The following is a 56,882-nucleotide window of genomic DNA, read 5'->3' as shown; positions in this document are numbered from 1 at the left end:
CTGGTGGGCGCCGCGATGGCCTCGGCCAGCGTGGTGCACTGGGATGGCGTCGTCGAGAAGGTCGTCATCCCGATGATCCTCTCGCCGACGATCGGGTTCGGCCTCGCCGCCTTGATCATGATCGCAATTTATTGGATCTTCCGCAACAGCCAGCCGGGCAAGACCAATCGCGGCTTCCGCTACTCGCAGACCGTCTCGGCCGCCGCCATGGCGCTCGGGCACGGCCTGCAGGACGCGCAGAAGACGATGGGCGTGATCTTCCTGGCCCTCACCGTCGGCGGCTTCGCCGCCCCGACCGATCCCATCCCGCAGTGGGTCATCCTGTCCGCCGCGGGTGCGATCTCTCTGGGCACCTACGCCGGCGGCTGGCGCATCATGCGGACGCTGGGCCGGCGCATCATCGCGCTCGACCCCCCGCAGGGCTTCGCCGCCGAGACGGCGGCGTCGACCGTTCTGTACGTGGCGGCCATGGGATTCGGCGCGCCCATCTCCACCACGCACACGATCACTTCGGCGATCATGGGTGTCGGCGCGACCAAACGGCTCAGCGCCGTGCGGTGGGGCGTGGCCGGCAACATCGTGACCGCCTGGATCCTGACCATCCCCGCCGCGGCCCTGGTGGCCGCCGTCACCTATTTCCTCCTCCACGCGATCGTGGAGTAGAAACGACGCGCCTACGCGACCGCGTACATCACGTCCACGTCCCACCGGGCGAAGCCCAGGGACTCGTACAGCCTGATCGCCGCCGTGTTGGCCTCGTCCACGTACAGCATCGCCTGGGCGAGGCCGCGCGCACGCAGATGGATGAGCCCGGCCAGGGTGAGCGCCTTGCCCAGGCCGGTGCCCTGCTGTGAGGGGTCCACGCCGACGACGTAGACCTCGCCGAGCGGCTCGTGGCCGTGGCCGGACGAGCCGTGGATCTTCGTCCAGTGGAAGCCGGCGAGCCGTTCGCCGCGGACCGCCAGGAAGAACCCCTCCGGGTCGAACCACGGCTCCTGCTCGCGCCGCAGCAGGTCGTCCATCGTCCACGCGCCCTGCTCGGGGTGGTGGGCGAAGGCCGCGGCGTTGACCTTGAGCCACGCCTCCTCGTCCTGGCCGGGCACGAACGTGCGCAGCCGCACGCCCTCGGGAAGGGTGGAGGGCTCCAGCGGGGCGAACAGGGAGCGGCGCATCTGCCAGAGCGAGCGCACGCGTTCGAGACCGAAAGCCGCCGCCAGCGCCCCCGCGCCCGTGTGGTCGCCGTGCGCCCACAGCCGCAGCCGGCCGTCGGTCAGGTCCAGTACGGATCTCAGCAGGCGCGTGCCGTGGCCCTGACGGCGGTGGGCCGGGTGGATGACCAGCTCGGCGCTCGGGCCCTCGACCTCGTCCGTCGGGTCCATGTGGGCATAGCCCACCAAGCCATCGTCATAGAGCAGGAACGAGCGGGCCTGCGGGTCGCCGCCGTACCGCAGGTGGAGCATCACGTGTTCGTTGAGCGGGCGGACGCCGTCGGCCTCCGTCGCCGCCGTCACCAGGCCGAGGACCTCGGCGATCTCTGGCTCGTCGAGCCGTTCCCTGATCTTTACGTGCACGCTCACAGAAGGAACTCTAGGCGTATGACTGGCAAATAACGCCATGTGACTGCCTGGCAAATCGTTAGCTTTGCGACGATGGCCCTACGGATTCCCGCCGTAACGTCTAGGGCCATGACGTCTCGTTCCCTCCTCCGGCTGGCGCTGGCCGGAGCCGTCACCTCGGGTGCGGTGATGCTCGCCACCCTCCCGGCGGACGCGAGCAAGGCCGCCCGCACGGTCCCCTTACGGCTGCTCGCGCTCAACGACTTCCACGGCAACCTCGAGCCCCCCACCGGGTCCTCCGGACGCATGATCGACGAGCACGGCCACACCGTCGAGGCCGGCGGCGCGGCGTACATCGCCACGCACATGAAGGCCCTGGCCGACACGAACACCATCGCCGTGGCCCAGGGCGACCTCATCGGGGCGACGCCGCTGATCTCGGCGGCGTACCACGACGAGCCGTCCATCGAGTTCATGGACAAGCTGGGGCTCAAGGTGGCCGCGGTGGGCAACCACGAGTTCGACGAGGGGTACGCCGAGCTACGGCGGATCATGGACGGCGGCTGCCACCCGGTCGACGGCTGCTCGCCGGCCGGCGAGTGGAAGGGCGCGAAATTCGACTACGTCGGCGCGAACGTCCTGTTCAAGAACCCCAACGAGAAGACCGACGCGCTCGCCGCGCTCGGCGCCCAGCAGACGCAGGTCAAGAAGCTGCTGTCCGACTGGGGCGTGCCCGCGCTGCCGCCCGTCAGCGTCAAGTGGATGAACGGCGTCCCGATCGGCTTCATCGGGCTCGTCACGCAGACCACGCCGAGCATCGTCACGAGCGAGGGCATCAAGGACCTCAAGTTCGTGGACGAGGTCAAGGCCGCGAACGTCGCCTCCAAGATCCTCAAGCTGGTGGGCGTCGAGGCGCAGGTCGTGCTCGTGCACGAGGGCGACCAGGTGACCGCCGGCCAGTCGCCCGACGCGTGCAGCGCCGTCCCGGGGCTGGGCAACCGCATCGCCACGCAGGTGGACCCCGAGATCGACATGGTGCTCAGCGGCCATTCGCACCAGGCGTACCTGTGCAAGGTCAAGGACCCGGCGGGCACGGACCGTCTCTACTCGCAGGGCGGCTCGTTCGGGCGCGTCATCACGCAGGTGGACCTGAACGTGGACCTCAGGACCCAGGACATCGACCGCGCCTCAGTGGTCGCGGACAACCACGTCGTGACCCGCACGGTCACCCCGGACACCGAGATTTCCGAATTCGTCAAGACGTGGAAGGACCGGGTCGCCCCCGTCGCCAACAAGGCGGTCGGCACGATCACCACCGACATCACGAACACGGCGGCACCCTCCGGCGAGTCCGCCCTGGGCAACCTCATCGCCGACGGCCAACTGGCCGCCACCAAGACGGGCGGCAACGCGCAGATCGCCCTGATGAACCCGGGTGGCGTGCGGGCCTCGCTGACGTACGCCGGCTCCCCGGTGGGGGAGGGCGACGGGGTGGTGACGTACGGTGAGGCGTTCACCGTGCAGCCGTTCAACAACCTCATGCAGGTCGTGACCCTGACCGGCGCCCAGCTGAAGACGCTGCTGGAGCAGCAGTTCACCGGCGGGCCGAACAACCAGGCGTTCACCAAGATCCTGCAGCCCTCGGCGAACTTCACCTACACCTACAGCCAGAGCGCCCCCTGGGGCTCCAAGGTGTCGGACATGAAGATCGACGGGGTGCCGGTGACGGACGCGCAGTCCATCCGGGTCGCGGCGAACAACTTCCTGGTGGGCGGTGGGGACGCGTTCCTCGCCTTCCGGGACGGGACGGATCTGTGGAGCGGGCCGCTGGACATCGACGCCTTCGTCGAGCAGCTCGGCACGAACAACCCCATCGCCCCGCCCGCCACCAACCGCATCACCGTGGTCAGTTAGCCCATCCTCGGGTCCGCCCCCTTTCGCGGGGGCGGGCCCGGTCTCGTACGCGTGACCCGGGCCGGTCGTACGAGCCCACCTTCGGTCGGCGGCAACGGGTCCAAAGGCCGTTGAAGCGGCTCGTACATGTCCGACTGCAGGCGGCCACACTCGAACTCGCGAGCAAGGGCGTCCACGCCGACCGCGCTCCGAATCGCATCCGCGATGCGGTCGACGTCTCCTCGCTCGCCGGTGGGCAAGGGAGCCCCGACCGAGTCGCGGGCCGCCGAGGCGGCGCCCAGTAGGCGGGCCGCCGTGCGGTGGTTGCCCGCGACGGCGTGGGCGCCGGCCAGGCCCTCCAGGGCAAGGGCTCGGACCGTGCGGCCTTCGGGAAGCTGGGCGACCAGCTCACGCCCATGAAGCGCCACGGCCGGGTGGACGAGGTGGCCGCCGCGGTGCTCTTCCTCGCCTTCGAGGCGACCTTCACCACTGGGGCCACGATCACCGTGGACGGCGGCAGCCGGGCCGTGCAGGCGTCCTGAAAGATACACAGGGGGAAATCCGGTTGACCGGGTCATAGGCTCACGGGCACCCTCGGCGAATGCGCATCGAGTTCTTGAGGATCTCCGCCGATGACGGAGAGTCGCTCGCCGACTTCCTGGCGGGCGAGGAGTGGCCGTATCACGCGGGGACGCAGGACCGTGAGACCGTCAGGCGGCGGGCCGCCGACGGTCTCTATGACGATGACGAGACGCGGACGTTCTGGGTGGTGGCGGACGGCGAGCGGGCGGGGCTGGTCAGGCTGCAGGATTTCGCCGACGACACCCCCATGTTCGACCTGCGGGTACGCAAGGCGTGGCAGGGGCGGGGCATCGGCACGGAGGCGGTGGCCTGGCTGACCGGTTACCTCTTCACCGAGCTGCCCGAAGTGATGCGGATCGAGGGCACGACCCGCCAGGACAACCACGCGATGCGGGCGGTCTTCCGCAAGAGCGGCTACGCGAAGGAGTCGCACTACCGGAAGGCCTGGCCGGCCCCGGACGGCACGTGCTACGACGCCGTCGGATATGCGATCTTGAGGTGCGACTGGGTCTCCGGGTCGGTCACCCCGCCCGACTGGCACGACGAACCGGATCTCACTTCAGCTCCGAGCTCAGCAGCCCCATCATGAGGAAGTCGTGCCGCTTGCCCTTGGTGCGGAACGCCTCCCTGCGCCGGCCCTCCTCGACGAAGCCGACCTTCGTGTACGCGCGCACCGCCGCGGCGTTGTCCGCCACCACCCACAGCGTGAGGCGGTGCAGGCCCATCTCCTCGAACGCGTACCGGCAGATCACCCGCAGCGCGTCGGTGGCGTAGCCGCCGCCCCGGTGGTCGCGGTCGCCGATGGCGATGGTCTCCAGCGTGGCCTCGCCGTGGCGGAAGTCGGTGTCGCCGAGGACGACGTATCCGATCAGCGTCGGGTCGTCGAGCGTTTCGATGCCGAGCAGCATCTGCTCGAAGGTGTTGCGCGGCCGGTTCTGGCCCTTTTCCAGGTTCTGGGCGAGGGAGATGGGCGGCGCGCCGTCCATCCACCGGCCCACCTCCGGATCGTGGTACCAGCGCCACATGGCCTCGCTGTCGGCCGGCTCCAGGGCTCGCAGGCGTACGCGCTTTCCGGTCAGCATGGCGGCCACATCTACCAGGGGCGCCGATGGGGACGCAAAGGGATTTGCCCGGCAGGGGCTACTCCACCTTCGCGCGCACGGTCGCGCAGTCCGGCTCCAAGCCCCACCTTATTCATCTTCGAGCGGCAGGGCCGCCAGCGCGCGCAGTTCTTTCCGCGACAGGTAGCCGAGCTTGCGCAGCGCGCTGGAGATGTGGCTCTCGACGGTACGCCGGGACAGGAACAGCTCGGTGGCGATCTCCTGGTTCGTCTTCCCTTCGGCGGCCAGCAGCGCCACCTCGCGTTCGCGGGACGACAGTGTCTGCCCGTGGGACGGCCGGCCGCCCCGCCACGGGTACGGGATCGGGACGCCGTTCTGCCGCATGATCCGGGAGACGCGGGCGATGTCCCGGTCCGCGTGCATCGCCCCGTACAGGCGCAGTGCGTCCTCCAGCAGGCTCCCGCCGTCGGCCGCACCGCGCTCGCAGCGCCAGCGGCCCAGCCGCTCGGCGGTCTGGGCCTCCTCGTAGCGCAGCCCGGCGTCCTTCAACGCGGTACGCGCCGCGTCGAGCAGCCGTTCGGCCTCCTCCGCCGCCGCCCCGCGCGACCGGGCCAGGACGGCCTGGGCGGTCAGCAGCGCGGACTGGGCGAGCGGCGCGTCGGCCCCGGCGATCCCGGCCGCCAGCTCGTCCACCAGCTCCGCGGCCACGCCGCCCGCGCCGAGCGCGGCCACGCCGTCGTCCAGCACGTCCACCAGGTCCGCGGCCTCGTTGTTCGCACCACCGAGCACGTCCAGGGCGTCCACCAGGCACAGCACGGTCTCCGCGCCCCACACCCAGTTCCCCTTGGCGCGGACCTGGGCGAGCGCGGCGGTGGCGTGCTCGGCCGCGCCCGCGGCGTCGTCCAGCGTCAGCAGCAGCCGCGACAGCGTCATCCTGGCGGGGATGAGCGGCCACACGGCGCCCACCCGCTCGGCGACCGCGATCACGTTGGACAGGCAGGAAGCGGCCTCCTCGGCGGGGCCCATGGCGGCGAGCAGCGCGCCGTGCAGCAGCCGCGAGTCCAGGGACGCGGCGGCGAAGGTGGCGGCTGCGCCGCCCATGCGGCGCAGCCGCTCCTCCAGGCCCTCCCACCGCCCGGCGGCCCGGTCCACGGCGGCGGTGACCAGCTCGACGACCTCCGCCACCCGCAGGTATTCGGCCTGGTCGGCGACCCGGCGGCCCTCGGCCAGCAAGGCTTCCGCGCGCGCCGGCCGGCCGATGTGCAGGGCGGCCTGCGCCCAGTTGAGGCAGGCGCGGGCGTGCTCCCTCGGCACGGAGCGGAGGCGGTCGTCGCGCAGCAGTTCGTCGATCAGCCGCCAGCTCGCGGGGTCGCCCTGTTCGAGCAGGAGCGAGGCGCGCGCGATGCGTACCGCGATGTCGACGTCGGGGTCGCCGCTGCGGCGGGCGACCTCCTCGGCCTGGTCGAGGCGGGCGGCGTGCTCGCTGACGTGCCGGTCCACGACGGTCTCCGGCGCGGCGAGCACCGCCAGCGCCCGGCCCAGGAGCTCGGGCCGGTCTCCGAGATCGTTGACGGCGTCCTCGATCTGCAGGTAGCCCGGCCGGGCCTCGCCCTGCTGGCGCAGCAGGCGGCCGAGGGCGAAGCGCAGCTCGCCGCGCAGATGGGCGGGCAGGGGTTCGGTGGCCAGCAGGCGTTCGAGAATCGGTACGGCCTCCGCGTGCGCCAGCCCGTCGACCGCGGCCCGGCCGAGCTTGACGGCCAGCCGCACGCGTACGTCGTGGGACAGCTCGCCGAGCTCCAGCGCCTGGAGCAGGAACCGGGCGGCCGTGGCGTCGTTGCCGTGGGAGAGCGCGGTGTCGGCGGCCGCCTCCGCGTTGTCCACGAAGTCCGCCGTGCGGCCGGCGTGCCGGAAGTGGTGGGCGAGCCGGGCCACCGGCCGCGGGCCGGCTCCGGACTCCAGGGCGCGCGCGGTCTTCAGGTGCAGCCAGCGCCGGGCGGACACGGCCACGGACTCGTACACGATCTGCCGCGCCAGCGAGTGCCGGAACCGGCACTGCCCGTCCTCCTCGTGCAGCAGCCCCACCGCCTGCGCCGTGGCGAGGGCCTTGGCGATCTCCGCCGCGTCGCGGTCGGTGACCTCGGCGAGGATCCGCTCGTCGGGGATCATGCCGATGACGGCGGCGGCCGCGAGGATGTCCTGCGCGGTGTCGTCGAGCGCGGACAGGCGCTGCAGCACCACGTCGCGCAGCACGGTCGGGACGGCGAGTCCGGCCAGCATGTCGGGGCGGCCGGGGAGCTCGCTCGCGGGCAGCCGCTCCAGGAGGGTGCGCAGAACCTCCTCGACCACGAACGGGATGCCGCCGGCCTTCTCGTACAGGGCGGCGGCGAACGTGCCGGGCAGCTCGGTCCGCAGGATGCCGCTCGCGAGCTGCGCCACTTCGGGCGGGCTCAGCGGGTTGAGGCTGACGAACCGCGCGGGGCCCGACGGCGCCCGGGCGAGCGCCTCGCGGAGCGGGAGCCGGCCCACCTCCGTGCGTACCGTGAGGATCACCGAGAGGTCGCGCGGCTGGTGGGAGGCCAGGAAGGCGAGGAAGTCGTGGGTGCCGCCGTCGGCCCAGTGCACGTCCTCCAGGACCAGGACCAGCGGGCTCAAGTGGCCGAGCAGGGCCACGGCCGCCCGGAACACCCGGTGCCGCTCGGCCCGCTGGTCGGGCAGCGCCGGCAGGGGCGGCGGCAGGTGCTCGGCGATCTCCGGCAGCAGCGGCGCGAGCGCGCCGATCACCGGGTTGAGCGGCCGGGATCTGGCGAGCTCGTCCTCGGCGAGGCGGAAGGCGTCGAGCAGGGGCGACAGCGGCAGGGGCTCCTGGAGCTGCTCGCACTGGCCCACCAGCCTGCGGGTCCCGGCCAGGCCCGATAACAGCTCTGCGACCAGGCGGCTCTTGCCGATCCCCGCCTCTCCCTGGATCAAGGCGAGGGACGGCGGGGCGGCGACGACCGTACGCAGGAGCGCCAGCTCGGTCCGGCGGCCGACGAGCACCTTGGACAGGGAGCCCGAAGGGGCCGGTCCCGAGGGCACGCGTCCACCCCCTGCCTGCGCTGATCCGCTGATCGCCAGGAGCAGGCTACCGGACGTCTTGGTTCCGTGCCGTGCCAAAAATCCGTATCAAAAATCCGTATACGGTACGGATGCCGCCTCCGTATGGCTGTCATTAGCCTCGGCGATCGTCCGCGTGATCCGCGGCGAGGCACGGAGGGCGACGATGGACCTGTCCAAAACTCCTGGGTACACCCGCAGACGGTGGTCGGCGACGGCGGCGCTGGCCGGATTGGCGGTGGCCTGGCTCGCCGTCCCGGCCACCGCGGAGAGCGGCCCCGAGGAACAGAAAACTTACATTGTTCAAATGGCGCTGGACCCCGTTGTTACCTACGAGGGCGACGTGGCCGGGCTGCCGACGACCAAGCCGAAGCGAGGGGAGAAGGTCGACCCTTCGTCCGCCGAGGTCGGCAGGTACGTCGACCACGTGCGGGGCCGGCACGACGAGGCGCTGAAGAAGGTGGGCGGCGGCAAGAAGCTCTACGAGTACGTGTACTCGTACGAGGGCTTCGCCGCCAAGCTGACCAAGTCCCAGGCCGCGGAGCTGCGCGCGATGCCCGACGTCGTGGCGGTGACCGAGGACAGGAAGGTGTCGATCCAGACCTCGTCCACGCCGTCCTTCCTCGGCCTCGACGCCCGCAACGGTTTATGGCAGCGGCTCGGCGGCCCTGACGGCAGCAACGGCGCCGGTGAGGGCCTCGTCATCGGCGTGATCGACAGCGGCATCTGGCCGGACAGCAAGAGCTTCGCCGACCCCGACGGCAGCGGGAAGAAGTTCCGCCCGATCCGCGGCTTCCACGGCAAGTGCGCGACGGGCGCCGAGTGGAGCGCCGACAAGTGCACCGGGAAGCTGATCGGTGCCCAGCACTTCAACCAGGGGTGGGGCGGCGACGCGGGCATCAAGGAGTTTCTGCCGTGGGAGTACGCGTCGGCGCGTGACTACAACGGCCACGGCACGCACGTGGCCTCGACGGCGGGCGGCAACCACGACGTGCCCGTGACCGGGCCGGCCGCGACGTTCGGGGCGGTCAGCGGGATCGCGCCGCGCGCCCGGATCGCCGCCTACAAGGCGCTCTGGTCGACCGAGGACGCGAGCACGGCGAACGGCTACAACTCGGACATGGTCGCCGCCATCGACCGGGCGGTGGCGGACGGCGTCGACGTCATCAACTACTCCGTCTCGGGCACCAGCACCGACCTCCTCGACCCGGTGGAGATGGCGTTCCTGGCCGCGGCAGAGGCCGGCGTCTTCGTGGCGGCGGCGGGCGGCAACAGCGGGCCCACCGCGTCCACCGTGGCGCACCCGTCGCCGTGGATCACCACGGTCGCGGCGGGTACGCACAACCGCGGCACCGAGGGCTCGGCGACGCTCGGCAACGGCGTCGCGTACAGCGGGGCCTCGCTGGCGGCGACGAAGGCCGGACCCGCGCCCCTCATCGACGCCACCGCCGCCGGCGTGGCCGGCGCCGACCCGGCGCGGCTGGCGCAGTGCTACGCCGCCAAGGACAACGGTGGCAAGGCGGTCCTCGATCCCGCGAAGGTGCGGGGCAAGATCGTGGTCTGTGACCGGGGTGTGACGCCCCGGGTCAACAAGAGCATCGCGGTCGCCGAGGCGGGCGGCATCGGCATGATCATGACGAACGTCGACGAGAACTCGCTCAACGCCGACCTGCACTCCGTGCCCTCGGTCCACCTGGCCGTCAAGGACCGGCAGGCGGTCAAGGACTACGCCGCCGGCGACGGCGCGACCGCCACGATCGAGCAGGCGAAGGTCAGCGGCGACGCCCCGGCCCCGTACGTCGCCGCGTTCTCCTCCCGCGGCCCGCTGAGCGCGGGCGGCGGCGACGTGCTGAAGCCCGACGTGACCGCCCCCGGCCAGGACATCCTGGCGGCGGTGGCGCCGCCCGGCCACAGCGGGAACGAGTTCGACCTCTCCAGCGGCACCTCGATGGCGTCCCCCCACGTCGCCGGGCTGGCTGCACTGCTGAAGGACCTGCACCCGGACTGGTCGCCGATGGCGATCAAGTCGGCGCTGATGACGACCGGGCGGGACGTGCTGGACGGCGCCCACCCGTTCGCGCAGGGCGCCGGCCACGTCACCCCGAACAGCGCCGCCGACCCCGGGCTGGTCTACGACAGCGGCGTCAAGGACTGGATCGCCTTCCTCTGCGGCACCACCAAGGGCGTCAAGCAGGAGGTCTGCGACGCGCTTGCCAAGCGGGGATACTCGTTCGACGCGAGCGAGCTGAACACCCCGTCGATCGCTATCGGCAGGATGACGGGCACCCAGAAGGTGACCCGCGAGGTGACCAACGTCGGCCGCTCGATCGCGACCTACACCGCCTCCGTCAGCGGGCTGAGCGGGCTCACGGCCAAGGTGTCCCCGAGCCGGCTCACCCTGTGGCCGGGCCAGACCAAGTCGTTCACGGTCGAGTTCACGCACACCACGGCGCCCATGAACAGCTACCAGAGCGGGCAGCTCACCTGGAAGGACCGCGATCACACCGTACGCGTCCCGCTCCTCGTCCGCCCGGCGCCCGAGACGTGGGCGGCCTCGTACGGCGTCGCGGGCGGCCGGGACTCCGCCGAGGAAATCGCCCTCGACCCCAAGGGCCGGCGGGTCTACGTGTCCGGCGCGAGCTTCGGATCCACCCCTGGCGCGCTCAGCCCGAAGATCGCCACCGTGGCCTACGACGCGGCCACCGGCGCCGAGGTGTGGAGCAAGACCTACACGGGCGGCGGGAACTTCGACGAGACGGCGGCGATGAAGGTCAGCCCCGACGGGAGCAAGCTCTTCGTCACCGGCATGAGCACCGCCGCCAAGGACACCGGCAACGACGCCGTCACGATCGCGTACGACACCGCCACGGGCCAGGAGCTGTGGGTGGCGCGGCACACCGGGCCGGGTGCCCTCTCCGATTGGGCCAACGCGCTCACGATCAGCCCGGACGGCAAGAGCGTCTACATGACCGGCATGACGACGCTGGTCGAGGGCGTCAAGGACGACTACTTCACGGCCGCGTACAACGCCGACAGCGGTGAGCGCGTGTGGCTGGCGCACTATGACGGGCCGGGCGCGGGCACGGACGACGCGCGGGTGATCGAGGTGACGCCGGACGGGTCCAAGCTCTTCGTCAGCGGCCAGAGCCAGGGCGAAGAAGGCACGGGCCTGTCCGACTGGGGCACCGTCGCGTACGAGGCAGCCACCGGCGAGCAGCTCTGGACGGCCCGGCACAACGGCCCGGCGAACGGCATCGACATCCCCTCCGGCATGGCGGTCACCGGCGACGGAAAGGCGGTCTTCGTCCTCGGAGCCAGCGTCGATGCCGCGACGCAGACCGACTTCACCACGATCGCCTACGACACCGCCACAGGAAAGGAGATGTGGGCGGACCGCTACGACGGCCCGGCGCACGGCAGCGACAACCCGCACGACATCACCGTGGCCGGCGGCAAGCTGTACGTGACCGGGAACACCGAGGGAGAAGGGACGAGGTCGGACTTCACCACGATCGCCTACGACCCCGCCACGGGTCAGCGGGCGTGGGTGCAGCGCCACGACGGGCAGGCGAAGGGCGAGGACTACGCCTGGGACGTCGCCGTGACGCCGGACGGCGGCAAGGTCGTCATCACCGGTCAGAGCGCCGACGACGAGACCTTGGGCAACGACTACGTGACGATCGCCTATGACGCGGCGAGCGGCGAGCCGGTCTGGAGCGGCCGCTACGACGGCCAGGTCGGCGCCACCGACAGCGCGCACGCGCTCGCCGTGGACGCGGCCGACGGCGTCGGGGTCCGGATCTTCGTGACCGGGGCGAGCGCCACGGGCGGGAACCCGCCGGACGCCCTGGAGATCGACTTCGGAACGGTGGCGTACTTCGAGCCGTGGAAGAGACCGTGACCTGAAGTGACGCGCCCCTGGCTCGCTCGCCCGAGCCAGGGGCGCTGCACGTCTCGCACCGCTGAGCGACAACAGCGGTAGGACCGCCTGGACCGGCCGTCTCGTGAGCAAGGCCGGCGTTTCAGAAGCCACCAGGGCGGGTAAAGTCGACGTTAATTTCTGAGCTACCTGGTTTTCAGGAGCCACAGATGTCCCGTATCACGCTCACGTCGGCGGCTCGTGAGGCGCTGCGCGACGACGAAGTGGTGTTCTTCGACTGGCATGTCACCGGCCTCTGCTGCGCGGACGCCGGTGAATTCTCTGTCAGGCCGCTGCGCCGCTCCCGGCTCCCCAAACGGGCGCGCAGCCTCGAATCCGATCTGGTGTACGCGCATCCGACCGCCTGGGTGCATCTGGCCGAGCTTCCGGTCACGATCGACTGCCGTCCGCTGTGGCGCTGGCGGCGCTTCACCACCGATCTGCCGCCGGACGCCGGACTGCGCTGCTGCCTCGGGCGCCCTATATATGGCCCGATATATGGGAGGTAACCGGTGAAGCTGCGCTCCATCATCATCTGGACTGTGGTCGCCATCGTGGGCGCCACGGGATGGGCGGTGCTCGCCCTGTCCAGAGGCGAGAACGTCAACGCGGTGTGGCTGCTGTGCGCCGCGCTCGGCTCGTACGCCATCGCCTACCGGTTCTATGCCCGCTTCATCGTGCGCAAGGTGCTGCGGGCCGACGACCGCCGGGCCACTCCGGCCGAGCGGCTCGACAACGGCATCGACTACCACCCGACGGACCGGCGGATCCTGTTCGGGCACCACTTCGCCGCCATCGCCGGGGCGGGGCCGCTGGTGGGTCCCGTGCTGGCCGCGCAGATGGGCTACCTCCCCGGCACCATCTGGATCGTCGCGGGCGTGATCTTCGCCGGGGCCGTGCAGGACATGGTGATCCTCTTCTTCTCCATGCGGCGCAACGGCCGGAGCCTCGGCCAGATGGCGCGCGAGGAGATCGGGCCGATCGGCGGGGCGGCGGCGCTCATCGCGGTCTTCGCCATCATGATCATCCTGCTGGCCGTGCTGGCGCTGGTCGTGGTCAACGCGCTCGCGCAGTCGCCGTGGGGCGTCTTCTCCATCGCGATGACCATCCCGATCGCCCTGTTCATGGGCTTCTACCTGCGCGTCATCCGGCCCGGCAAGGTCGTCGAGACCACCGTGATCGGGGTGGCGCTGCTGCTCCTGGCGATCGTGGCCGGCGGCTGGGTCCAGGGGTCGAGCTGGGCGCCGATCTTCACGCTGAGCCCGTCCGCGCTGGCGCTGTGGCTGATCGCGTACGGCTTCGTCGCCGCCGTGCTGCCCGTGTGGATGCTGCTCGCGCCGCGCGACTACCTGTCGACGTTCATGAAGATCGGCACCATCGTGCTGATCGCGATCGGCATCGCCATCACGATGCCGCCGCTGCAGACCACCGCGTTCACCGACTTCGCCTTCAGCGGCAAGGGGCCGGTCTTCGCGGGCTCGCTGTTCCCGTTCGTGTTCATCATCATCGCCTGCGGGGCGCTGTCGGGCTTCCACTCGCTGATCTCGTCCGGCACGACGCCCAAGATGATCCAGAAGGAGACCCAGGTCAGGATGATCGGGTACGGCTCCATGCTCATGGAGTCGTTCGTCGCCATCATGGCCATCACCGCGGCCTGCGTTCTTTCGCCCGGGCTCTACTTCGCGATGAACTCCCCGGCGGGCGTCGTCGGGGCCACCGTCCAGTCCGCCGCCCAGGCGGTCACCAACATGGGCTTCGTGATCACGCCAGAGCAGTTGCAGGCCGCGGCGGCGGCCGTGCAGGAGGAGACGCTGATCGCCCGGACGGGCGGTGCGCCCACGCTGGCCGTGGGCATCTCGCAGATCTTCTCCGGGTTCCTCGGGGGAGCGGGGCTGCAGGCGTTCTGGTACCACTTCGCGATCATGTTCGAGGCGCTGTTCATCCTCACCACCGTGGACGCGGGGACCCGGGTGGGCCGGTTCATGCTCCAGGACACCCTGGGCAATCTGTGGAAGCCGATGGCGCGGGTGAGCTGGTGGCCCGGACTGGTGGCGGCCAGCGCGGTCGTCGTGGCGGCCTGGGGATACTTCCTCTACCAGGGCGTCAACGATCCGCTCGGCGGGATCAACCAGCTCTTCCCGCTCTTCGGCATCGCCAACCAGTTGCTCGCCGCGGTGGCGCTCACCGTGGCCACGACCCTGCTGATCAAGAGCGGGCGGCTGAAATGGGCCTGGGTGACGGCGGTGCCGCTGGCCTGGGACGTCGCGGTCACACTGACGGCCAGCTACCAGAAGGTGTTCTCCCCCGACCCCGGGCTCGGCTTCTTCGCCCAGCGCGACCGCTACCAGACCGCGCTCGACCAGGGGCAGTTGCTCGCGCCGGCCAAGAACATGGACGCAATGCAGCAGATCGTGATCAACTCCACCGTGGACGGCGTCCTGGCCGCGCTGTTCGCGATCATGATCATCATCGTCATCGTGGATGCGGCCCGCATCTGGGTGAAGGCGATCAGGATCCGGGAGCCGCTGCCGAGCACGGAGGCGCCGTTCGAGGAGTCGAAGCTGCACGCGCCGTCCGGGCTCATCCCCACCCGCGAGGAACGCGAGCTGATGACCAAGGGCTAGCTAAAACTGCCTGATGACGCGGCTCAGCGTGGCGTTCAGCTCGGCGAGGCCGTCCTCGCCGAGCAGCGCCGCCAGCCGGCGCTCGACCTCGTCGATCGCGGTGTAGCCGATCTTGAGCGCCTCGTCGCCCCGCTCGGTGAAGATGATCAGCTTGGCCCGGCGGTCGGCCGGATCGGGCACCCGGCGCAGGTAGCCCAGGTTCTCCAGGTCGTCCACCAGGGCGCCCATCGCCTGGGCGGTCATCTGGGCCTTTTCGGCGAGCCTGCTCAGCCGGATGCCCCCGTGCTCCATGTGGAAGAACACCGCCGAGTGCGCGGGCCGGATGCCGGCGTCGTACGCCCGGCCCGCCTCCAGCACGACGTCCTGGAGGCGCAGATACGCCTCGTAGAGCAGGGCCACGACGTGCGGTGAATGAGTTGCCGCCATGGGCCTTCTCCAAACTGCTAAGTCTGCCTTATATTAAGGCAACCTTAGCAGTGGGGGTGTGCGATGAACCAGGAAGAGATCTGGGCTGCCCTGGAGATCGAGCGGCGCGGCCTGGCCGACCTGCTCGACGCGTTGCCGGAGGCCGACTGGGAGCGGCTCTCGCTGTGCACGGGCTGGCGGGTGCGCGACGTGGCCGCCCACCTCGCGCTCGCCACCAAGGCCACCGTTCCCTGGGTGCTGGCCGAGTTCGTCAGGGCCCGCGGCGACTTCGACCGGATGGTCCATGACACGGCGGTGCGGCACGCCCGGCTACCGATCCGCGAGATCGCCGAGCAGGTGCGCGACTCGGCCGGATCGCACCGGCGGGCACCCTCGACCAAGCCGCTCGACCCGCTGTTCGACGTGCTCGTCCACGGCCAGGACATCGCCGTGCCGCTGGGGGTCGACCGCGCCATGCCCCTCGACTCGGCCCGCACCTGCGCCACCTTCATCTGGCAGCGGGGCTTCCCGTTCCATCCACAGCGGCGGCTGCGCGGGCTGCGGCTGGTCGCCACCGACGTGGACTGGACGGTCGGGGACGGTGACGTGGTGGAGGGGCCCATCCAGGCGCTGCTCCTGCTGCTGTCCGGGCGGCCGGCCGCGCTGCCGAGCCTCGGAGGGGCGGGCTCGGCGGCCCTGGCCGGGCGCCTTCGGTAGTGGAGGCGATCAGGGGGCCGTGGTGGATGCTCCCGATATGGTAAGGCAGGTGACCAGCGATGAGGCGCGCGACGGCGTGGCGCTGACCAACCTCGACCAGCCGCTGTTCGACGGGGCGGGCGCGACCAAGCGCGACCTGGTCGACTACCTCGACGCGGTCAGCGACCGCATCATCCCGGTTCTGCGCGACCGCGCGCTCTCGGTCATGCGGGTACGCCCGGGCCAGGAGCCCTTCATGCAGAAGAACCTGCCCAAATACGCCCCCGCCTGGGTGGAGACCGTCTCCGCCTGGGCCGAGGCGTCACGCAGGCAGGTGACGTACGCGCTGTGCAACGACCGGCGGACGCTGCTGTGGTTCGCCAACCAGCGGGCGGTGGAGTACCACCCGGCGCTGTTCGCCGGCGACCAGCCCACCCACATGGTGCTCGACCTCGACCCACCCGGGAACGGCGACGCCTTCGACCTGGCCGTGCGCGCCGCGTTCCTGGTCCGCCAGGCGCTGGAGGACGCCGGGCTGGCGGGCGCGGTGAAGACCAGCGGGGCGAAGGGCGTCCACGTGTTCGTGCCCGTAGCGGCGGGGACCGCCATGGACGACCTGGCCGCGGCCACCCGCGCGCTGGCCGCCCGCGCCGAGCGGATCGATCCGGCGCTCGCCACCACGGCGTTCATCCGCGAGGACCGCGCGGGCAAGGTCTTCATCGACTCCACCAGGGCGGGCGGGGCCACGGTCGTGGCGGCCTACAGCCCGCGCGTGCGGCCCGGCACTCCGGTCTCCTTCCCCGTGCCCTGGCCCGACCTCGACCGGGTGGCGCCGGGCGACTTCACCCTGCACACCGCGGCCGGGCTGCTCAAGGATGCCGACCCATGGGCCGAGGCCATGCCCGCGCCGCAGCGGCTGCCCGCCGACCTGATCGAGGAGGGGCACACGATCCCCATCGCCCGCGTACAGGCGATGCATGAAGGCAAGCGCCGTGCCCGGGCACGGCGCGCCGAGGAGTAGATGTCCTGATTTTGACGCATTAGTGGGTCTTTTCAGCGGTACCCGGCCGGGTTACGTTTCCTTCGCGGCTCGGGGGGACTTCCGCAGTCCTCGGTCGCTCCGACTACGGGCCGTTCATCGCGGTCGGCATCCCGGCGGGCGGCGTCTTCACGGGCGCGGAGGGCATCAAGACGGCCGAGGAGGCGGCGCTGTTCGGCGGGACGGCGGGGGTCGCGTATGACGCGTGCTACCACCAGGTGTGCGACACGATCGCCAACGTGAACGCGACGGCGCTGGACGTGGACTCGGACGCGATCGCCGACTCCGTCGCCCGCTACGCCTTCAATCTCCGCTCCATCCCCCCGCGAACCGGACCACAGGCGGCCGCGGCCGCTCTGGCAGCGGAATCGACCAGCTGATCACACACGCGGGCCGGGCGGTGGGTCCGGCCCGCGAGGAGCTATTGGGTGATCTTGACGTCGTCGACGCCCGCCTCGACCAGGGAGGCGCCCGAGGCGTCGGCCGCGTCGATGAGGATGTGGATGGTCTGGCCCGCGAAGGCGTTCAGGCCGGCCGTGGCAGTGGCCCACGTGCCGTTGCGGTTGGTCGCCGCGCCGGTCTGGTTGAACACGGTCGTCGTGGTGGTGCCGGACACGATGCGGACCCGGAAGTAGTCGGCGCTGGAGGAGTTCGAGCCGTGTGCCAGGTACCACGACAGTGACAGGTTCAGCGGACCCGTGGACGGCAGCGTGATCGGCGGCGACTGGATCGAGGTGACGCCGCCGTCGATGTCGTACGCGCCCGCCGAGGAGCCCGCGAGCCGGCCCGTCACCAGGTCGTTGGCGCCGCTGACCGTCGTCCCGAGCTGCTTGGCGCCCGAAGAGGTGGTGGCCTCCGGGTCGCCTCGCTCCCACTGACCGAGGGTGGCGGCGTCGGTGCTGCTCGGATTGGCGGTCCAGCCGGTCGCCGTCTCGAACGTGTCCTGCCAGACCACGACCGGCGGTACGGCGGTGGCGATCGTCCACACCGCGTGCGCGATCGCGTCGGCGTTCCGGTCCAGCGCGGTGTCGTTGATGTTGGCGGTCGTGTCACAGGCGCGGTGATAGCAGGGGTCGAACGCCTGCCCGGCCGTGCCGCCCCACAGCGTGGCCTGTGCCGAGGTCTTGACTCCCTCCGCTCCCGTGAACGTCCCGCCCGCCGGGATGCCGACGGCGATGAACGGCCCGTAGTCGGAGCGGCCGTCGAAGTCGGTGCCCCGGGTCGGCACGCCGATCGAGGTGAAGTAGTCGATGATGGTCTGCTCCAGCGCCGCCGACCCGGCCGGGCCGGGACCGGAGCCCGTGCCGTCCGAGTTGTCGCCGTCATACACGAAATATCCGGGGTTGGGGGAGCCGACCATGTCGAAGTTCAGGTACCCCTTGATCCGCGCGCGTTCCGCGGCCGGCAGGTTGTTCACGTAGAACTGCGATCCGCGCAGCCCCAGCTCCTCTGCGCCCCACCAGGCGAAACGCAGGTGCTTGGCCGGCTGGAGCGCCTGCCGGGAGACCTCGAGCGCGCTCTCCAGGATGGCCGCGCTGCCCGAGCCGTTGTCGTTGATGCCGGGCCCGGCGGCGACGCTGTCGAGGTGGGCGCCGACCATCAGGATGTCGTCGGGGTTCCCTCCCGGCCAGTCCGCTATGACGTTGTAGCCGGTGGCGCCGTTGTAGGTGAAGGTCTGGAGTGTCGTGGTGAACCCGGCGGCGTCCAGCCGGCCCTTGACGTAGTTCGCTGAGGCCAGGTAGCCGGGGCGGCCGTGGGCCCTGGTGCCGCCGTTGGCGTTGGCGATGGACTGGAGCTGGGTGAGGTGGGCTTTGACGTTGGCGAGGGAGATGTCCGGCGGGGCGGCGGCGCGGGCGGGCGCGGCCGTCAGTACGGCGGTGGTCAGGGATAAGGAGAGGGTTGCGATCGCCGCGACGATGGGCGATCTCCTGCCATTTCTCCAGGTGAGCGGCAAGGTGCGCCTCCATCCGAGGTCGAGGGGGGAAGATCCCGAGATGGTGCTGTATAGGAACGTAACCCCGCGAAAGGGGTTCGCCTAGATATGAGCGCGCCTCGCATGCCGACGGCCAATGAGTGCAGGGCCTATGAGTGCAGGGCCGCCTCGGAGCGCAGAGCGGTCACGACGGTCTCGGGGTTGTCGGCGAAGAAGCGGATCGTGGTGGTCTCGGCGCGGCGGCCGAGCGGCCGGACGACCGCGACCGGCCCGGTCAGCTCGACCGTCACGTTGGTCCGCGAACCGACCGCGACCCGGAGGTGCCCGTCCTTGATCGAGACCATGCTGCTCTCGTTGTCGTTGCGGCTCGTGCGCACGGAGGCGATGCGGTCCCGGGGGACGCGCAGGTCGAAGTAGGCGCCGTACCTGATGCGCAGTTCGTTCGCCGTGATCACGTGCGGCCGCGTGACACAGGCCGCGGCCAGCATGACCCCGAACAGCAGCCCGTACACGTCGGCGATCAGCACCGTGAACCGCACCCAGTCCGGTACGCCGGTCGCGACCAGCAGCAGATCCACGACCACCGTCTCGACCGCCATCGCGAACAGCATCAGCCACAGCGTGAACGCCTGCTCCTTCGCGTACGTCACGGCGGTGGCCCCCGCGGGCACGCCGTGCCGGCGGCGAGCGACCCACAGCCCGACGCTGGCCAGGCCCTTCAGCTCGAACCCCAGGACCCGTAGCACGGCTCTGACCATCAGGTTCCTCTCACTCGGTTCCTGTCACCTCCGATTGCACACGTTGACGTCGCGTCAAGGTCAAGCCGAGATGATCCGCTCTTCCTGACTGGTCAGGGGAGGTTGTCATGAACCACACCGCAACGGACACACAGCCCTCCTATCCGGACAACCCGACCGCTGATCGCTTGCCCGCGCCCGCCGAGAGAGCTGGACTGGCATCGTCCAGCCAGGGCACCCATCCCTGCCCTGACTGCAACGCCGGCGATGTCACGTCCTTCGCGTCAGGAGCACACAGCAATGACAGTCCACACGTCACGTACGCGCCTGGTCGGCCGGTTCCTCTGGCACTACATCGAGATGGTTATCGCGATGATGCTGGGGATGCTGCTGCTCGGTCTGGTGTGGGACGCGGTCCTGCCGGAGATCACCCGGATCGACGTCAACACGTTGATCATGGCCGCCGACATGACCATCGGCATGGCCGTCTGGATGCGCGTCCGCCACCACAGCTGGCCCGGTATCGCCGAGATGAGCGTGGCGATGTTCGCACCTTTCCTCGTTCTCCTCGTTCCGTACTGGTTCGGGGTGTTGCCGGGCCACCTGGTGATGTCGATCGGGCACGTGCTCATGTTCGTTCTCATGGCCGCGGTCATGCTGAGGCGGCGCGAGGAGTACCTACGGCACCGGCACCGCCTCGGCATCCTTCGGTCGAAGTGGATCGGGAGGGCGGCCGTCGTGCTGACCGCGTTGCTGATCCCAGGTGCGGTTTCCGCGGTGAACACCATCGGCAAGTTCGGCGACCTGTACGAGCCGCGCCCGGACGCGGTGACGGCCGAGCCCGCGGCGAAGGCCGCCGCCCATGATCCGGCCAAGCCCACAGTCGCCTTGTTGGTCACCGGCAGCGGCGCCAACGCCGCCGACCTGCTCGGGCCGTACGAGGTGCTGGCGGGCACCGGCCGGGTGAACACCTACATCATCTCGATCCTTCCTGGACCTGCGCCCCTGACCGGTGGCCTGGACGTCGTGCCGGACCTGACCTTCGCCGAGCTGGCACGGTTGCTCGGCGAGCGGCACGACAGCCTCGACGCCGTGGTGATCCCGGCCCTGCAGCAGCCGGCTCCCGCCGAGGCCGGTGCGATCACCACGTGGGTGCGGCAGCAGTCAGCCGCCGGCGCGCTGGTGGTCAGCGTCTGCAACGGGGCACGCGCCCTCGCCGCCACCGGGCTGCTGGACGGCAGGCCCGCGACCTCCCACTGGACGCGGCTACCCAGTCTGCGGGCGGATTTCCGCAACGTCGAGTGGACGAGCGGCCTGCGGTACGTCGACGACGGAAACCTGATCACCACCGCCGGCGTGCTGTCCGGCATCGACGGCGCCCTGCGGATCGTCGAACGGCTGACCGACGTTGACACCGCTCGCGCGGCGGCGGCCAGAGTCCACTGGCGTCACTACTCGCCTGGCAGCGCCGCGCAGATCCCCAGGTCCGGTTGGGCAGCGCCCGACGTGGTCGCCGCACTCAACGCCTCCTACCAGGTCGGGCCGTCGACCATCGGCGTCCGGCTGATCGACGGCGTCGGCGAACTGGAACTCGCCTCCGCGTTCGCCTCCTACACCGAGCAGTCCATGATCGGCCGCACGGTCGCGGTCGGCGACGGTCCGGTCCGCTCCCGGCACGGCCTGACGTTCATCCCCCGCTCGACGGTCGCGGCGGCCGCGGACGACCTCGACCGCCTGCTCGTGCCTGGTCTGGACGCGGCGCGCCGCCTCGTGGCGGGCACCGGGCCGGCCGCGGACACCGGAGGTCTCCGGCCCGAATATCTCCACCTCGGCGAGGAGTTCGCGTTCGATCCGGTGCTGCGCGACATCGCCCGTACCTACGACGTGCAGACGGCCCAGTTCACCGCCAAGACGCTGGAGTATCCGGTGATGGACGTCCAGTTGACCGGCAACGCCTGGCCGTGGCCGCAGACCATCGTTCCGTTGGCGCTCGCGCTGCTGGGCATCGCCGCCGCCTTGGCCGCCGGCATGGTGTTCCGCCGGATCCAGGCCGCCGCCCGGCGCCCGGAACCGATCGACACACAGGAGGCCCCCGCCGATATGGCGCCGAGCATCAATCGCAGCTGAGACCCGGCCGTTCTACCCGGCCATCCAAGTGGACAAGCCCTGACCTGCGGGTTCATTTGTCCAACAGCGTGAGCGCCGCTTTGGACAACTTCTGGACAAAGATCGCTTGGCCGGCCGGAAAGCCGCGTGCCAGCATGACGGCCGAGAAGTACGCCACGACGCCTTCCCGTTTCGGGGCGCGTTCGGCGCGAATGTCAATCATGGAGGGAACGAGAATGTCCAAGGTAATGCGCTCGCTGGCTCTCGCCGCAGGCACGATTTCCGTGGTGATGTCACTAGGCGGCGGCGTCGCCCATGCCGCGGCCTCCTCCGCGTTCACGGCGAGCGCCGCGCAGGTGAGGTGCAACGCCCCCGGCACCGGCAACACCACCGTCTGGGGCAAGTGCTGGAACAACGGCAACAAGACCGGTCAGGCGCGTTTGGTGTACTGGTGCAAGAACATGATCGGCAACGGCTCGCAGCAGCAGAGCACCGGCTGGAAGGACGTCAAGCCCGGCAAGACGGTCAAGTTCGTAGGTGAATGCACCTTCAAGGCCCGCAACCCCGACTTCCACACCCGCTGACGCCGTCCCGGCAGCGGAATTCGTTCCTGCCCGTCCGGGGCACGGAGCAGGAACGAATTTCCTTCCTCATCTGCTACCGCCGTCTCACCAAATGAGGTATCTGGACTGGTCCGAGTCATCGAGGGCTCGCTGAGCTCAGGCGCCGACCTCGTCGGCCAGGCGCCGCAGGTGGGCCGCGAACTGCCGCCGGTCGCGCGGGTCCCACGAGGCGGTCAGCTCGTCGAAGGCCTGCCGCTGCCACTGCCGGGACCTGGCCAGCAGCCCGTGCCCGCGCTCGGTGAGCTCCAAAGAGGCGCGGCGCCGGTCGCGGTCGGAGGTGGCGCGGGCGAGGTAGCCGGCCTCGACGGCGTCCTTGACCATGCGGCTGGCGCCCGAATGGTCGAGCCCGAGCTGGTGCGCCACGGTGCCCACGGTGGGCGGGTCCTCTGCGCCGGTCTGGGTGTGGACGGCCTCCACCACCAGGATGTGCTGCACGTGGCGCGGCTCCCCGGTCAGCTCCTCGGATGCCTGCCCGGCCCACCGGCGCGACCAGAAACGCACCAGGCGGAACAGGGCGGGCCCGCCGTCAGGCTCCTCGTTCATGATCCCACCCTACGGCATATTGTATGCGATACGCACATATGATTGCATGCGTATCACATACATTCTACGACCGGAGGGATCCTCATGGGCATCGTCATGAACCACCTGATCGTCCCCGCCGCCGACAGGAACGAGGCGGCCGCGTTCTTCGCGGATCTGCTCGGACTGCGGGTCGGCTCGCCGGCCGGGCCGTTCGCGCCTGTCAGGGTCAACGACGACCTCACGCTCGACTTCGACGACCGGCACCGGCCGCAGCCGGGCCACTACGCGTTCCTGGTCGACGACGACACCTTCGACGCTGTCATGGAGCGCCTCGGCAGCAACCCGACCATCGAGTACGGTGCCGGGCCCATGAACGGCTGGGACCGCGAGATCAACCACCTCGGCGGCGGCCGCGGCGTGTACGTACGCGACCCCAACGGCCACAGCTACGAGCTGTTCACCGCCGTTCCACCGGCGTGACAAACGCCCCATATTTCACTCCTGACGCCCGCCATAACGCTTTCCGGCGGTCGCGAAAAAATTCTTGAATTCGATTGAACCCCGACCCGGCTTTCGGCGTACAACCTGGCGGAAAACGGCGCTCGCCGATGGCCGGAAAATGCGCCTGCCTGCGCGAACATCGGCGTGCCCACCCTGCGCGAATCAGCTGCCACGGGAATGGCGATGGAAACTCAGCGTTGGAGTAGCGGCCTGGCTCTGCGGCCGGACGATTACCTGGGACAGGGCCGGCCGCTCGCCGAGTTCGTGCGAGCGGCCGGACCGTTCAAGGGGGAGGCGCTCTACCTGCTGGCGCTGGGTAGCGCCGCCACCATGGCCAGGCTGCACCTGGCCGGGATCGCGGGGCTGCGGCTCAGCCCGGCCAACGTCATGATCGGTCCGCACGGACAGGCGTTCTTCACCGCGGGGCCGCGCGACAGCGAGTTCCCGTCGCGCGACGTACGCGACTGGGCCGACGTGATCGTCTTCGCGGCGACCGGGCGGCAGGCGGGGGAGGGTGAGGAGCCCGACCTCGACCGGCTGCTCCCGGCGTTGCGCGCGATGATCGACGAGTGCCGGCAGCCCGATCCCGGGTCGCGCCCGACGGCCGTCGACCTGGTGGGCATCCTGCTCGGCCACCCCGGGGCGGTCTCCCGCGCCTCGGTGGACGACCTGCTGCAGGAGGCCGAGAACCGGACGAGACCGTACGAGCCCGCGCCTTACGAGCCGGTGCTGGTGACCACGCCGCTGTGGCGCAGGCCGGCGTTCTTCGCCGGAATCGCGATCGGCGTGTTGATCGTGGCGGTCGTGGCCGGTGCCGTCATCGCGATCGCCGGCGCGGCACGGCAGCCCGTGCCTGTCCGGCTCAAGCTCCAGAACGCGACCCGGGCCGGCGGCTCGATGGTCGTCGAGACGGTCCATCGGGACTGGCGCGCGTTCGAAGCCGTCAAGGAAGCCGCCAAGGGGGAGGTGCCGAATGGCTGAGGAGTTCACCGCCGACCGTCAGGAGGCCGCGATCGTCTCGCGGGACCTCAAATCCATTCGCGCGGCGCTGGACGGGGGGAAGATCGGCGCGCTCGACGCGCGGACCGGGTCGGAGAGGGTCGACGAGGCCGTGCGGACGTTCTTCGAGGAGTCCTCGGACAACCGGGAGCGGATGAACCAGTTGCTCGAACGGGCGGCCGGGCTGCTCGACGCCCTCGTCGAGGGGACGGGCCGGCTCGACGCCTCGCTGGCCGGCTCGCTGTCGACGAAGACCGGAGGTGCGTGATGAAGGCGCTCGGGGCCGGCGTGCTCACCGGCATCCTGCTGGCGACGATCGCGGTGTCGCTGGTGTTCGCGCTCACCGACCGGAGGTCGTCGTCCGAGCCGGTGTACAGGGGCTCATCTGCCGGTATCCCCCATTTCATCCCCGGCGGCAATGTCCGGATCAACGACGTGGAGGAGTTCCACGATGGCTGACCTTCCCTTCGGATTCACGGTACGGGTGCCCGAATCCTGGTACGAGTTCGACGTCTGGCGGGCCGGCCGCACCGGTGACCTGGCACGCGTGGTGGACGCCCGGGTGGCGGCCGCCCCGGAGCTGGCGCCGCACCGGTCGGTGCTGCTGAAGGTGCTGCGCGAGGTCGCCGACATGGCGGGCAGGCGCGGCGCGGTGTTCGGTGCGGCGATGACCGACCACGTGGAGGACGTCGGCACCGTCATGGCCACGCTCATGGTGCTGCACACCAAGGGATCGCAGGACCCGGCCGGCAACACCGTCGAGGCGATCGCCTCGGGCATCATCGCGATCCCGCCCCGCCACGACACGCCGGCCTGGCGCGACGTCGAGATCGTGGAGATCGACGCGGGCCGCGCCGTCCGGGTCACCGGTGTCGAGGCCGGCGAGATCGAGGCGGTGACCATGCAGACCCTGATCCCCGTACCCGGCGGGCACGGCGTGCTGGACCTGGTGCTCACCAGCCCGCACCTGAGCCTGACCGAGCCCATGCTCGACCTGTTCGACGCGATCAGCGCCACCCTGGCCTGGTCCGACCCAGAAGGAGAGTGAACCGTCATGGCAGGTGGGACCCATCACCTCAGCTTCCCGCAGGTGGAGAACAGCGCCACCCGGCTGAACAAGGAGAAGGAGGACATCGAGAGCCGGCTGACCCAGCTCAAGTCGATGATCGACCAGCTCGTCAGCAGCGACTTCGTCACCGAGCGCGCCTCGGGCAAGTTCCAGCAGGACTACGACCAGTGGAACAACGGCGCCCGGCAGGTCATGCAGGGCCTGGAGGGCATGAGCCAGTTCCTCAAGACCGCCATCGCCAAGCACCGCGAGCTGGACGCCTCGCTCAGCGGCGGCGCGGGAGCGTGACGTCATGCCGGGCGGATGGGAAGTGCTCGGACTGTCCGGCGACCCCGCGCCCGGCGATCCGGGTCAGGTGCGGGGGCTCGCCGGCCGGCTGCTCAAGGAGGCGCAGCTCGCCGAGGACAACACCGCGAAGCTGAGCGCGGTGTCGGGCAACAGCTCGGCGCTGCGGATGCGCGGGGACTACGCGGCCGGGTACGCCGAAGCGCTGGGCGAGCTGCCCGGCGAGCTGGCCAAGCTGAGCAAGGCGTACCGGGGCGCGGGGAACGCACTGATGGCGTACGCCGGGGGCCTGGAACAGGCCAGGGCGCAGGCCGGCGCGGCGCTGCGCCAGGGCCAGACGGCGGACACCCAGTACCAGGGCGCGCTGCGGGAGGTGCAGGCGCAACTGCCGGGCACGGTGCGGAGCCTGCCCGAGGTGGAGGCGGCGGTCCGGGCCGCCGATCCCGCGGCGCGGGAGGCCGTCCGGCCGGCCGTGCAGCGGGCCCGCACCGCCGAGGCCGACCGGGCGCGGGCGCGCCGGATCGCGGACGAGGCGGCCAACCTGCGCGGGGACGCCGAATCACGGGCGGTGCGGGAGATCGAGCAGGCGCTTGACGGCAGCGGCATCAAGAACAAGTCGTTCCTGCAGAAGGCGTGGGACGTGATCTCGACGCCGTTCCGGTCCTGGGACGACTTCGTGTCGTTCGCGGGCAAGGTGGCGATGGTGGCCGGGCTGGTGGTGCTGGTGATCGGCACCGGCGGGCTGGCCGGGGTGATCCTGGCCGGGGTCGCCATCGCGGCCGGGGCGGTGGTGCTGGCCGACGCCCTCAACAAGTACCGCCAGGGCAGGGGGTCGTTAGGGCAGGTGGGGCTGGCCGCGCTCGGGATCGTCCCGGGCGGCAAGAGCCTGGGCCTGCTGGCCCAGGGCGCCAAGGCCGCGGCCGGGTTACGCGGTGCGGCGGCCCTGGTCCGCGGCGGGGGAGGCGCCCTGCTCGGTGCGGGCCGCGGGGCGATCGCCGCCCTGGGTGCCGGGGCGACGTCGATCCGCTCGGCGCTGCAGGCCGGAGGGTCCCGTGCCGGCGCCGCGGCGAGCGCGGCCTGGCAGCGGGGCCGGCAGTTCTTCAGCAAGGACCCGGTGCACTTCCCCACCGGTATCGTTCTGCTCCCGCAGACCGACGTGGACCTGCCCGGGGTGCTGCCGCTGCTGCTGGAGCGGACCCATCTGTCCAGCTACCGGACCGGCCGCTGGTTCGGCCGATCCTGGGCCTCCACGCTGGACCAGCGTGTGGAGGTCGATGCCGAGGGCGTGTGCCTGGCCACCGCCACCGGCACGCTGCTGACTTTCCCTCACCCGGAGCCCGGCCAGGCCGTCCACCCCGATGACGGCCCCCGCCTGGCGTTGCGGGCGGAAGCGGGCGGCTACACGGTCACCGACCCGCACACCGGCCACACCACCCACTTCGCCGGGGAAGAAGGAGATGTGCTGCCGATCGCGGCGATCAGCGACCGCAACGGCAACCGGATCGACTTCCACTACATCGACGGCCTGCTCACCGAGGTGACCCACTCCGGCGGCTATCACCTGGACATCGAGACCCACCAGGGTCGCATCGTGGAGATCCGGCTGCGTGGCGCCGGCCAGACCCTCGTCTCCTACGCCTACGACGAGGCCGGCGACCTGACCGAGGTGACCAATTCCTCCGGGTTGCCGCTGCGGTTCACGTACGACGACGAAGGCCGGATGACGCGCTGGCACGACCGCATCGGCACCTGGTACGCCTACACCTACGACCAGGAAGGCCGCTGCATCTACGGCACCGGCACCGATGGCGTCTTCAACACCGAGATCAGCTATGCCGAGGGCGTCACCACGGCCCGCGACTCTTTGGGCAATGCCACGACGTACCACTACAACGAGCTGTTGCAGGTGATCAGCGAGACCAACCCGCTGGGCCACGTAACCCGCTACCGCTGGGACCCCCAGGATCGCCTCCTCGCCCACACCGACCCGCTGGGACGCACCACGCACTACTCCTACGACACCGAGAACCTGCTCTCGATCACCCGTCCCGACGGCGCCATCCGTCATCTGACCTACAACGAGCTGAACCAGCCGGTCACCATCACCGATTTCGACGGCACGATTTCGCCCTTCGACCACGACGAGCACGGCAACCTCGTCGCGGACCCCACGACCACCTACGCCTACGACGACCACGGCCACCTGGCCACGGTCACCGACGCCCTCGGCCACGCCCAGACCATCGAGAACAACGCCGCCGGCCTGCCCGTCGCGATCACCGATCCCCTGGGGGCGACCACCCGCTACGACCGTGACCCGTTCGGCCGGGTCACCACCATCACCGACCCTCTCGGCAACACCACCTGCTTCACCTGGACAGTCGAGGGCAAGGCCGCCACCCGCACCACGCCCAGCGGCGCCACCGAACGCTGGATCTACGACGCCGAGAACAACCTGATCGAGCACCTGGACGCCATGGGCCGGCCAACCCGCACGGAGATCGGCCCCTTCGACCTCCCCATCGCCCAGACCACCCCTGACGGTGCCCGCATCGAGTTCGCCTACGACACCGAGCTGAATCTGGTCAAGGTCACCAACCCGCACAGCCTGACCTGGCACTACACCTACGACCCGGCAGGCGACCTGATCGGCGAGACCGACTTCGACCACCGCCGCCTCATCTACGTCCGCGACGCGGCCGGCCGGCTCATCGAGAAGATCAACGGCGCCGGTGAGGCCACCCGCTACACGTACGACCCGCTCGGCAGGCTCGTCGAACGCCGCTCCGCCGAACGACGTGCGACCTTCGAATATGACCTGCTCGGCCGCCTGTCCCGGGCCACCAACCCCGACGCCGACCTGCGTATCACGCGCGACGCGGCAGGCCGCGTCCTGGCCGAGACCTGCGACGACCACACCGTCACCTTCGCCTACGACGCCCTGGGCCGGAGAACGCATCGCCGTACCCCGTCCGGCGCCGAGACCACATGGGACTACGACGCCCGGAGCCAGCCACAGACCCTCTACACAGCAGGTCAAGCCCTCAGATTTGCCTACAACCCGGCAGGTCATGAAATATCCCGCGATTTCGGCGCAGACCTATCCCTGATCCACGACTGGGACGCCGACTCCCGCCCTCGCGCTCAGATCCTCCGCAGCGGCGCACGGATCATCCAGCAGCGCGCGTACGGCTACCGCCTCGACGGCCAGGTCACGGAGATCGACGACCTCCTGTCCGGCCGCCGTCACTTGGAGCTGGACTCGGTGGGGCGCGTCACCGGCGTGCAGGGACCGAACTGGTCGGAGAGGTACATGTACAACGCCTCCGGCCAGATGACCGACGCCATCCTGCCGACCCCGCTCGAAGCCCGCGGCCCTCGCGCGTACACCGGCACCTTGGTACGGCAGGCGGGTCGTACCCGCTACGAGTACGACCGTCAGGGCCGCACGGTCCTTCGCCAGCAGAAGGGCTTGTCGTCCAGGCCCCGGACGTGGCGCTACACGTGGGACGCCGACGACCGGCTGACGGGCGTCACCACCCCGGATGGCGCGACCTGGGTTTACCTGTACGACGCGCTCGGGCGCCGCGTGGCCAAGCAACGGGCGGACGGCTCCGAACGCACCGACTTCATCTGGGACGGCGCAGTCCTCGCCGAGCAGATCCAGGCAGGCCGGGCCACCACCTGGGAATGGGAGCCGGGCGCCTTCCGCCCAATCACCCAGACCGAACGTGCCCTGCACGACCAGGAGTGGATCGACCAGCAGTTCTACGCCATCACCACGGACCTAGTCGGCACCCCGGCCGAACTCGTCACCACGGACGGCGAACTGGCCTGGCGCGCCCGGCAATCCCTCTGGGGGGCCTCACCCGGCCCGCTGTCGTCCGGGGCCGACTGCCCCCTGCGTTTCCCCGGCCAGTACGCGGACGCGGAATCGGGTCTCCACTACAACTACCTCCGCCACTACGACCCGCAGACCGCCCGCTACGCCAGCCTCGATCCCATCGGCCTGGCCGGTGACTGGGACCCCGGCGCGTACGTGGTCAACCCGAGCTCGTGGTGCGACCCTCTCGGCCTGAGCCCGTACCGGCCGGCCGGGGCGTCGCGGCCGTACATCAACCCCAGGGGCAACTGGACCAATGACCTGTACGCCGTCGACCGCGCGAGGATGATCCCGCACATGGACGGCACACCGGGCAAGAGCCGGTTCCTGTTCCACGTCGAGGCCGAAAAGCTAGCATTGGACGCGGCTGCCTTCGCCGACGCCAACAATTTGTGGGTCCGCAACAAGGCCCGGGTGCTGGTCACCAACGGGCCGATCGGCGTGAACGCGAGCACCGGCGAGCTCACCGACTGGGTCCGGGTCAGCAGAAAAGGGGGCAAGATCCACGCGTGGCCCATCGGGCCGCCGACCACTCCCTAAGGGAAGAGGGGACGATGACGGAGCTGGGCGGGTGGCTCTGGGCCGCCAATCTGAAGGGTTTCATGCTCGCGGTGTCGGAGATCATCGGCTACGAATTCGACAACGCCGATTGGGACGCCATCGAGCTCGGAATCAGCCAGGACCCGGAGAAAAGCGGTTGGTTCAGCTACCCCCTGGGAAGCGGCGGGCTCGAGGTCTTCGTGTCCACGACGACTGAAGAGGGCTCGATCGATCTCAAAATCCACGTCCCGGACGACGTCCCCTGCCTGCCGGAGAAGATCGGCGCCGCGTGGATGGTCTTCAACCAGTTCACGGTGAGTCCCGAGGTCGAAATCTTATGAAGAGCCATCTGGAAATCAGCTGGCGTCACGACTTCGGAACGCCGGCGCCTTTCCTCTGACGTCACAGCGCGGCCAGCTGCACCAGATCCAGGCGGCGGGCCGTGCCCAGGTACGCACGTCCGGGCGGCCCGCCGAAGAACTGGTCGGGCTCCAGGTTCACGCCGTGCTCGCGGGCGACCACCCGGTTCGCCGGCGTGAGCAGGAGCCGGGTCCCCGCGCGGAGGATCTCGGTGACCTCGGCCGACAGCGACCGGCGGTGCCCTTCCAGCAGGGGCGTGGCGTCTCCGGTGAGGATCAGGGCCCGCCGGCCCAGGTCGGCTGGGGCGAGGATGTCCTGCAGGAGGGTCGGCAGGGTGTCGAAGCCCTGCTCCCTCGGCGCGATCGTGAGCTGGTCGAAGTCGTCGACGATCACTGCGTGGCGGGTGCCCTCGAAGGCCGCGACGGCTTCCCGGAGGTCGGCGTCGGTGAACGACGTGCCCGCCAGCGTACGGGCGCCAGGCAGCGAGCGGGTCAGCGGGGACCTGGGCGGCGCGACGGCCAGGACGTTCACCCCGGCCCGCAGGAGGCCGGTGGCCATGACCAGGGCGGCGTTGCTGCGGCCCGATCCCGGCGGCCCCGACACCAGCACCAGATGCGGTCCGGCACCGAAGATGTCCAGTCCGATGGGCAGGACGTCGGGACCTCCGACGCCGATGGGGACGCCCGCCGCGCCGCCGACCGCGTCCAAGGGGATGGCGACGGGCAGCGGCGGGAACGGTTTCGGCAGCCGCCCCTCCCCACGCGCCGCCACCACCTGGTCCGGGGGCAGGCAGAGCTGGACGTGAAGCCCGGTGGCGGCCTCGACGGCCCGGCCGGGCAGCACCGGTGGTGACACCATCCCCGACGTGAGGTACGCCCGCCGCGTCTCCTCCCGAGGAAACGGCAGGAACAGCCGCTGCGAGAACAGATCGGGCGTCTTCCCCCGGAGCATGTCATGCCCGCCCACGGCCACCACGTGGATCCCCACGGGAGGCCCCCCGGCCACGATTCCCCGCACGGTCACCAGCAGCGGCGTCTCGAAGAAGTCGGGATTGCCGCGATCCTCGAAGTACTCCCACCCGTCGATGACCAGCACGATCACCGGATCGCCTGACCCCGTGGCGGGAGACAGCCGCGACAGCCGCCGCCGCTCCACCTCGCCCGCCAGCCACGTCACCATCCGCCGGATCCGATCGGGCTCATCGGCCCCCACGACCGCCCCGCAGTGCGGCAGCGACGCGTACGCCGCCAGCCCGCCCGGCTGGTTCTCGATGACATAAACCCACACCTGCGCGGGCGAGCACCGCGCCGCCAGGCTGGAGATCAGCGTACGGACGAACGTGGTACGCCCCGACTGCGGCCCTCCGGCCACCATGAGCCGCTCGGTCCCGCCCAGGTCCAGCGCCATCGCCGGCTGCGCCTGATTGACGGGATCATCCACCAGCCCATACGGCACTTCCACCGGCCCACGCGGCCCGTCGGCCGACCTGTACGACGCCGCCATCCGTCCAAGCTCCAGCGACGCGGGCAGCGGCGGCAGCAGGGGACGGAACGGTGGATCGCCGGGCAGCCGCCGCGCCGCGTCCAGCACGGCGGCGATGGCCAGATCCTGGTCGCTACGGCCCCGCACCGGCGAAGATCGGGGCGAAGGACGCGGCAGCCCGAGCGCGGACCAGGGCAGCAGCCGGGCCGTGGCCGGGGCGGCGCCGGTCGGCGGCGGGTTGCCCAGGTACCCGCTCTGGAAGAGCTGCGGCGTACGCTGCTCCCCTCCCACCCGCATGATCATGCCCCGGCCGCGCAGCCGGGACGGGATGGCGGCGGCGTCCGGCACGCCCAGGACCTCGGTGCTGTCGGAGGGCTCGTTCTGCCGCAGCGTGATGCGCAGGGAGATGTTGTTCTTCAGCTCGGGCGACAGCTTGCCCTGCAACGACTGCGTGGCCAGCACCAGGTGCATGCCCAGCGAGCGGCCCTTGGCGGCCACGTTCACCAGCTCGCGCAGGAAGTCGGGTGAGGTCTCCAGCACGCGCGCGAACTCGTCGAACACCATGACCAGCCGGGGCAGCCGCCCGCCCGCGTCCCAGTACGCGTCGATCTCGCCGCCGTACCGGGCCAGGATGGCCTCCCGGCGCCGGACCTCCGCCCGTACCGAGGCCAGGACGCGCCGCGCGGCGCTCTCGTCGAACACGTCGGCGGCCGTGTCGCCGGTCGACCGGATCAGTCCCACCACGTGCGGGCAGTCCTCGAACGGCAGGAACGCGCTGCCGCCCTTGAAGTCGACCAGCACCAGGTTCAGCTCGTCCGGCCGGTTGGCCAGCAGCAGCGAGGTGACGAGCGTCTGCAGCAGGATGCTCTTGCCCGCGCCCGTCGCCCCGCCCAGCATCGTGTGCGGGCCGTCGGCCGCGAGGTCCACGGTCACGGGGCCCGAACCGTCGGCGCCGATGGCGACCCTGGTGGTGGGCCCGGGATGGGTGCTCCAGCGGCTCAGGACGAGGTCGGCGTCGGGCACGCCGAGGCCCAGCACGTCCAGCAGGCGCACCGCGGAAGGGATCACGCTCTCCGCCCGGGCCAGCGTGAGCCGGTCACGCATGGGCGCCACCGCGCGGGCGATGCGCTCGGCGGCCTGCTCCCCGAGGCTCTCCGGTTGCACGAAGACCGGCAGGCCCTGGCGGCCGCGGGTGAGGAGCATGCCGGTGCCGTCCAGCTCGCAGACGCCACGGCACTCGTTCAGGCTGCGCTGGTCGGCGCAGATCACGTACACGCCGACCGACGGGCCCTCCCGCAGGATCTCCTTCATGCCCGGGATGTCGCGTAACGCCCGCGCCCCGTCGAGCACCACGACGACGTCTTCCCCGAAGCCGGAGTGGCGGTCCCGGACCTTCCGCCGCTCGGTGACCAGGTTCTTGAGCTCCTCGATCCGCGCCGTCCTGGTCTCGGGCGTGTTGCCCACCAGGCACGGGACCGGCCCGTCCACGCTCAGGTGCGGCAGCCAGCGCGCCCACGCCAGGTGCTCGCCCCCGGACGCGGTGATCAGCACCAGTCGCAGTTCGTCGGGCGCACGCAGCGTACCGAGCTGGACCAGCAGCCAGCGCAGCAGCGCGTCGACCGGCTCGGGCGGGCCGATGACGCCGAGCACGCCGATCTCGCGCAGATCCACCGTGACAGGCACCCCGCGAAGCACCGGCTCGGTGAACCCCGGCCACGGCTCCCCGTCGAACTGGATCGTGGCCGGCTCGTCCGCGACCCCCACGCGCAGCGTGAGGCCGTCGGGGGAGTCGGCGTTGCGCGGCCACAGCCCGGGACCCTCGTGGGTGGCGGCGAAGGTGAGATCGACTTCGTCCGGGGCGACGACGTGGCGCAGCCACTGCTCGTGTACGACGTGCCGGCGAATCCGTTCGGCGGTCTCCCGCTTGCACTCGTCGAACTCGCGCTCTTTCTTCCTGCGCTGCCGCCCCTCGACCCACTGCGTGGCGAAGAACGTCACCGGCGTCAATATGCCGAACAGCAGAAAATATGCGCTTTTCAACAGAATCGCCATCGCGATGGAAATCGGCAGCGGCAGCAGCGACGAAAGCAGCGCGACCGCGATATTGCGCTGCGGCACCTCGCTCCTGGGCAGGGCGATCCTGCCCGCCGGGACCGCCGGCGCGGGCGAGAACGCCCGGTCGAAGTCGATCCGCCCGTCCCGGCCCCGCGTGGTCCTGAGCCGCGACGACGGCAACGGCGCCCACCGCAGCCGGTCGTCGCCCACCTGCAGGACCCCGTCGGGCCGCAGCACCGTGGGCTCGCGCACGGGCAGCTCGTCCACCAGCGTGCCGTTGCGCGACCCGAGGTCGGCGACCGTGGCCTCGCCGGTCCACGACACGTCCAGGCGGGCGTGCCGCCGGGACACCCGCTGGTCGCGCAGCAGGCCGATGTCGGTCCACTCGCGGCCGATGACGTGGCTGCCGGGGCTGAGCCAGATCACCCGGCCCGCGTCGGGGCCGGCGAACACGCGGATCGCGCCGGCCGCGGTGAGCGGCCGCCAGGGCTGCGTACGCTCCGGCTCTCCCACGCTGATCGTCGCCCCCGGCACGAGCGGGCTGCCGGCGACGGCGGCCTCGGGGTCGAGCTTGCCCGTGCCGACGAAGCACGGCCGCCCCTTGACGGCGACGGGAAGAGCCCGCAGCAGCGAGCCGATCGTGGTCTCGGGCTCCGCCGTCACCTCGACATCGAGCTCAGCGGAGGCCGCCGGGTCGCGGATCGTGGTCCGAATGATCATAATCCCCTCTCCAGGGGACTAGGCCCGATTTATCATTTAAATCTAGCTGTACGCCCAGAGGGCCAAAGTACATGATCGCTGGCTAGAGTAAGAATTCCCATATCAGCGCGATATTTCATGATATCCGCAGCGCGAGGAGCCTGCCCCCTTGTGAATCACCGCGTAACCGACGAAGCCATGGTCCGAGCCCTCTACCGCGAATACGGCGCCCCCCTGATGGCCTTCGCCATCCGGCTGACGGGCGGCGATCGGCGCTGGGCGGAGGACGTCGTACAGGAGACCCTGGTGCGCGCCTGGCGTAACCTCCACGACCTCCGCACGGACTCCGGCTCGCTCATGCCCTGGCTGGCGACCGTCGCGCGCCGCGTCGTCATCGACGACCGCCGCCGCTCCGGCTCGCGCCCCCTGAACACCGTCGAGGAGATCCCCGAACGCGCGCAGCCCGTGGCCGCCGAGGACGAGCGCCTGTTACGCGAGATCGTGGTGACCGACGCGATGCTCTCGCTCTCCCCGGCCCACCGACAGGTCCTCACAGAGACGTTCCTCCTCGACCGCACGGTCCAGGAGGCGGCGGAGAAGATCGGCGTGCCCGTCGGCACGGTGAAGTCCCGCGTGTACTACGCCATGCGCGCCCTGCGCGTCGCATTGGAGGAAAGGGGGGTGATGCTGCCATGACGCAGGAGCATCACAACAGGGAAAGGGGGGTGGTGCAGCCATGACGGAGGTGCATCACGAGGACGTGGCCGCGTACGCGCTCGGCCTGCTCGACGAGAACGAACGGGTGGCGTTCGAACACCATCTGGCCGGCTGTGCCAGCTGCGCGGAGGAGGTGGGCGCGTTCACGGCGATGGGGGAGCTGATCAAGAGCGTGCATCCGGACGACCTCCTGCCCAACGCGCCCGACCCCCAGGTCGAATCACTCCTGGTGCGCCGGGCCGCCGCCGAACGCCGTCGCCGCCGCTTCCACCGCACGATCATGACCGCCGCCGCCTGCGTGCTGGTCGCGGCCGGCGTCTTCCTGGCCGTCAACTCGGTCACCGGCGGCCCCAACCCCGACAGCATCCACGGCCCGGCCCGCGAGCTGCTCCTGACCGGCAGCACATACTCCGCCACCGACCCCGCCACCGGCACGTCCGCCATCGTCGGCCTGGAGGACAAGGGCTGGGGCACCCACGTCGCGCTGGAGCTGAAGGGCGTCAAGGGCCCGCTGCAGTGCCGCCTCCTCGCGGTCGGCGACGACGGCCGCTCCGAGGTCGTGGCCAGCTGGGGCGTCCCCGACAAGGGGTACGGCGTGCCCGGCTCCCCCGACCCCCTGGTGCTGCACGGCGGCACCAGCCTCCCCGAGGACGACCTCAACCACTTCACGATCGAGACCTTCGACGGCAGAACGCTGGCCACCATCGCGGTGTGACCGCAGACAGCGGGGTCTGCGTCTACGATCGGTGGCGATGCGCATCGACCTGCACAGCCACAGCAGCGCCTCCGACGGCACGCAGCCCCCGGCCGACGTGGTGCGCCGGGCCCGCGAGCGGGGGCTTGACGTGCTGGCGCTCACCGACCACGACACCGTCGCCGGGCATCCGGCGGCGGTCGAGGCGCTGCCCGCCGGGCTGACGTTCGTGCCCGGCATGGAGCTGTCCTGCCGCCGCGCCGGCCAGAGCATTCACCTGCTCGCCTACCTCTTCGACCCCGCCGAGCCCGAGCTGCGCGCCGAGTGCGTGCGCATCAGGGAGGCCCGCGAGCTGCGCGGGCGGCTCACCGTCCAGCGATTGGCCGAGCTGGGCGTGCCGGTCTCCTGGGAGCAGGTGTCCGAGCTGGCCGCGGGCGGCCCGGTCGGGCGGCCGCACATCGCCCGCGCCATGGTCGCCGCCGGGGCGATCGCCGCGCCCGAGCTGGCGTTCACGCCGGAGTGGATCGGGACGGGCGGCCGCGCGTACGTGTCCCGCTACGCCCTGGACCCGGAGCGGGCGGTACGCCTGGTGCGCGCCGCCGGCGGGGTGCCGGTGCTGGCCCACCCGAAGGCCGCCAAGCGCGGCAACGTCGTGCCGGACGAGTGGATCGCCGAGCTGGCGGCGGCCGGGCTGTTCGGGGTCGAGGCGGACCACAACGACCACGACGCCGCCGCCCGCGAGCAGGTGCGCGGGCTGGCCCGCGAGCTCGCGCTGGCCGTGACCGGGTCCAGCGACGACCACGGCGAGCTGACCGGGCACCGGCTGGGCTGCGAGACGACGGCGCCGGAGGTCTACGAGCGCCTGGTCGCCGAGGCGACCGGCGCGACGCCGATCACGTCACAGAACCCGTAGATACTCCCGCAGCTTGAGGACCTGCAGCCGCTCCGCGATCTCGTCCCAGGGCGCGAGCGCCGCCAGCCCGGCCTCCCGGTGCGCGGCGGCATTCTCGGGCCGCAGCCTGGCCAGGTGCAGGTGCGCCAGCGCGGTGCTGACCCCGGCCGGAGGCAGCCCGTCCAGCGCGTCGTCCAGCAGCGCCGCCACCTCCTCGGGCAGGTGCCCCGGATCTTCCAGCATGGCCCCGGCCCGCTGCACGAGACACCGCGCCCGCCCGATCTCGTCGGCGTTCTCGGTATAGAGCCGCTCGGCCTGCCGCAGGTGGGCGCCCGCGTCGAAGAGCTGGCCGAGGTAGAAGTCCGCGAGCGCGAGCAGTTCCTCCGCATGCGCCTCCGCGCCGCGGTCGCCGGCCCGTTGCGCCTTCTCCAGGGACTCGAAGAGCACAGCGCGGGCTTGGCGGTAAAGCTTGCGGGCCTCGGGGCCCCAGCCACCGTGATCGAGCTGCTGCCCCTTGCGCATGAGCAGCGCGGCGATGTTGTTCGCCCGCAGCGCGTGGCCCGCCACGTCCCCACCGGACAGCGCCTGGCCGTAGTGGACGAGCGCGGACTCGACAGCGGTGAACTCGTCGCCGCCGGCCAGCAGGATGGCCGCGTGCTCCAAGTGCAGCTCCGCGGGCCAGGACTCGACCTTGACCCGTAGCTGGGCCGCTTGGTCGAGGTGGTGCCTGGCCTTGCGCGGGTCGCCGGAGGTGAGCAGGATCGCGCACTGGCGTAGCTCGGCGGTGGCCTGCACGTTCTCGTCGCGGAGCGCCTTGGCGGCCCTGGCCAGCGCCTCCGCCGCGCGCAGCCGGTCCTCGTGCCGCTGTTCGAGCCGGAACCAGTACTCGAGGGCGTCGGCGATGCGGCCGAGCGCGCGGCCGGTCTTGGGCACGGGATTCCGGCGCGCCAGCACCTGCAGCAGCACCTGATCCTCGATCGCGAACCAGTTGCGGGCGTCGTCGGCGGGCAATTGGGCGGCGAACGCGTCGGCCTGGTCGGCGAAGTGCCCCACCAGCCGCCGCCAGGCGGCGGCCTGGCTCGGCGTGCTCCGCGCCCCGGCGTCGCGGGAGGCACTCGTCACCCGGACTCGGGTCATCCGCACGTTCTCCACGAGGCCGAGCTCGGCCAGCTCGTTGATCGCGTCCTTGGCGGAGGGCAGGCCGAGCAGGGCGGCGGCGGCCTGGTGATCGACCTCGGCGATGGGCAGCCCGGCCAGCAGGATGAGCAGTTGCTTGGCCGTCGGCCTGAGCTGCTTGATGCTCAGGTTGAGCACGAAGCCGAGCTTCTCGTCAATGGGCAGCCTGTTCAGGTCGTCGACCAGGGCTCTCAGTGAGATCCTCGGGTTGCGGGCGAGCCAGCGACCGATCCTGACGATCTCCGATGGGCTGCCCACGCACGCGTCGACCATCAGCCCCACGGCCTCCCGGCCGCGGTCGGCGCGCTCGTCGCTGATGTGGCGGGCCAGCAGCTCCCGCCCGGCGTCCGGGGAGAGCGGGCCGAGTTGGACCGGCTTGACGTGCCGCGGCAGCTCGCCCGAGACCGTACCCGCGACCATGATGTACGCGCCGGGCACCCGTGGCGGCAGCCAGGCGACCTGGCTCCACGTGCTGACGTTGTCGAGCAGCAGCACCCGCCTCGTGCCGGTGAGCGCGTCGATCACGTGCGAGGTCGCGTCCGCGGGCTCCTGGATGGCGCCGGGCGGCCGGTCGAGCGTGCGCATCACGCGCTGGGCCACGCTCAGGGGCGCCTCCGGGTGGTCCCGGTCGGGGCCGCGGACGTCGGCGTACCGCTGCTTGTTGGCGTCGTCGGCCAGCTCCCACGTGGCGCGGATCGCCACCGAGGACGTGCCCATCCCGATCGGGCCCTGGACCACGGCCAGGCCGCTCTCCCTTGCCCGATCCACAACCTGCTTGACCTCGGTCTCCCGGCCGATGAGGTCGCCGAGTGCGGCGGGGGCGGGCAGGCGGCCGGGGAACGGCCGGGGAGAGGGCGTACGACGGCGGTGAAAGACGCGGGCGAGCCAGCCGGCCGCGATGGGCAGCGAGAGGGCCACGCCGGCGAGCAGCCAAAGCGGGACTCCCTCCACCAGGCCCTCGATCACCTCTCCCTTCAGAATGAGAATGATTTCTCCCACCGTGACCAGCCCGCCCGTTCCCAGCTCGGGCAGGCGCGCCCCGGCCCGCCGGTAAACCCGCGACAGCCGGAACCGCAGCCGGTCCCGGTGCGAGATGTCCGTCATCGCCGGATCCCCCGCGTCAGTCCGCGGTACAGCCAGCGGGCGGTGAGGGCGACCACGGCCACGGGCACCGCAGTCGCGATCATCGACTGTGCCGCCAGCGTGCCCGCGGAGCTGGTGAAGTGGCGGGACTGCTCCAGCACGATCAGCGGCAGGTGGTCACCCGACGGCCAGTTGAGCAGCAGCCCGACGACCGTGTCGTTCCACACCAGCACGAACGCGAGCACGCCGGCCAGCACCACGGCCGGGCGCGCCTCGCGTACCACGTGGAACAGCTCCCAGCGGTGCCGCGCGAGCATGGGGGTCGCCACCCGGGTGAAGGCGTTGTGCAGCACCAGCACCGCCAGCGGGATCACCAGCGCGGCGTGCACGATGGCCAGCGCGGAGGAGGCGCCGGCGACCGGGCTGATCCAGCGCTGCAGCGGCACGGCGAACGCCTGCGGCGGCAGCGCCGCCAGTGCCACCGCGACCAGGAGGACGGGTCGCCAGGCGCGGCGCGGCAGCAGGTGCTCGTGGGCCATCACGTACGCGGCCGGCACGGCGGCCAGCAGCACCAGCCCGACGACCACGGCCGCCCGCAGGAACGTGGTGCCCAGCGCGGCCACGAAACCACCGTCGGCGAGCACCTCCCCGTACGAGGCGAGGGTCCACGGGCCGCCGCTCCACCATCCGGACAGCGTCGCGGCGACCGGGTCGCGCACCGAGGTGAGCACCAGCACCGCGAACGGCAGCAGCCACAGCACCGACACCACCCCGCACACCAGCCGGCCTCGCCGGTCCCGCCTCGGGGGGTGCGTGAGTGGGCGAGTGGGGGGCGGGGCCCAGCTCACGCGCCCGCGCAGCCCGGCGAGCGACGGCAGCGCCAGCACCGCCACCAGCGTGGACAGCACCACCGCGAGCGCGGCCGCACGCGCGGTGCCCAGGTCGCCGTGGTGCCGCCACCAGAACAGTCCGCCGCCCTCGACCTCGGCCTGCATCGACCCCGGCGCGCCCATCAGCACGAGGTCGAACACGCGGGCCGCCGCCACCAGCGCGAACAGGTATGCCAGCGCCGCGGGCCCGGCCAGCGCGGGGACCACGATGGACCATAGTCTGCGCCGCCGGCCGACGCCGAACGCCCTGGCCATCCGCAGCAGGTTGGTCGGCAGTCGGGCCAGCGCCTCGTGGAAGACCAGGAACGCGATCCCTGCCCACTGCCACACGAACGCCGACCCGAGCACCAGCCAGATCCAGACCGGCCCGAGGAAGGCCACGTCGGCGCCGAGCAGGGCGCTGAACAGGCCGCGCCGCTGGTTGGTGTCGTACAGCAGGCGGAAGATCGCGCCTGTGGTGAGCGGGGAGACCGCGGCCGGCAGCACCAGTAAGAAGCGCAGGATCCGCACCGAGACCGGGCCCGCGTTCCTGGCCAGCCAGGCCAGGCCGAGCCCCACCGCGCACACGACCACGGCCAGCACCAGCCAGATGAGCGAGTTGCCCAGCGCCTGGAGGACCTGGACGTCGCGCAGCACGTCGTAGCCGGCGAATCCCTCGGAAAAGCTGATGATCACGGTGGCGGCGAGCGGAACCAGGATGATGCCCGCCGACAGCAGCACCGCGAGCAGCAGGTAGAGAGACGCGCGCCAGCGGCCGAGGCCGTGCCTGACCACGGGGATGCCGGCGTCGTGGTACGGCACCACCTCGAACAGGAAGGCGTTTTCCCTGCTCATGAGGAACCCTCCCGGCCGCCCGCGACGAGTTTCTCGCGGGCGTCGTTCGCCGCCTTCGCCGGATCGACCTGGCCGACGACCACGTCGGAGAACAGCTCGGTGAGCACACGCCACAGCCCACGCCCGTCGCCGCCCTCCAGGCTGCCGATGAGCCGGTCGGACAGATCGTAGTGGCCGTTCACGGCGTCGTTCAGCTCCTCCGCCGGGCCGCGGAGCAACGCGTTGGACGGCAGCGTGAACGGCGTCAGGAAGCCGCCGTCGCCGATCCACTGCGTCAGCGCGTCCCGCTCGCCCGGCCTTCGCGGCCTGGTCAGCCAGTTCACGAACTCGATCGCGTCGGCCCGCCCGTCCCGCATCGCCACCGCCACGTCCCCGCCGACCACCAGCGGCGGCGGGTTGTCCCGCCATCGCGGGAAGCGGAAGTGCCCGGCGACTCCCTTGCCGGCGTAGCGGTCGATGACCGGCAGGGCGAAGTCGGGCGCCGCCACCAGGTCGGCGGTGCGGTAGACGAAGACGTCGAGTACGGAGTCGTGGAACTGCATGGTGAGCGCGCGCCTACCCTGGTCGCGATCGAACGCTTCGCGCCAGATCGTGGCCAGCAGTTCGAGCGCCTCCTCCGTCCGCGCCACGCCCCACCAGGCAGGGTTCCCCGGCTCCCCTGACGGGGGGAAGAGCCCGTTGTACACCTCCGGTGCACGGGCGAGCAGGACGTTCTCGAACCAGTCGCTGAGCGTCCATCCGTCGGCCGCCCCGATCGCGAGCGTGCCGCGGGCGGGCCGCCAGGTGTCCAAGTCCGCGGGCGGCTCGGCGAACTCCCCGGCGCGGTGCCAGACGAGCGACTTGTGTGCGATCTTGAACCAGGCGCCGAGCTCCTCGCGGCCGCCGTACGGGGTCACGAGCCCGCGCCAGAACGCGGGCTGCTCGTGGCCGCCGGTCCACGGCCTGATGCGGCGCTGGACCACCGGGTCGAAGAGCAGGCCGAGCCTGGGGATCACCGCCGCGTCGGGGATGACCTCCTCGGCCGGGCCGCGCAGCAGGGCCGCGATGTTGTCACCTGCCGAGTAGACGCTGACCGGCCTGCCGTACTCCTTGACCACGTCGAGGAAGCGCCGGAGTTCGTCGCCGCTCCAGACCACCGCCACCCGTAGCGGCCGCTCCGCGCCGCAGCCGGCCAGGGCCACGGCCGGGATCGCGGCCAGCAGCCCCCTACGGCTCAGCGACATCGGCGACCTCCCAGACGCGCGAGGGCGAGGCGAGGCTGGCCACCCTGGTCCTGTCGTCGGTCACGACCAGCACGGCCAGGCCGGGATCGGTGCGCAGCGCCGCGCTCACGGCCGCGTGGCAGGGCCCGTAGCCGGTGCGGTCCTCGACCACCATGAGTTTGGGCGGTGTGTGCCTGCACAACGCCCGGGCCAGGGCGACGTACAGCTGCTCGTCGTGGGCCAGCTCGTGCGGCCGTGACCGCAGGAAGCCCTGGATCTTCATCCGCCTGGCCATGTACGCGACCGTGCCGTGGACGAGCTCGTTGTCGCGGACGGCCAGCGCGAGGTTCTGCTCGACCGTCCGGTGCGGCAGCAGCCCGGCGCCCGCCGGGACCAGTCCGATCGCGCGATCGGCCGGCAGCCGCATGGTGACCTCCTCATCGAGGATGCGGATCCGGCCGCCGACCGGCATTTCCAGGCCGAGCAGGAGGTCGGCGAACGCGTCCGCCTCGGCGGAGCCGGCGGCCACCACCACGGCGGCCTGCCCTGGCGGGATCGTCAGGGGGTCGGGCGACAGACCACGCCGGGTGCCGTGCGTTTCCCATGTGAGGGCAGAGAGCTCTAGCAGTGGTACGTCCACAACCGCCGTCAATTCCGGATGTCCTCCCCGTTCCGCACTTGACGTTTTCACAAACCGTGAGTCACGGCAACGCATTGGCGCGGCTTGGGCATGGGCAGATCCGGAGCGGCGAAATGCACATATATCCCCATATGACGTGGGAATTCGGGTCACTCCGGCTTCTGCGGCGCGGCGAAGTGCGTGGCGAACCAGTCGCGGGCGTGCCCCGCCACCGCCTCCAGCGCACCCGGCTCCTCGAACAGGTGGGTGGCGCCGGGAACGACGGTGATCCGGCTCTCGGCCCGCAGGTGCCGCTGGGCCTCCTCGTTCAGCTCCACCACCACCGGGTCCCTGCCGCCCACGATGAGCAGCGTCGGAGCCCGTACGGCGGCCAGTCGCCGGCCCGCCAGATCGGGCCGCCCGCCGCGCGAGACCACCGCGGCGATCGCGTTGTCCGGCTCGGCGGCCGCCCACAGTGCGGCCGCGGCGCCGGTGCTGGCCCCGAAGTAGCCGATCGGCAGGCCCGCCGCCTCCGGCTGCTCCCGCACCCAGCCGGTGCGCTGCAGCAGCCGCTCGGCCAGCAGCCCGATGTCGAACACGTTCGCCCGATCGGCCTCCTCCTCCGGCGTGAGCAGGTCGAACAGCAGCGTGCCCAGTCCCGCCTGGTTGAGCACGCCGGCCACGTAACGATTGCGCGGGCTGTGCCGGCTGCTCCCGCTGCCGTGCACGAACACCACGACCCCCTGAGCGGCGTCAGGAACGATCAGATCGCCGGACACGTGCCACACCTCCCCACAGCCTGCCGCTACCCCGGTAAGCCCTGGTCTACCCACCTGGTTCACTTGGGCCCCGCCGGGCTCAGCCGAGGTCGCCGATCTGGCGTGAGACGGCAGGGCGTCACCCGGCCCCATTCCAGGGTGACGCCCCGCCGCCGACCGGTCAGCCCAGCACGAGCGCCGTGACGAACTGCAGCAGGTGCCAGGCCACGTAGGCGCTCACCGACCAGAACGCCCACTCCTTGCTCCGCCGGATCCTGGAGACCCAGCGAAGCTGCTCCACGGGCTCCTTCCGTGCCCGGATGGTCCGGGTGACCAGGAAGGCGGACGCCAGCCAGGCGATCCCCGACCCGGCGAGGAGCCCGAGCGAGAGGCCCAGCAGGACCTCCGACCCGTCGGGCGCGTCCCAGGGCGACAGTTGCCTGGTCCAGGCGGCCACCACGCCGACGAGCAGGGCGACGGTGATCCGTCTGTCCTTGCGCGCCTGTCGCTTGAGCCACTGCAGGTCTCGTCGTAGATGATTTTTGAGGAGCATCCGGATCACCTCCGAGGGGAGTAGCTGGTAGCACCAGCTAACGGGATGACCCGGAAGAGATCTGCGACCTCAGACAGCAGAATTCACGACTTTTGGCGGCATTTCATGCCAATTCCCGTAGCTCTTCCGTCACCCGCCGCACCTCCAAGAGGTCGCCCACCTCTTCGAGCGTCCGCACGGCCTCGTTCAGATACGCGATGGCCGCGCCCCGGTTGCCCAGCCTGGCCGAGATCAGCCCGAGCGACCGCAGCGCGCACCCGAGATCCCGCCTGGTCCCGCACTCCAGGTGGACGTCCCTGGCCTGTTTCGCGTAGACCAGCGCCTCCTCGACGCCGTCCAGGTCCAGCAGCACCATGGCCAGCGTCGTGAGGGCCGCCGCCCACCGGTCCCTGGTGCCGGTCTCGTTCTGCAGCTCCACCGTCTCCCTGGCCGGCTCCAGCGCCGCCGCCGGCCGGCCCGCCGTGTGCAGCGCCTGCGCGATCGACAGCAGCGCGCTGGCCCGGTTGTCGCGCAGCTCCTCCCTGATCGCCAGCGACGACTTCGCCGCCTCCAGGGCGGGCTTGTGCAGCCCGAGCGACAGGTACGTGTACGCCAGCGTCTCCTGCACGTCCGCCTCCGCCCGCCGGTTCCCCATGCCCTGCACGATGTCGAGGGCCTCCAGCGCGTACACGAACGCCACCTGCGGTAACCCCTGGCGCCGCCGCACCCGGGCGAGCCGGTTGAGCATGCGGGCCTCGACCGGCTCGTCGTGGATCACCCGGCTGATCGCCAGCGCCTGGTTCAGGTAGTCGTCGGCCCGCAGGTAGTCCGACAGCCGCCAGTGCACGAGCCCGATGTCGCCGAGCGTCTCGGCCTTTCCCTGCTCGTGGTGGAGCTCGATCTGCACGGCCAGCGCCTGCTCGTAGTAGGCGAGGGCCTCGTCGTACCGGGAGCCGTTGCGGGCGATGCGCCCGAGCGCGCACAGGGCCCGGCCGCAGCCGTGCTGGTCGCCGGTCGCGGTGTACCCGGCCAGCGCCCGCTCCGCGTCGCGCTGCGCGTCGTGCTGCAGCCGCAGCAGGTCGTAGATCTCGGCCAGGCAGAGCAGGGTCTCGGCCTCGGCGTGCTCGTCGCCCAGCTCGTGGCAGATCGACAGCGCCTCCAGGCCCTCCGACAGGGCGGCGTTGGGCTCGCCCAGGTTCTGCTGCACCCGGGCCAGGATGATCAGGCTCTGCGCGGTGCCGCGGCGGTCGCCGAGCTCCTCGCGTACGTCCAGGGCCTGGCCCGCGTACTGCAGCGCGAGTTCGTACCGCTCCTGGGACAGGTGCAGGCGGGCGAGGGTGTGCAGGCAGCTGGCGACGCCGGCCAGGTCGCCGATCTCCCGGTAGAGGCCGAGCGCCTGACCGGCGCAGCCGAGCGCGTCCTCGCTGTTGCCGGCGATGCCGTGCACCTCGGCCAGGTCGTTGAGCGCGCGGGCCCGCCCGACACTGTCGCCGAGCGAGGTGTAGTCGGCCAGCGCCTCGCCGATGAACCTGGCCGCCAGCGTCGACGGCCCGATGTCCCGGTGGATCGAGCCCAGGTTGCCGCGCATGAGCGCGATCGCCCGCCGGTTGCCCACCTGCATGGCCGAGCTCAGCCCGGCCTGCTGGATCTCCAGGTTGTTCTCGTAGAAGCGCAGCCGCCTGAACGGCTCGAACACGGCCTCGGCGAGCCGCCAGGCCATCCCGTACGCGCCGCTCTCCTCCGCCAGCCGCACGGCCGACACCAGCGAGCGCCGCTCGGCCTCGAACCACTCGCGCGGCGTCTCCGGGTCGGTCGCGACCGCCAGGTAGTGGTCGAGCAGCCGCGCCCTGGCCTCGCGCACGCCGGCCTCCGCGTGCCGGCCCAGCTCCCTGGCCAGCCGCTTGACCAGGTCGTGCACCCGGTAGCGGGGCCCGGGCAGCGGCTCCACCAGGTACGCCCGGTGCAGGCCCTCCACCGCGATCACGGCCTCGCTCACCGGCACGCCGAGCGCCGCGGCCAGCACCTTCGGCGTGAAGTCGCGCCCGGGCAGCAGCCCGACGTGCCGGAACGCCCGCCGTTGCCCCGGGCTCAGCGACTCGTACGCCAGATCGAGCGCCGAGCGGAACGCCTCCTCGGGATCGCCCACCAGCAGCCGGTCCGGCCTGCGCAGCTCCTCCACCCGCGCCCGCACGCTCATCCCGGGATTCTCGGCCAGCTTGGCCGCCGAGATCCGCAGCGCGAAGGGATGGTACGAGCACACTCGGGCCAGCTCGGCCAGCGCGTCCCGGTCGGCCGCCCGCGGCGAGCCCTCGCCGAGCACCGCCACCAGCAAGGCCACCGCGTTGCCCGGGTCGAGCACCGGCAGGTCCATGAGGTCGGCGTGCCCGGTCGCTCGAAGCGGCGCCATCCGCGTCCGGCTGGTCACCAGCACCACGCAGTCCTTGCTGCCCGGCAGCAGCGGCCGCACCTGGCCGGCGTCGGCGGCGTTGTCGAGGATGAGCAGCAGCCGGCGCCCGGCGATCCTGCTGCGGTAGAGCAGCATCAGCTCGGCCTCGTCGGAGGCCGGCTCGCCGACGCCGAGCGAGCGCAGGATCTGTCCGAGCGCCTCGACGGCGTTCATCGGCGGCTGGCTCGGCGACTGGCCGCGCAGATCGATCACGATCTGCCCGTCGGGGAACCGGTCGGCGTGCAGGTGGCCCCAGTGCGTCACCAGCGCGGTCTTGCCGACGCCCGGTAACCCCTGCACGACCATGGTGTTCGTCCGGCGCGGCCGCTCCAGCCAGGCGGTGAGCAGATCGAGGCTCTGCTGGCGCCCGGTGAAGTCCGGCACGTCGGCGGGCAGCTGGCGGGGCCTGGGCAGCTCGCCGACCGGGAGCGGCTCCGCCAGGGCGCCCGGCCGGGTGAGGAACGGCGTCACCCGGCCGGTCCAGGGCGCCGATAGGTGCTCCCAGTCGCCGGCGGCGACGCGCAGCGCGGGCGGGTCCTCGATCCGCAGCCGCCGGTAGCCGGGGCGTACCAGCCAGCCGCGCTGGACCCACTGCTGGAGCTGCCGCTGCACCACGTCGGGGGAGCTGCCGACCAGATCGGCCAGGGTCTCCATGGACAGCGGCGGCGCGGACTCCGAGGCCAGCCCGTACCGCTCGTCCAGGTGCAGCAGCCACACGGCCAGCCGGGCGGCCACGGGGGCGCGGGCGAGCGCCTCGTGCCTGCGGGCCGCCATGTTCCTGGCGAACAGCTCCTGGACCAGCGCGGTCACCACGGCGGGGCTGGCTGCGGCGTGCTCGCGCAGCCGCCGCATGTCGACGGGCCAGGCCCGCAGCTCGGTCAGCGCGTCCACCTTGACGCGCTCACTCGGGCTCCAGAAGGCCAGCTCGCCGACGAGGTCGCCGTCGCCGCGCAGGTCGTGGACGGCTTCACGCCCTCCGGCCGGGGTGTACTCGCGGGCGTAGCCGTAGTCGATGACGTAAACCCGGTTGGCGGGCCGCAATGGCGAGCAAATCGTCTCGTTACGTCGGAACATCCGCGGGCGGGCACCCTCGTCCACCAGTGACCTGAACGAACCCACCCCGACACCACCAATCTGGGGACGGCGGTGTCCTCGGCATGACAGACGGAAAACAGCCCGACCACCAATGTGTCACATCGGCGGGCCCCGCTGTCAATCGGCTCAGACGTGTGCCGTCTCCGTGCGGTCGGGGACGAAGCGGTAGCCGACGTTGCGGACCGTTCCGATCAAGGACTCGTACTCGGTGCCGAGCTTGGCGCGCAGCCGCCGGACGTGCACGTCGACCGTCCTGGTGCCGCCGAAGTAGTCGTAGCCCCAGACCTCCTGCAGCAGCTGGGCGCGGGTGAACACCCGGCCGGGGTGCTGCGCGAGGTATTTCAGCAGCTCGAACTCCTTGAACGTGAGGTCGAGCACCCGGCCGCGCAGGCGCGCGGTATAGGTGGCCTCGTCGATCGACAGGTCGCCGCTGCGGATCTCGTCGGGCACGTCCTCTTCGGCGGCCTGCGAGATGCGGCCGGTGGCCATGCGCAGTCGCGCCTCCACCTCGGCCGGCCCCGCGCTGTCGAGCAGCACGTCGTCGACGCCCCACTCCGCGGTCATCGCGGCCAGCCCGCCTTCGGTCACGATGACCAGCAGCGGGCAGTCGATGCCCGTCGTGCGGATCAACCGGCACAGGCTCTTGACCTGCACCAGCTCCTTGCGCGCGTCGACCAGAACGGCGTCGGCGGGCGGCGTGTCGATCAGCGCTGACGCCTCTGCCGGGGCGACGCGGACCGAGTGGAGCAGCAACCCCAGCGCCGGGAGCACCTCGGCGGATGGCTCGAGAGCGTTGGTCAGCAGGAGCAGGTTGCTCATTACGGCCTCCTCAAACGCGCAAGGACCCGGGGGCTACGTCGCCCAGGTCCTGTAGGGAGGATATCCCACGAGTAAGTCGAGTCCATGGCGCGTCCACCAGGTGAACAGCGCGTCTCCTGGAACAAGCTCGTTAAGGGCGACGCACAATAGGACGCGGACAGATTGTGAGGACGGCGTGGCCACAGGAAAAATACGGTATTGGGCGGCGGCCAAGGAAGCGGCGGGCGTTGCGGAGGAATCGTTCGAAGCGGCAAATCTTGGTGAACTCATGACGAAAATCACACAAAATCGTGCAGATCTGGCACGCGTCGTGCGGCGTTGCTCGTTCATCGTGGACGGTTCACCGGTCGGCAAGCGGCCCCATGACGAGGTCGTTCTCGGCGACGGCGTGACCGTGGAAGTGCTCCCGCCCTTCGCCGGCGGGTGATCGAACGCTTTGCCGGGGAATGAGACATGCCAGTCGATAGGCTCTTGCCCCCCGCCTAGACAGGGAGCCCCATGCGCAAGCTGATCGTTTTCCTGATCGTGCTGGTCATCCTCCTTGTCGCCCTCGACAGGGTCGCCGTGGCAGGGGTGGAGCGCGACCTGGCGAACAGGATCGCGGCCGCCTCCGACCTCAGCGGCACACCGACCGTGACAATTGAGGGCATCCCATTTCTCACTCAGGCCATCGCCGGGCGCTATCCAGAGGTACGGTTCAATCTCGGCACGCTCACCTACGGGGGTGTGCCGGTCAAGAACCTGCGGGGCGCCGCCTACGACGTGACGGCCCCGCTGGCCGACGTCCTCCAGAACAGAGCCAATGTCCGGGCCGGCCGCGTGGCCATCGCCGGCACGCTGACCAGGGCGACGATCGACAAGTACGCGCCGCGCGGCGTCAAGATCGGCGGTAACGGGAAGCGGCTCACGGCGTCGGGTGAGGTGATGGTAGGGGTGCAGAAGATGACGTTCAGCGCCGAGATGCGGGTCGAGGTGGCCGACGGGGGCATCAAGCTCCAGGCCGAGAAGATCAAGGGCGTGCCCGACCAGGTCGCACAGTTCGTTTCGTACACGATCCCGTTCAAGGGGGACCTGCCCTTCGACGTGAAGGTGACCGGGGTCAAGAGCGTGGCCGAAGGATTGGAGTTCTCGGCCGAAGCGTCTGACGTGCCTCTCCGTGGATGACATTGAACCGGCCCGCCCCGGCATACGTGATGAGGGCGTGAGCACAGCCGGCACCGCCGACGAGGAACTTGTGAGGACCCTCTTCGACGAGCACGCCGGGCCACTCTACGGATACGTGCTGCGACTGACCGGTGACTCGGGACGGGCGGAGGATGTCGTGCAGGAGACGCTGCTGCGGGCCTGGCGGCACCCCGACGCGCTCTCCGACCGGCCGATCCGCGCGTGGCTGTTCACGGTGGCCCGCAACCTCGTCGTCGACCAGCACCGCGCCAAGAAGGCCAGGCCGCAGGAGACCGGCGACGAGGCGCTGGCGGTCCTGCCCGCCGAGGACGAGCTGGAGCGCGCGGTCGAGTCGTGGGCCGTGGCCGAGGCGCTGGCCGTGCTCCGGCCCGAGCACCGCGACGTGCTGTTGGAGGTCTACTACCGGGGGCGATCGGTGAAGGAGGCGTCGGCGACGCTGGGCATTCCGCCGGGAACGGTCAAGTCGCGCACCTACTACGCGCTGCGCGCGCTCAAGCTCGCGCTCGAGGAGCGGGGGCTGGCGCCATGATGACGTGCGAGGAGGTACGGCTGGCCCTGGGCGTGCACGCCCTGGGGGCGCTCGACCCTGAAGAGGCGCTGGAGATCGACACCCATCTGGCGACCTGCGAGGCGTGCGGCGCCGAGCTGCTCGAGCTCGAAGGCGTGGCCTCGTTCCTGGGCAAGGTGTCGGAACGCGACGTCGAGCTGGTGGCCAGCCCCCCGCGCCAGGTGCTCGACCGGCTGCTCAACGCCCGCGCCAAGCGGTCCAGACGCGGCCGGATGCTGCTGCTTGCCGCGGCCTCCGTCGCGGTGCTGGCGCTCGGCGGCACGGTCTGGACCGTCATCCAGGAGAGCCCCCAGATGGCGTCCACGGCGGCGGCCCCGGAGGCCACCCGCCCGGCGGAGGAGGTCGCGCCCCGCGTGGCCCAGGACAGCGGCGAGTCGACCAACGCGGAGCTGCGCCAAAAAGCCGAGCCGTCCGCCAGTCCCAAGGCGTCCGCCAGCAGGTTGCCCCAGATGCCCGAGAAGGCGGTCGCCGGCCGCGAGTTCTCCGCCGAGAACAAGGCCGAGGACTACCGCGCCACGGTGATGGCCTGGCCGCTGGAGGGCGGCGGCACGGAGCTCGGCGTGTACGTCAGCGGCGTGCCGGCCGGCACGACCTGCCGCCTCGTCGTCGTGGGCAAGGACGGGCGGCGGGATCCCATGGGCACCTGGGCCGTCGGCCCGGAGACCTACGAGGACAGGGAGGCGTTCAAGAGCACGACCTCGCTGCCGATGAGCGACATCGCCAGGTTCGAGGTCGTCGACGACCGGACGGGGCAGGTGCTCGTCAACGTCGGCGTACGGAAGTAACCGGCGTACGGAAGTAATCGCGGTCGCGCGCGGTTGCATCAGGCGTGACGGATCTGTTGTCCGAGGGCGAGCTCGGCGCGGTGCTGGGGGTGCGGGCTACTCTGGTGCAGTTCTCCACCGCGTTCTGCCAGCCGTGCCGGGCCACCAGGCGGATCCTCGCCGACGTGAGCGCGCTCGTGCCGGGGGTGCGCCATGTCGAGGTCGACGCCGAGTCCCGGCTCGACCTGGTGCGGCGGCTGGACGTCACCGGGACGCCGACGGTCCTCGTGCTCGACGCGGCGGGAAAGATCGTGAAGAGGGCCTCTGGCCAGCCGCGGAAGGCCGACGTCCTGGCCGCGCTCGCCACGGCCGTGACCGCCGGGTCGTCTCACGAATCGTCTCAGCAACCGGACGAGATGTGACAGATGACGAGACGCCGAGTAGTGTCGTCGGCATGAACCCATCGACAGAGCTGCTGACGAAGCGGCGCGCGGTTGATTTCTGCCGCGTCGCCACCGCGCTCTGTCGCGCTGCCTGAGGACGATCTAGCGGACATCGGATCCGCCCCAATCGACCCTTCAGGAGCATCCTGCGATGCCTGCCGACCCTAGAGCGCTGCGCCTCGGCGCGGCGATGACCACCCTGATTCCCGCCCACGTCCCAGAGACGGGGCGCTTCCGGTTGCCCGCGGTCGCCCACCACTCCCCGATGCTCCTCGACGCAGCCTGCGGATTCAGCCTTGGCTGCGACACGTACCTGCTCAATCGCCGTCTACTGCCCGCCGCCAACATGGAGGTTTCCCAATGAGCCGCTCCGCCGCCCTGGTGGACGCCGACTGGGTCGAGGCCAACCTCGACACCCCAGGCGTCGTACTCGTCGAGGTCGACGAGGACGTCAGCGCCTACGACAAGGGCCACATCCGTGGCGCCGTGAGGGTCGACTGGCAGCAGGACCTGCAGGACCCGGTCCGCCGCGACTTCGTGGACAAGACCGGTTTCGAGGCCCTGCTGTCCGACCGCGGCATCTCCAACGATGACACCGTCGTGCTCTACGGCGGCAACAACAACTGGTTCGCCGCCTACGCCTACTGGTACTTCAAGCTCTACGGCCACGACAACGTCAAGCTGCTCGACGGCGGGCGCAAGAAGTGGGAGCTCGAGTCGCGCGTGCTGGTCAAGGACGTGCCGCAGCGCGCCAAGACGCAATACTCCGCCAAGGAGCAGGACAGCGCGATCCGCGCCTTCCGCGACGACGTGGTCTCGGCGATCGGCAAGCTCAACCTGGTCGACGTGCGCTCGCCCGACGAGTTCACCGGCAAGCTGCTCGCCCCCGCCCACCTGCCGCAGGAGCAGGCGCAGCGCGCGGGCCACGTGCCCACCGCCCGCAACATCCCGTGGTCCAAGGCGGCCAACGACGACGGCACCTTCAAGTCCGACGACGACCTGCGCACCCTCTACCAGGAGGCCGGGGTCAACTTCGAGAAGGACACCATCGCCTACTGCCGCATCGGCGAGCGCTCGGCGCACACGTGGTTCGTGCTGCACGAGATCCTCGACCAGGCCAACGTGAAGAACTACGACGGATCGTGGACCGAATACGGCTCGCTCGTGGGCGTGCCGATCGAGCTGGGGGAGGCCCGCTGATGACGACTGCACAGGGTTGCGGAGCGCCGGAGCAGACGATCGCGCTGCCGGCCGGGATCGACCTGACCAACCAGGCCGTGATCCAGGGCGTGGTGACGGGCGCGGGCACGGCGTACGCGCGGCTGCTCGACCACTCGGGCGAGTTCACCGGCGAGGTCGTGGTGTCCGAGGAGGGCGTCTTCCGTTTCTTCGCCGCGCCCGGCGACTGGACCGTCCGCATCATCGCGGGCGGCGGAGTCACCAGGGACGTCCAGGTGGAGGCCAAGCTGGGCGAAGTCTCCCAGCTCGCCGTCGCCGTCTGAGCACACGCATGAAGGCCCGCGTCTTTCCAGGCGCGGGCCTTTCGCGTGCAACCGATCCGGGCACGGCGGTGTTCTACCTGACGTGATTGCGATCGACCCGGTGTGCAAGGCGCTGCTCGACGACCTCGACGAGGGCTTCGCCGAGATGTACGCCGCCCACCGCAACCTGGTCTTCTCGACCGCCTTGCGGCTGAGCGGTCATTGGGCCTGCGCCGAGGATCTGACCGCGGAGGCGTTCCTGCGGGCGTACCGTGCGCTGGCCGGCTACGACCGCGACCGCGTCGCCGCCCTCCAGCCGCGGGCGTGGCTGATGACGATCCTGATGAACCTCTGGCGCAACGCGGCCCGCACCAAGTCCCGCAAGCCGCCGCCAGACCTGCGCGACGAGCCGGTCGACGCCGTCGATCCCCGCCAGGACGTCGAGGCGGCGGCGGAGCGCCGCGAGACCGGCGACGAGCTGGCCGAGCTGCTCAGCCTGCTGCCCGACGAACAGCGGGCCGCCGTCGTGCTCAGGCACGTCGTCGATCTGCCGGTCAGCGAGATCGCCACCGTGCTCAAGATCCCGCAGGGCACGGTCAAGTCGCACGTGTCGCGGGGGTTGCAGCGGCTGCGCGCACTAGGAGGTGCCCGATGACCGAGGATCGCCTGCTCACCGGACTGGCGGCGCTGGCCGCCGACGCGCCGGACGGGCTGCTCGACAGGATCGCCGCCCGCTGGGTCAGCGTGCCGGGGCCGATCGGGAAGCTGGGGGTGGCGTTCACCGACCAGGGCGTGGCGTACGTGCACCCTGGGGAGGGGTTCGCGGAGGCGTTCAGGGCGAGGTTCGGCCGCCCCCTGCTGCCCGCCGCCCGCCCGCCCGCGGGGCTGGTGCCCGCGCTGCGCACCGGCCGCTCGTCCGGGGTGCGGCTGGACCTGCGCGGGCTGAGCGGGTTCCAGCGCGACGTGCTGGAGGCGGCGCGGACGATCCCGCGGGGCGAGGTGCGGCCCTATTCGTGGATAGCCGCCCAGATCGGCCGGCCCAAGGCGGTACGGGCGGTGGGCACGGCGCTCGGCAACAACCCGGTGCCGCTGCTGATCCCGTGCCACAGGGTCACCAGGTCGGACGGCGCGGTCGGCGACTACGTGTTCGGCGCGGCGGCCAAGGAACGGCTGCTGCTGGCCGAGGGCGCCGACCTGGAGTGGCTGCGGGAGCTGGCCGGGGAGCGCGTGTTCTACCTGGCCAGCGACACCACGGGCGTCGTCTGCTTCCCCACCTGCCACAACGCCAGGCGCATCACGCCCGGCCACCGGCACGGCTTCCGCAGCGTCGCCCAGGCCAAGGCGGCCGGCTACCGGCCGTGCCGCACCTGCAAGCCGGCTCAGGGCTTGGTGGGGTAACGCATCAGGAGCGTGGCGCGGACGATGTCGGGGCCGTGCGCCCGGTAGCCGTGCGGCACGTCGGAGCGCCACGAGATGTGGTCCCCGGGCCCGGCCGTCAGCGGCTCGTTGATGGGGCCCGCGCTCAGTGTGCCGCTGAAGACCGTGACGTGCTCGCTCACGCCCTCGTGGTGCGCGGGCGAGGTCTGTGTGAGGCCGGGCGGGATGCGTACGCGGTAGAGCTCGTACGTGACGTGGTCGTCCTCGAACACCTCGAGCAGCTCGGCCTCGATCGCCGTGCCGCGCATGATCTGCGGCTCGGGCGGCGGGTCGAGAATGGCCCCGATCGGCACGCCGAGCTGCGCGGTGATCGCCCACAGCGTCTCCAGCGTCGGGTTGCGCGTGCCCGTCTCAACCCCCGACAGGGTGGCCTTGCCGATGCCGGCGCGCTTGGCGAGCTCGGACAGCGAGACGCCGCGCGCCTGCCGCAGCCGCCGCAATCGATCTCCCACCACGCGGGGGTCGGTGTCGAAGGCGGGCAGCGGCTCCATACAGTCATGCTGCCGCACCTGTCGCGCTTCGTGGCCGTGATGTCTCCCCAGATAATTCTTCTGTCACTGCTCAGGGACGCTCGCATGCGCCGGCACCCGTCCATCTGGCCGACGGCCCATAGCCCTTTCTGGGGTTGCTGCTGCGGCACAAGGGACAGACCGATACGATTCAGCAGGTGTCCGGTCCGACAGGTGTGATGGCGCCGCCCCTACCTGGGCCTACGCCGGCTCAGCGGTTGCCGTCGCCGTACTCGCTGCCCCTGCACGCACTGCGCCTGGCGGGGAAATGCGCCCTGCCGTTGATCCTCTGGTTCGCCGCCGGCGAGCTGGTGCGCTTCGTGCTGCTGTACGGCGCCACCGAGGTCGCGTACGGCGACTTCAGGCAGGTCCGCCTGGTGGCCGTGATGACGCTGCTCACGCTCATCGTGCTGGCGGCGATGACGGTCATCACCGGAATGCTCTACACCCTGCGCAGCGCGTTGTGGGAGATACGCGCCAGGGCGGGCGAGGGTGTGGAGGACGAGCGCTTCTTCAGAGCGCTGGACCGGGTCGCCCCGACCTTCGCAGTCCTCTACCTGGCGTGGGGATTCCAGACAGAGGACGCCAGGGACGTCTACCAGATGGACATGTTCCATCACGCCTCCGACGTGCTGGAGAGCTCCTGGTTCGGCGAGGAGAGCCAGGTCGGCCGGGGACTCGTCGACCTCGACTGGCGGGTGTCGCTCGGCGCGATGGCCGTCATGTTCGGGCTGAAGATGCTGTTCGCGAAGTTCGTGGAGAAGGGTAAGGGGCGGTTCTACGGCTTCGGCGCCGCCTTCTCGGAGTTCGCCTTCGTCTTCTACGGGCTCAACGCCACCGTCGCCGTCGCCGACGCGCGTTCCGAGTGGATGGAGCAGCGCAGCGTGATCGTCGGCTCGGAGGACGTCTGGACCGAGGTCCAGAAGGACGTGCCGGTGTGGAAGACCATCACCGAAGCGGTAGGCGACCTCTGGCCGCTGTTCATCGACGCCGTCGCCGTCCCGCTGGCCTGGCTCACCGTGGCGATGCTCGTCTTCGGGGCGTACTCCGACGAGACCCGCGCCCTGGTCAAGGGCACCCGCCTGGAGAAGGGCGTGGAGCGTCTCGAAAGCAGCCACGACCTCACGCAGAAGTCGTTCAACCAGGTCACCGGTGGTTTCCGGGATCGCTGGCTGCCGCTGGCGAACTCCCTGCGGATGATCTTCAAGAGCGGCGCCCCGCTGTTCGGCATGATGTGCCTGTGCTACGTGACCATCGCGGTGGCCGCGCAGTACGCCGACCGGGCGGTGCGGACGCTCATCGGCACGAGGCAGGAGTGGACCTGGACCTACCTGGGCCCGCCGATGTCGTTCGTGCGTGAACTGATCGTGACCGTGCTCACGATGGCGCTCCTGGCGGCCACGTACGACATCGCGGCCACGCGGGCCCGCCTCAAGGGCGAGTCGCTCAACGACGTCTGAACCGCAGCACGTCGACGGGCTCCTCCAGTTTCTCCGCGCCCTCCCGCTTGAAGAGGTCCTCCGTCGGGGTGTCCGAACGGTAGGTGCTCGGCCTGAAGGAGAGCTCGACCTCGTTCGCCACCGGGGCCGGCACGATCGCCACTCCCTGGATCTTGTACTCCTTGCCCACCACCAGCCGGTCCGTCGGCCGGTCCCCGACTGGCTCGATCTCCACGGTCCAGGTACGGCCCGCGCGGTCCGCGAGCTGGACCTCGCCGGGTTCGGTGATCATGGTGGCGCTACCCTTGTCGAGCACCTTCTTTGTGATGTCCACCCGCAGCCAGGTCACCTCGGGGCCGTGCCGGCTGCCCGCGGGCGCCTTCATGGGTGCCACCGTGGCCTTCCACTCGATGTTGTGGACCTTCCCCGCCTGGCCGGTGGCGACAATGGTCTCCCTGGTCTCCTTCGTGGTCTGCCTCTCGTAGAAGAGGTAGCCGTCGTACGACTGGGCGGCCGTGGCCAGCAGGGACACGACGACGGCGCCCGCCGCGATCAGGAGCGTGCGTCTGCGGCGCGGGCGCGGTGCCGGCTGCGCCGCGTCCGGCGCGGCGGCTTGCTGGGGGCGGGCCGGCGG

At 70.9% G+C, this 56,882-nt stretch carries 53 protein-coding genes and 1 pseudogene (1 of these 54 running past the window's edge); 35 read left to right on the top strand and 19 right to left on the bottom strand.

Annotation, left to right across the window (positions count from 1 at the left end; all coding sequences use genetic code 11):
- A protein-coding gene (locus EJK15_RS23740) for an inorganic phosphate transporter (RefSeq protein WP_138712662.1) crosses the window boundary here: on the top strand, positions 1–663 show its 3' portion. 342 nt of this gene lie to the left of the window's left edge; only the last 663 of its 1,005 coding nucleotides appear in the window; its start codon lies off the left edge, out of view; it ends in the stop codon at positions 661–663.
- A gap of 11 nt (positions 664–674) precedes the next feature.
- Here the strand turns inward: EJK15_RS23740 and mshD are convergent, their stop codons facing one another.
- Entirely contained in the window at positions 675–1,577 is a 903-nt protein-coding gene (gene mshD, locus EJK15_RS23735) for a mycothiol synthase (RefSeq protein ID WP_240777167.1), read from the bottom strand.
- A gap of 108 nt (positions 1,578–1,685) precedes the next feature.
- On the opposite strand from mshD, the gene EJK15_RS23730 reads away from it, so the two are divergent.
- The 3 genes from EJK15_RS23730 to EJK15_RS23715 all read left to right on the top strand — a co-directional run bounded on the left by EJK15_RS23730 (position 1,686) and on the right by EJK15_RS23715 (position 4,620).
- Positions 1,686–3,470 carry a bifunctional metallophosphatase/5'-nucleotidase gene (locus tag EJK15_RS23730; RefSeq protein ID WP_138712660.1) on the top strand — a complete coding sequence of 595 codons (1,785 nt, stop codon included), beginning with the start codon at positions 1,686–1,688 and terminating at the stop codon, positions 3,468–3,470.
- A gap of 299 nt (positions 3,471–3,769) precedes the next feature.
- Entirely contained in the window at positions 3,770–3,991 is a 222-nt protein-coding gene (locus EJK15_RS74750; RefSeq protein WP_240777166.1) for an SDR family oxidoreductase, read from the top strand.
- Between the two features lie 59 nt (positions 3,992–4,050).
- Positions 4,051–4,620: a GNAT family N-acetyltransferase gene (locus EJK15_RS23715; protein ID WP_138712657.1), complete on the top strand. Its 570-nt coding sequence runs from the start codon at positions 4,051–4,053 to the stop codon at positions 4,618–4,620.
- On the opposite strand, the gene EJK15_RS23710 is transcribed toward EJK15_RS23715, so the two are convergent.
- Both EJK15_RS23710 and EJK15_RS76395 read right to left on the bottom strand, forming a co-directional pair.
- Positions 4,586–5,113: a GNAT family N-acetyltransferase gene (locus tag EJK15_RS23710; protein WP_138712656.1), complete on the bottom strand. Its 528-nt coding sequence runs from the start codon at positions 5,111–5,113 to the stop codon at positions 4,586–4,588. The genes EJK15_RS23715 and EJK15_RS23710 overlap by 35 nt on opposite strands.
- A 108-nt stretch (positions 5,114–5,221) precedes the next feature.
- Complete coding sequence (locus EJK15_RS76395) at positions 5,222–8,167, bottom strand: helix-turn-helix transcriptional regulator (protein WP_171074497.1); 2,946 nt, start codon at positions 8,165–8,167, stop codon at positions 5,222–5,224.
- A 184-nt stretch (positions 8,168–8,351) separates the two neighbouring features.
- On the opposite strand from EJK15_RS76395, the gene EJK15_RS23700 reads away from it, so the two are divergent.
- From EJK15_RS23700 to EJK15_RS23690, 3 genes are all read left to right on the top strand, one after another.
- Positions 8,352–12,086 (top strand): S8 family serine peptidase, encoded by a 3,735-nt coding sequence (locus EJK15_RS23700; RefSeq protein ID WP_138712654.1) that lies wholly within the window; start codon positions 8,352–8,354, stop codon positions 12,084–12,086.
- Between the two features lie 188 nt (positions 12,087–12,274).
- A complete protein-coding gene (locus EJK15_RS23695; RefSeq protein ID WP_138712653.1) occupies positions 12,275–12,613 on the top strand; it encodes a hypothetical protein in 339 nt (112 codons plus the stop codon).
- A gap of 3 nt (positions 12,614–12,616) precedes the next feature.
- Positions 12,617–14,728 carry a carbon starvation CstA family protein gene (locus EJK15_RS23690; protein ID WP_138712652.1) on the top strand — a complete coding sequence of 704 codons (2,112 nt, stop codon included), beginning with the start codon at positions 12,617–12,619 and terminating at the stop codon, positions 14,726–14,728.
- Here the strand turns inward: EJK15_RS23690 and EJK15_RS23685 are convergent, their stop codons facing one another.
- On the bottom strand, positions 14,729–15,154 hold the full coding sequence (locus EJK15_RS23685; protein WP_138712651.1) for a MarR family winged helix-turn-helix transcriptional regulator: 426 nt from the start codon (positions 15,152–15,154) through the stop codon (positions 14,729–14,731). It lies immediately after the preceding gene.
- A gap of 63 nt (positions 15,155–15,217) precedes the next feature.
- Between EJK15_RS23685 and EJK15_RS23680 the strand changes: the two genes are divergently transcribed.
- The 4 genes and pseudogenes from EJK15_RS23680 to EJK15_RS76385 all read left to right on the top strand — a co-directional run bounded on the left by EJK15_RS23680 (position 15,218) and on the right by EJK15_RS76385 (position 17,248).
- Positions 15,218–15,850, top strand: coding sequence for a maleylpyruvate isomerase family mycothiol-dependent enzyme (locus tag EJK15_RS23680; RefSeq protein ID WP_138712650.1), 633 nt, complete (start codon positions 15,218–15,220; stop codon positions 15,848–15,850).
- A gap of 49 nt (positions 15,851–15,899) precedes the next feature.
- Entirely contained in the window at positions 15,900–16,850 is a 951-nt protein-coding gene (locus EJK15_RS23675) for a DNA polymerase domain-containing protein (RefSeq protein ID WP_240777165.1), read from the top strand.
- 116 nt (positions 16,851–16,966) lie between these two features.
- Positions 16,967–17,089: pseudogene (locus EJK15_RS76390) on the top strand (hypothetical protein); the annotation flags it as partial.
- An 18-nt stretch (positions 17,090–17,107) separates the two neighbouring features.
- Complete coding sequence (locus EJK15_RS76385) at positions 17,108–17,248, top strand: hypothetical protein (protein WP_276615425.1); 141 nt, start codon at positions 17,108–17,110, stop codon at positions 17,246–17,248.
- 41 nt (positions 17,249–17,289) lie between these two features.
- Here the strand turns inward: EJK15_RS76385 and EJK15_RS23665 are convergent, their stop codons facing one another.
- On the bottom strand, positions 17,290–18,822 hold the full coding sequence (locus tag EJK15_RS23665; protein WP_206061066.1) for a M28 family metallopeptidase: 1,533 nt from the start codon (positions 18,820–18,822) through the stop codon (positions 17,290–17,292).
- 128 nt (positions 18,823–18,950) lie between these two features.
- Positions 18,951–19,559 (bottom strand): hypothetical protein, encoded by a 609-nt coding sequence (locus EJK15_RS23660; protein ID WP_138712648.1) that lies wholly within the window; start codon positions 19,557–19,559, stop codon positions 18,951–18,953.
- Positions 19,560–19,838: 279 nt separating this feature from the next.
- On the opposite strand from EJK15_RS23660, the gene EJK15_RS23655 reads away from it, so the two are divergent.
- Positions 19,839–21,665: a DJ-1/PfpI family protein gene (locus tag EJK15_RS23655; protein ID WP_138712647.1), complete on the top strand. Its 1,827-nt coding sequence runs from the start codon at positions 19,839–19,841 to the stop codon at positions 21,663–21,665.
- A 52-nt stretch (positions 21,666–21,717) separates the two neighbouring features.
- Here EJK15_RS23655 and EJK15_RS70810 read toward each other — a convergent pair whose 3' ends face one another.
- A complete protein-coding gene (locus tag EJK15_RS70810; protein WP_171074496.1) occupies positions 21,718–21,867 on the bottom strand; it encodes a hypothetical protein in 150 nt (49 codons plus the stop codon).
- Between the two features lie 13 nt (positions 21,868–21,880).
- Here EJK15_RS70810 and EJK15_RS23650 point away from each other — a divergent pair, with 13 nt between their 5' ends.
- Positions 21,881–22,228 (top strand): hypothetical protein, encoded by a 348-nt coding sequence (locus tag EJK15_RS23650; protein WP_138712646.1) that lies wholly within the window; start codon positions 21,881–21,883, stop codon positions 22,226–22,228.
- Between the two features lie 135 nt (positions 22,229–22,363).
- Here EJK15_RS23650 and EJK15_RS23645 read toward each other — a convergent pair whose 3' ends face one another.
- On the bottom strand, positions 22,364–22,810 hold the full coding sequence (locus tag EJK15_RS23645) for a MarR family winged helix-turn-helix transcriptional regulator (RefSeq protein ID WP_138712645.1): 447 nt from the start codon (positions 22,808–22,810) through the stop codon (positions 22,364–22,366).
- 84 nt (positions 22,811–22,894) lie between these two features.
- Here EJK15_RS23645 and EJK15_RS23640 point away from each other — a divergent pair, with 84 nt between their 5' ends.
- From EJK15_RS23640 to EJK15_RS23605, 8 genes are all read left to right on the top strand, one after another.
- The gene (locus tag EJK15_RS23640; RefSeq protein WP_138712644.1) at positions 22,895–23,272 is read left to right on the top strand and encodes a VOC family protein; all 378 of its coding nucleotides are present in this window, start codon (positions 22,895–22,897) and stop codon (positions 23,270–23,272) included.
- A gap of 204 nt (positions 23,273–23,476) precedes the next feature.
- Positions 23,477–24,274 (top strand): protein kinase family protein, encoded by a 798-nt coding sequence (locus EJK15_RS23635; RefSeq protein WP_138712643.1) that lies wholly within the window; start codon positions 23,477–23,479, stop codon positions 24,272–24,274.
- Positions 24,267–24,560, top strand: a complete 294-nt coding sequence (locus EJK15_RS23630) for a hypothetical protein (RefSeq protein WP_138712642.1) — start codon at positions 24,267–24,269, stop codon at positions 24,558–24,560. The genes EJK15_RS23635 and EJK15_RS23630 overlap by 8 nt, the downstream gene beginning before the upstream one ends.
- Positions 24,560–24,751 (top strand): hypothetical protein, encoded by a 192-nt coding sequence (locus tag EJK15_RS23625; RefSeq protein ID WP_138712641.1) that lies wholly within the window; start codon positions 24,560–24,562, stop codon positions 24,749–24,751. Before EJK15_RS23630 ends, EJK15_RS23625 begins: the two co-directional genes overlap by 1 nt.
- Positions 24,744–25,340 carry a hypothetical protein gene (locus EJK15_RS23620; RefSeq protein WP_138712640.1) on the top strand — a complete coding sequence of 199 codons (597 nt, stop codon included), beginning with the start codon at positions 24,744–24,746 and terminating at the stop codon, positions 25,338–25,340. Before EJK15_RS23625 ends, EJK15_RS23620 begins: the two co-directional genes overlap by 8 nt.
- 6 nt (positions 25,341–25,346) lie before the next feature.
- Positions 25,347–25,649, top strand: coding sequence for a WXG100 family type VII secretion target (locus EJK15_RS23615; RefSeq protein WP_103961595.1), 303 nt, complete (start codon positions 25,347–25,349; stop codon positions 25,647–25,649).
- Positions 25,650–25,653: 4 nt separating this feature from the next.
- Entirely contained in the window at positions 25,654–30,069 is a 4,416-nt protein-coding gene (locus tag EJK15_RS23610; protein WP_138712639.1) for a DUF6531 domain-containing protein, read from the top strand.
- Between the two features lie 14 nt (positions 30,070–30,083).
- The gene (locus EJK15_RS23605; RefSeq protein ID WP_138712638.1) at positions 30,084–30,410 is read left to right on the top strand and encodes a hypothetical protein; all 327 of its coding nucleotides are present in this window, start codon (positions 30,084–30,086) and stop codon (positions 30,408–30,410) included.
- A 61-nt stretch (positions 30,411–30,471) separates the two neighbouring features.
- Here EJK15_RS23605 and EJK15_RS23600 read toward each other — a convergent pair whose 3' ends face one another.
- Positions 30,472–34,686: an FtsK/SpoIIIE domain-containing protein gene (locus EJK15_RS23600; RefSeq protein WP_138712637.1), complete on the bottom strand. Its 4,215-nt coding sequence runs from the start codon at positions 34,684–34,686 to the stop codon at positions 30,472–30,474.
- Positions 34,687–34,836: 150 nt separating this feature from the next.
- Here EJK15_RS23600 and EJK15_RS23595 point away from each other — a divergent pair, with 150 nt between their 5' ends.
- Genes EJK15_RS23595 through EJK15_RS23585 form a run of 3 tightly spaced genes read left to right on the top strand, consistent with a single transcriptional unit; the run spans position 34,837 to position 36,989 of the window.
- Complete coding sequence (locus EJK15_RS23595) at positions 34,837–35,361, top strand: sigma-70 family RNA polymerase sigma factor (RefSeq protein WP_276615424.1); 525 nt, start codon at positions 34,837–34,839, stop codon at positions 35,359–35,361.
- A gap of 40 nt (positions 35,362–35,401) precedes the next feature.
- Positions 35,402–36,097: an anti-sigma factor family protein gene (locus EJK15_RS23590; RefSeq protein WP_138712636.1), complete on the top strand. Its 696-nt coding sequence runs from the start codon at positions 35,402–35,404 to the stop codon at positions 36,095–36,097.
- A 37-nt stretch (positions 36,098–36,134) separates the two neighbouring features.
- A complete protein-coding gene (locus EJK15_RS23585; protein ID WP_138712635.1) occupies positions 36,135–36,989 on the top strand; it encodes a PHP domain-containing protein in 855 nt (284 codons plus the stop codon).
- On the opposite strand, the gene EJK15_RS23580 is transcribed toward EJK15_RS23585, so the two are convergent.
- The 8 genes from EJK15_RS23580 to EJK15_RS23545 form a co-directional block, all read right to left on the bottom strand.
- Entirely contained in the window at positions 36,975–39,248 is a 2,274-nt protein-coding gene (locus EJK15_RS23580) for a tetratricopeptide repeat protein (protein WP_138712634.1), read from the bottom strand. The genes EJK15_RS23585 and EJK15_RS23580 overlap by 15 nt on opposite strands.
- The gene (locus tag EJK15_RS23575; protein ID WP_138712633.1) at positions 39,245–40,951 is read right to left on the bottom strand and encodes an ABC transporter permease subunit; all 1,707 of its coding nucleotides are present in this window, start codon (positions 40,949–40,951) and stop codon (positions 39,245–39,247) included. Before EJK15_RS23575 ends, EJK15_RS23580 begins: the two co-directional genes overlap by 4 nt.
- Entirely contained in the window at positions 40,948–42,174 is a 1,227-nt protein-coding gene (locus EJK15_RS23570; protein ID WP_138712632.1) for a type 2 periplasmic-binding domain-containing protein, read from the bottom strand. Before EJK15_RS23570 ends, EJK15_RS23575 begins: the two co-directional genes overlap by 4 nt.
- Positions 42,158–42,805 (bottom strand): ATP-binding cassette domain-containing protein, encoded by a 648-nt coding sequence (locus EJK15_RS23565; RefSeq protein ID WP_138712631.1) that lies wholly within the window; start codon positions 42,803–42,805, stop codon positions 42,158–42,160. The genes EJK15_RS23570 and EJK15_RS23565 overlap by 17 nt, the downstream gene beginning before the upstream one ends.
- Before the next feature lie 137 nt (positions 42,806–42,942).
- Entirely contained in the window at positions 42,943–43,551 is a 609-nt protein-coding gene (locus EJK15_RS23560; RefSeq protein ID WP_240777164.1) for a dienelactone hydrolase family protein, read from the bottom strand.
- Between the two features lie 160 nt (positions 43,552–43,711).
- A complete protein-coding gene (locus EJK15_RS23555; RefSeq protein ID WP_138712629.1) occupies positions 43,712–44,083 on the bottom strand; it encodes a hypothetical protein in 372 nt (123 codons plus the stop codon).
- Between the two features lie 103 nt (positions 44,084–44,186).
- Entirely contained in the window at positions 44,187–47,582 is a 3,396-nt protein-coding gene (locus EJK15_RS23550) for a tetratricopeptide repeat protein (RefSeq protein ID WP_138712628.1), read from the bottom strand.
- Positions 47,583–47,729: 147 nt separating this feature from the next.
- Positions 47,730–48,422 carry a response regulator transcription factor gene (locus tag EJK15_RS23545; protein ID WP_138712627.1) on the bottom strand — a complete coding sequence of 231 codons (693 nt, stop codon included), beginning with the start codon at positions 48,420–48,422 and terminating at the stop codon, positions 47,730–47,732.
- 175 nt (positions 48,423–48,597) lie between these two features.
- Between EJK15_RS23545 and EJK15_RS23540 the strand changes: the two genes are divergently transcribed.
- The 10 genes from EJK15_RS23540 to EJK15_RS23495 all read left to right on the top strand — a co-directional run bounded on the left by EJK15_RS23540 (position 48,598) and on the right by EJK15_RS23495 (position 54,261).
- Entirely contained in the window at positions 48,598–48,849 is a 252-nt protein-coding gene (locus EJK15_RS23540; protein WP_138712626.1) for a MoaD/ThiS family protein, read from the top strand.
- Positions 48,850–48,920: 71 nt separating this feature from the next.
- Positions 48,921–49,586, top strand: coding sequence for an LmeA family phospholipid-binding protein (locus tag EJK15_RS23535; protein ID WP_138712625.1), 666 nt, complete (start codon positions 48,921–48,923; stop codon positions 49,584–49,586).
- A gap of 37 nt (positions 49,587–49,623) precedes the next feature.
- Positions 49,624–50,136, top strand: a complete 513-nt coding sequence (locus tag EJK15_RS23530; RefSeq protein ID WP_138712624.1) for a sigma-70 family RNA polymerase sigma factor — start codon at positions 49,624–49,626, stop codon at positions 50,134–50,136.
- Complete coding sequence (locus tag EJK15_RS23525; RefSeq protein WP_138712623.1) at positions 50,133–50,960, top strand: anti-sigma factor family protein; 828 nt, start codon at positions 50,133–50,135, stop codon at positions 50,958–50,960. Before EJK15_RS23530 ends, EJK15_RS23525 begins: the two co-directional genes overlap by 4 nt.
- 44 nt (positions 50,961–51,004) lie before the next feature.
- Positions 51,005–51,361, top strand: a complete 357-nt coding sequence (locus EJK15_RS23520) for a thioredoxin family protein (protein WP_138712622.1) — start codon at positions 51,005–51,007, stop codon at positions 51,359–51,361.
- Positions 51,362–51,533: 172 nt separating this feature from the next.
- Entirely contained in the window at positions 51,534–51,746 is a 213-nt protein-coding gene (locus EJK15_RS23515) for a hypothetical protein (RefSeq protein ID WP_138712621.1), read from the top strand.
- The gene (locus EJK15_RS23510) at positions 51,743–52,582 is read left to right on the top strand and encodes a sulfurtransferase (RefSeq protein WP_138712620.1); all 840 of its coding nucleotides are present in this window, start codon (positions 51,743–51,745) and stop codon (positions 52,580–52,582) included. Before EJK15_RS23515 ends, EJK15_RS23510 begins: the two co-directional genes overlap by 4 nt.
- Entirely contained in the window at positions 52,582–52,884 is a 303-nt protein-coding gene (locus EJK15_RS23505; protein WP_138712619.1) for a DUF1416 domain-containing protein, read from the top strand. Before EJK15_RS23510 ends, EJK15_RS23505 begins: the two co-directional genes overlap by 1 nt.
- 82 nt (positions 52,885–52,966) lie before the next feature.
- On the top strand, positions 52,967–53,518 hold the full coding sequence (locus EJK15_RS23500) for an RNA polymerase sigma factor (protein WP_240777163.1): 552 nt from the start codon (positions 52,967–52,969) through the stop codon (positions 53,516–53,518).
- Complete coding sequence (locus tag EJK15_RS23495; RefSeq protein ID WP_138712618.1) at positions 53,515–54,261, top strand: methylated-DNA--[protein]-cysteine S-methyltransferase; 747 nt, start codon at positions 53,515–53,517, stop codon at positions 54,259–54,261. Before EJK15_RS23500 ends, EJK15_RS23495 begins: the two co-directional genes overlap by 4 nt.
- Here the strand turns inward: EJK15_RS23495 and EJK15_RS23490 are convergent.
- Positions 54,243–54,791, bottom strand: coding sequence for a helix-turn-helix domain-containing protein (locus EJK15_RS23490; protein WP_138712617.1), 549 nt, complete (start codon positions 54,789–54,791; stop codon positions 54,243–54,245). The two genes, EJK15_RS23495 and EJK15_RS23490, sit on opposite strands and share 19 nt — an antisense overlap.
- A gap of 176 nt (positions 54,792–54,967) precedes the next feature.
- Between EJK15_RS23490 and EJK15_RS23485 the strand changes: the two genes are divergently transcribed.
- Positions 54,968–56,269, top strand: a complete 1,302-nt coding sequence (locus tag EJK15_RS23485) for a hypothetical protein (protein ID WP_138712616.1) — start codon at positions 54,968–54,970, stop codon at positions 56,267–56,269.
- On the opposite strand, the gene EJK15_RS70805 is transcribed toward EJK15_RS23485, so the two are convergent.
- Positions 56,256–56,882, bottom strand: a 627-nt coding sequence (locus tag EJK15_RS70805; protein WP_171074495.1) for a hypothetical protein, incomplete at its 5' end; no start/stop codon positions are given. The two genes, EJK15_RS23485 and EJK15_RS70805, sit on opposite strands and share 14 nt — an antisense overlap.

The sequence above is a fragment of the Nonomuraea basaltis genome, assembly GCF_005893125.1.
Classification (GTDB): Bacteria; Actinomycetota; Actinomycetes; order Streptosporangiales; family Streptosporangiaceae; genus Nonomuraea; species Nonomuraea basaltis.
Note: the sequence above shows the minus strand (reverse complement) of the source record. Positions and strands in the feature narration are given on the sequence as shown.

Bases quoted from the DNA above. Each gene is read 5' to 3' on its own strand.
- EJK15_RS23730 (WP_138712660.1), top strand. From the start codon at position 1,686: ATGACGTCTCGTTCCCTCCTCCGGCTGGCGCTGGCCGGAGCCGTCACC.
- EJK15_RS23715 (WP_138712657.1), top strand. From the start codon at position 4,051: ATGCGCATCGAGTTCTTGAGGATCTCCGCCGATGACGGAGAGTCGCTC.
- EJK15_RS23710 (WP_138712656.1), bottom strand. From the start codon at position 5,113: ATGCTGACCGGAAAGCGCGTACGCCTGCGAGCCCTGGAGCCGGCCGAC.
- EJK15_RS23700 (WP_138712654.1), top strand. From the start codon at position 8,352: ATGGACCTGTCCAAAACTCCTGGGTACACCCGCAGACGGTGGTCGGCG.
- EJK15_RS23695 (WP_138712653.1), top strand. From the start codon at position 12,275: ATGTCCCGTATCACGCTCACGTCGGCGGCTCGTGAGGCGCTGCGCGAC.
- EJK15_RS23685 (WP_138712651.1), bottom strand. From the start codon at position 15,154: ATGGCGGCAACTCATTCACCGCACGTCGTGGCCCTGCTCTACGAGGCG.
- EJK15_RS23680 (WP_138712650.1), top strand. From the start codon at position 15,218: ATGAACCAGGAAGAGATCTGGGCTGCCCTGGAGATCGAGCGGCGCGGC.
- EJK15_RS23660 (WP_138712648.1), bottom strand. From the start codon at position 19,559: ATGGTCAGAGCCGTGCTACGGGTCCTGGGGTTCGAGCTGAAGGGCCTG.
- EJK15_RS23655 (WP_138712647.1), top strand. From the start codon at position 19,839: ATGACAGTCCACACGTCACGTACGCGCCTGGTCGGCCGGTTCCTCTGG.
- EJK15_RS70810 (WP_171074496.1), bottom strand. From the start codon at position 21,867: ATGATTGACATTCGCGCCGAACGCGCCCCGAAACGGGAAGGCGTCGTG.
- EJK15_RS23650 (WP_138712646.1), top strand. From the start codon at position 21,881: ATGTCCAAGGTAATGCGCTCGCTGGCTCTCGCCGCAGGCACGATTTCC.
- EJK15_RS23645 (WP_138712645.1), bottom strand. From the start codon at position 22,810: ATGAACGAGGAGCCTGACGGCGGGCCCGCCCTGTTCCGCCTGGTGCGT.
- EJK15_RS23640 (WP_138712644.1), top strand. From the start codon at position 22,895: ATGGGCATCGTCATGAACCACCTGATCGTCCCCGCCGCCGACAGGAAC.
- EJK15_RS23635 (WP_138712643.1), top strand. From the start codon at position 23,477: ATGGAAACTCAGCGTTGGAGTAGCGGCCTGGCTCTGCGGCCGGACGAT.
- EJK15_RS23630 (WP_138712642.1), top strand. From the start codon at position 24,267: ATGGCTGAGGAGTTCACCGCCGACCGTCAGGAGGCCGCGATCGTCTCG.
- EJK15_RS23625 (WP_138712641.1), top strand. From the start codon at position 24,560: ATGAAGGCGCTCGGGGCCGGCGTGCTCACCGGCATCCTGCTGGCGACG.
- EJK15_RS23620 (WP_138712640.1), top strand. From the start codon at position 24,744: ATGGCTGACCTTCCCTTCGGATTCACGGTACGGGTGCCCGAATCCTGG.
- EJK15_RS23615 (WP_103961595.1), top strand. From the start codon at position 25,347: ATGGCAGGTGGGACCCATCACCTCAGCTTCCCGCAGGTGGAGAACAGC.
- EJK15_RS23610 (WP_138712639.1), top strand. From the start codon at position 25,654: ATGCCGGGCGGATGGGAAGTGCTCGGACTGTCCGGCGACCCCGCGCCC.
- EJK15_RS23605 (WP_138712638.1), top strand. From the start codon at position 30,084: ATGACGGAGCTGGGCGGGTGGCTCTGGGCCGCCAATCTGAAGGGTTTC.
- EJK15_RS23600 (WP_138712637.1), bottom strand. From the start codon at position 34,686: ATGATCATTCGGACCACGATCCGCGACCCGGCGGCCTCCGCTGAGCTC.
- EJK15_RS23590 (WP_138712636.1), top strand. From the start codon at position 35,402: ATGACGGAGGTGCATCACGAGGACGTGGCCGCGTACGCGCTCGGCCTG.
- EJK15_RS23585 (WP_138712635.1), top strand. From the start codon at position 36,135: ATGCGCATCGACCTGCACAGCCACAGCAGCGCCTCCGACGGCACGCAG.
- EJK15_RS23580 (WP_138712634.1), bottom strand. From the start codon at position 39,248: ATGACGGACATCTCGCACCGGGACCGGCTGCGGTTCCGGCTGTCGCGG.
- EJK15_RS23575 (WP_138712633.1), bottom strand. From the start codon at position 40,951: ATGAGCAGGGAAAACGCCTTCCTGTTCGAGGTGGTGCCGTACCACGAC.
- EJK15_RS23570 (WP_138712632.1), bottom strand. From the start codon at position 42,174: ATGTCGCTGAGCCGTAGGGGGCTGCTGGCCGCGATCCCGGCCGTGGCC.
- EJK15_RS23555 (WP_138712629.1), bottom strand. From the start codon at position 44,083: ATGCTCCTCAAAAATCATCTACGACGAGACCTGCAGTGGCTCAAGCGA.
- EJK15_RS23550 (WP_138712628.1), bottom strand. From the start codon at position 47,582: ATGTTCCGACGTAACGAGACGATTTGCTCGCCATTGCGGCCCGCCAAC.
- EJK15_RS23545 (WP_138712627.1), bottom strand. From the start codon at position 48,422: ATGAGCAACCTGCTCCTGCTGACCAACGCTCTCGAGCCATCCGCCGAG.
- EJK15_RS23535 (WP_138712625.1), top strand. From the start codon at position 48,921: ATGCGCAAGCTGATCGTTTTCCTGATCGTGCTGGTCATCCTCCTTGTC.
- EJK15_RS23525 (WP_138712623.1), top strand. From the start codon at position 50,133: ATGATGACGTGCGAGGAGGTACGGCTGGCCCTGGGCGTGCACGCCCTG.
- EJK15_RS23515 (WP_138712621.1), top strand. From the start codon at position 51,534: ATGCCTGCCGACCCTAGAGCGCTGCGCCTCGGCGCGGCGATGACCACC.
- EJK15_RS23510 (WP_138712620.1), top strand. From the start codon at position 51,743: ATGAGCCGCTCCGCCGCCCTGGTGGACGCCGACTGGGTCGAGGCCAAC.
- EJK15_RS23505 (WP_138712619.1), top strand. From the start codon at position 52,582: ATGACGACTGCACAGGGTTGCGGAGCGCCGGAGCAGACGATCGCGCTG.
- EJK15_RS23495 (WP_138712618.1), top strand. From the start codon at position 53,515: ATGACCGAGGATCGCCTGCTCACCGGACTGGCGGCGCTGGCCGCCGAC.
- EJK15_RS23490 (WP_138712617.1), bottom strand. From the start codon at position 54,791: ATGGAGCCGCTGCCCGCCTTCGACACCGACCCCCGCGTGGTGGGAGAT.